The 56,577-nt window shown below is 72.0% G+C and carries 50 protein-coding genes and 1 riboswitch (2 of these 51 running past the window's edge); of the genes, 35 read left to right on the forward strand and 15 right to left on the reverse strand.

What is annotated here, in order from left to right:
• Both ACTWOL_RS22765 and ACTWOL_RS22770 read right to left on the reverse strand, forming a co-directional pair.
• Positions 1–329, reverse strand: the 5' portion of a protein-coding gene (locus ACTWOL_RS22765) for a DUF5691 domain-containing protein (RefSeq protein WP_474298591.1). 1,348 nt of this gene lie to the left of the window's left edge; only the first 329 of its 1,677 coding nucleotides appear in the window; the start codon lies at positions 327–329; the stop codon falls past the left edge of the window.
• A 28-nt stretch (positions 330–357) separates the two neighbouring features.
• Positions 358–1,704 (reverse strand): SWIM zinc finger family protein, encoded by a 1,347-nt coding sequence (locus tag ACTWOL_RS22770; RefSeq protein WP_474298592.1) that lies wholly within the window; start codon positions 1,702–1,704, stop codon positions 358–360.
• 232 nt (positions 1,705–1,936) lie between these two features.
• Between ACTWOL_RS22770 and ACTWOL_RS22775 the strand changes: the two genes are divergently transcribed.
• The 7 genes from ACTWOL_RS22775 to sucD all read left to right on the forward strand — a co-directional run bounded on the left by ACTWOL_RS22775 (position 1,937) and on the right by sucD (position 11,492).
• Positions 1,937–3,049, forward strand: a complete 1,113-nt coding sequence (locus ACTWOL_RS22775; RefSeq protein WP_474298593.1) for an ATP-binding protein — start codon at positions 1,937–1,939, stop codon at positions 3,047–3,049.
• Positions 3,046–5,409, forward strand: coding sequence for a DUF5682 family protein (locus ACTWOL_RS22780; protein ID WP_474298594.1), 2,364 nt, complete (start codon positions 3,046–3,048; stop codon positions 5,407–5,409). Before ACTWOL_RS22775 ends, ACTWOL_RS22780 begins: the two co-directional genes overlap by 4 nt.
• Entirely contained in the window at positions 5,406–6,659 is a 1,254-nt protein-coding gene (locus tag ACTWOL_RS22785; protein ID WP_474298595.1) for a VWA domain-containing protein, read from the forward strand. The genes ACTWOL_RS22780 and ACTWOL_RS22785 overlap by 4 nt, the downstream gene beginning before the upstream one ends.
• Positions 6,660–6,812: 153 nt before the next feature.
• Entirely contained in the window at positions 6,813–7,874 is a 1,062-nt protein-coding gene (locus tag ACTWOL_RS22790; protein ID WP_474298596.1) for a hypothetical protein, read from the forward strand.
• A gap of 87 nt (positions 7,875–7,961) precedes the next feature.
• Positions 7,962–8,993, forward strand: coding sequence for a hypothetical protein (locus tag ACTWOL_RS22795; protein ID WP_474298597.1), 1,032 nt, complete (start codon positions 7,962–7,964; stop codon positions 8,991–8,993).
• 407 nt (positions 8,994–9,400) lie between these two features.
• Positions 9,401–10,582: an ADP-forming succinate--CoA ligase subunit beta gene (sucC, locus tag ACTWOL_RS22800; protein WP_474298598.1), complete on the forward strand. Its 1,182-nt coding sequence runs from the start codon at positions 9,401–9,403 to the stop codon at positions 10,580–10,582.
• A gap of 25 nt (positions 10,583–10,607) precedes the next feature.
• Positions 10,608–11,492, forward strand: a complete 885-nt coding sequence (gene sucD, locus ACTWOL_RS22805) for a succinate--CoA ligase subunit alpha (protein ID WP_474298599.1) — start codon at positions 10,608–10,610, stop codon at positions 11,490–11,492.
• A 119-nt stretch (positions 11,493–11,611) separates the two neighbouring features.
• Here sucD and ACTWOL_RS22810 read toward each other — a convergent pair whose 3' ends face one another.
• A complete protein-coding gene (locus tag ACTWOL_RS22810; RefSeq protein WP_474298600.1) occupies positions 11,612–13,240 on the reverse strand; it encodes a helix-turn-helix domain-containing protein in 1,629 nt (542 codons plus the stop codon).
• 121 nt (positions 13,241–13,361) lie between these two features.
• Between ACTWOL_RS22810 and ACTWOL_RS22815 the strand changes: the two genes are divergently transcribed.
• The gene (locus tag ACTWOL_RS22815; protein WP_474298601.1) at positions 13,362–15,101 is read left to right on the forward strand and encodes a cell division protein PerM; all 1,740 of its coding nucleotides are present in this window, start codon (positions 13,362–13,364) and stop codon (positions 15,099–15,101) included.
• 46 nt (positions 15,102–15,147) lie between these two features.
• On the opposite strand, the gene ACTWOL_RS22820 is transcribed toward ACTWOL_RS22815, so the two are convergent.
• Entirely contained in the window at positions 15,148–15,969 is an 822-nt protein-coding gene (locus ACTWOL_RS22820; protein ID WP_474298602.1) for a hypothetical protein, read from the reverse strand.
• A 286-nt stretch (positions 15,970–16,255) separates the two neighbouring features.
• Between ACTWOL_RS22820 and purN the strand changes: the two genes are divergently transcribed.
• Both purN and purH read left to right on the forward strand, forming a co-directional pair.
• Positions 16,256–16,867 carry a phosphoribosylglycinamide formyltransferase gene (gene purN, locus ACTWOL_RS22825; RefSeq protein WP_474298603.1) on the forward strand — a complete coding sequence of 204 codons (612 nt, stop codon included), beginning with the start codon at positions 16,256–16,258 and terminating at the stop codon, positions 16,865–16,867.
• Positions 16,868–16,878: 11 nt separating this feature from the next.
• The gene (gene purH, locus ACTWOL_RS22830; protein ID WP_474301237.1) at positions 16,879–18,429 is read left to right on the forward strand and encodes a bifunctional phosphoribosylaminoimidazolecarboxamide formyltransferase/IMP cyclohydrolase; all 1,551 of its coding nucleotides are present in this window, start codon (positions 16,879–16,881) and stop codon (positions 18,427–18,429) included.
• Positions 18,430–18,610: 181 nt separating this feature from the next.
• Here purH and ACTWOL_RS22835 read toward each other — a convergent pair whose 3' ends face one another.
• On the reverse strand, positions 18,611–19,237 hold the full coding sequence (locus ACTWOL_RS22835; protein ID WP_474298604.1) for a hypothetical protein: 627 nt from the start codon (positions 19,235–19,237) through the stop codon (positions 18,611–18,613).
• Positions 19,238–19,482: 245 nt separating this feature from the next.
• On the opposite strand from ACTWOL_RS22835, the gene ACTWOL_RS22840 reads away from it, so the two are divergent.
• Both ACTWOL_RS22840 and ACTWOL_RS22845 read left to right on the forward strand, forming a co-directional pair.
• Positions 19,483–20,349 carry a bifunctional methylenetetrahydrofolate dehydrogenase/methenyltetrahydrofolate cyclohydrolase gene (locus ACTWOL_RS22840; RefSeq protein WP_474298605.1) on the forward strand — a complete coding sequence of 289 codons (867 nt, stop codon included), beginning with the start codon at positions 19,483–19,485 and terminating at the stop codon, positions 20,347–20,349.
• 189 nt (positions 20,350–20,538) lie between these two features.
• Positions 20,539–21,183: a DUF3017 domain-containing protein gene (locus tag ACTWOL_RS22845; protein WP_474298606.1), complete on the forward strand. Its 645-nt coding sequence runs from the start codon at positions 20,539–20,541 to the stop codon at positions 21,181–21,183.
• Positions 21,184–21,334: 151 nt separating this feature from the next.
• On the opposite strand, the gene ACTWOL_RS22850 is transcribed toward ACTWOL_RS22845, so the two are convergent.
• Positions 21,335–21,739 (reverse strand): hypothetical protein, encoded by a 405-nt coding sequence (locus ACTWOL_RS22850; RefSeq protein ID WP_474298607.1) that lies wholly within the window; start codon positions 21,737–21,739, stop codon positions 21,335–21,337.
• A gap of 276 nt (positions 21,740–22,015) precedes the next feature.
• Between ACTWOL_RS22850 and ACTWOL_RS22855 the strand changes: the two genes are divergently transcribed.
• The 10 genes from ACTWOL_RS22855 (at position 22,016) to ACTWOL_RS22900 (ending at position 34,642) form a co-directional block, all read left to right on the forward strand.
• Complete coding sequence (locus ACTWOL_RS22855) at positions 22,016–22,957, forward strand: peptidoglycan-binding protein (protein ID WP_474298608.1); 942 nt, start codon at positions 22,016–22,018, stop codon at positions 22,955–22,957.
• Positions 22,954–23,685, forward strand: coding sequence for a helix-turn-helix domain-containing protein (locus ACTWOL_RS22860; protein WP_474298609.1), 732 nt, complete (start codon positions 22,954–22,956; stop codon positions 23,683–23,685). Before ACTWOL_RS22855 ends, ACTWOL_RS22860 begins: the two co-directional genes overlap by 4 nt.
• Before the next feature lie 264 nt (positions 23,686–23,949).
• On the forward strand, positions 23,950–24,954 hold the full coding sequence (locus ACTWOL_RS22865; protein ID WP_474298611.1) for an XRE family transcriptional regulator: 1,005 nt from the start codon (positions 23,950–23,952) through the stop codon (positions 24,952–24,954).
• A 191-nt stretch (positions 24,955–25,145) separates the two neighbouring features.
• The gene (locus ACTWOL_RS22870) at positions 25,146–26,135 is read left to right on the forward strand and encodes a malate dehydrogenase (RefSeq protein ID WP_474298612.1); all 990 of its coding nucleotides are present in this window, start codon (positions 25,146–25,148) and stop codon (positions 26,133–26,135) included.
• Positions 26,136–26,329: 194 nt separating this feature from the next.
• The gene (locus ACTWOL_RS22875) at positions 26,330–26,872 is read left to right on the forward strand and encodes a SixA phosphatase family protein (protein ID WP_474298613.1); all 543 of its coding nucleotides are present in this window, start codon (positions 26,330–26,332) and stop codon (positions 26,870–26,872) included.
• Positions 26,873–27,425: 553 nt separating this feature from the next.
• Positions 27,426–28,889, forward strand: coding sequence for an aldehyde dehydrogenase family protein (locus ACTWOL_RS22880; RefSeq protein WP_474301238.1), 1,464 nt, complete (start codon positions 27,426–27,428; stop codon positions 28,887–28,889).
• A gap of 20 nt (positions 28,890–28,909) precedes the next feature.
• A complete protein-coding gene (locus ACTWOL_RS22885) occupies positions 28,910–30,451 on the forward strand; it encodes a GMC family oxidoreductase (protein WP_474298614.1) in 1,542 nt (513 codons plus the stop codon).
• The gene (locus tag ACTWOL_RS22890) at positions 30,448–31,578 is read left to right on the forward strand and encodes a quaternary amine ABC transporter ATP-binding protein (RefSeq protein WP_474298615.1); all 1,131 of its coding nucleotides are present in this window, start codon (positions 30,448–30,450) and stop codon (positions 31,576–31,578) included. The genes ACTWOL_RS22885 and ACTWOL_RS22890 overlap by 4 nt, the downstream gene beginning before the upstream one ends.
• A 79-nt stretch (positions 31,579–31,657) precedes the next feature.
• Positions 31,658–33,631: an ABC transporter permease gene (locus ACTWOL_RS22895; protein ID WP_474298616.1), complete on the forward strand. Its 1,974-nt coding sequence runs from the start codon at positions 31,658–31,660 to the stop codon at positions 33,629–33,631.
• Between the two features lie 30 nt (positions 33,632–33,661).
• Entirely contained in the window at positions 33,662–34,642 is a 981-nt protein-coding gene (locus ACTWOL_RS22900) for an ABC transporter substrate-binding protein (protein ID WP_474298617.1), read from the forward strand.
• A gap of 144 nt (positions 34,643–34,786) precedes the next feature.
• Here the strand turns inward: ACTWOL_RS22900 and ACTWOL_RS22905 are convergent, their stop codons facing one another.
• Positions 34,787–35,638, reverse strand: coding sequence for a DMT family protein (locus ACTWOL_RS22905; protein WP_474298618.1), 852 nt, complete (start codon positions 35,636–35,638; stop codon positions 34,787–34,789).
• 127 nt (positions 35,639–35,765) lie between these two features.
• On the opposite strand from ACTWOL_RS22905, the gene ACTWOL_RS22910 reads away from it, so the two are divergent.
• Positions 35,766–36,059 (forward strand): hypothetical protein, encoded by a 294-nt coding sequence (locus ACTWOL_RS22910; RefSeq protein WP_474298619.1) that lies wholly within the window; start codon positions 35,766–35,768, stop codon positions 36,057–36,059.
• A 20-nt stretch (positions 36,060–36,079) separates the two neighbouring features.
• Positions 36,080–37,285: a glutathionylspermidine synthase family protein gene (locus tag ACTWOL_RS22915; RefSeq protein ID WP_474298620.1), complete on the forward strand. Its 1,206-nt coding sequence runs from the start codon at positions 36,080–36,082 to the stop codon at positions 37,283–37,285.
• A 269-nt stretch (positions 37,286–37,554) separates the two neighbouring features.
• Here the strand turns inward: ACTWOL_RS22915 and ACTWOL_RS22920 are convergent, their stop codons facing one another.
• Positions 37,555–38,559, reverse strand: coding sequence for a GlxA family transcriptional regulator (locus ACTWOL_RS22920; RefSeq protein ID WP_474298621.1), 1,005 nt, complete (start codon positions 38,557–38,559; stop codon positions 37,555–37,557).
• A gap of 128 nt (positions 38,560–38,687) precedes the next feature.
• Here ACTWOL_RS22920 and ACTWOL_RS22925 point away from each other — a divergent pair, with 128 nt between their 5' ends.
• Positions 38,688–39,572 (forward strand): NAD(P)-dependent oxidoreductase, encoded by an 885-nt coding sequence (locus ACTWOL_RS22925; protein WP_474298622.1) that lies wholly within the window; start codon positions 38,688–38,690, stop codon positions 39,570–39,572.
• A gap of 251 nt (positions 39,573–39,823) precedes the next feature.
• Here ACTWOL_RS22925 and rocD read toward each other — a convergent pair whose 3' ends face one another.
• Positions 39,824–41,032, reverse strand: coding sequence for an ornithine--oxo-acid transaminase (gene rocD / locus ACTWOL_RS22930; protein ID WP_474298623.1), 1,209 nt, complete (start codon positions 41,030–41,032; stop codon positions 39,824–39,826).
• A gap of 211 nt (positions 41,033–41,243) precedes the next feature.
• A riboswitch (ZMP/ZTP riboswitch) is annotated at positions 41,244–41,334 on the forward strand.
• A gap of 98 nt (positions 41,335–41,432) precedes the next feature.
• On the opposite strand from rocD, the gene ACTWOL_RS22935 reads away from it, so the two are divergent.
• Positions 41,433–42,707, forward strand: coding sequence for a serine hydroxymethyltransferase (locus tag ACTWOL_RS22935; protein ID WP_474298624.1), 1,275 nt, complete (start codon positions 41,433–41,435; stop codon positions 42,705–42,707).
• 83 nt (positions 42,708–42,790) lie between these two features.
• Here ACTWOL_RS22935 and ACTWOL_RS22940 read toward each other — a convergent pair whose 3' ends face one another.
• From ACTWOL_RS22940 to ACTWOL_RS22950, 3 genes are all read right to left on the reverse strand, one after another.
• Complete coding sequence (locus ACTWOL_RS22940; RefSeq protein WP_474298625.1) at positions 42,791–43,513, reverse strand: hypothetical protein; 723 nt, start codon at positions 43,511–43,513, stop codon at positions 42,791–42,793.
• A gap of 222 nt (positions 43,514–43,735) precedes the next feature.
• Complete coding sequence (locus tag ACTWOL_RS22945) at positions 43,736–44,551, reverse strand: hypothetical protein (RefSeq protein WP_474298626.1); 816 nt, start codon at positions 44,549–44,551, stop codon at positions 43,736–43,738.
• Entirely contained in the window at positions 44,544–45,164 is a 621-nt protein-coding gene (locus tag ACTWOL_RS22950) for an RNA polymerase sigma factor (protein WP_474298627.1), read from the reverse strand. The genes ACTWOL_RS22945 and ACTWOL_RS22950 overlap by 8 nt, the downstream gene beginning before the upstream one ends.
• A gap of 74 nt (positions 45,165–45,238) precedes the next feature.
• On the opposite strand from ACTWOL_RS22950, the gene trpS reads away from it, so the two are divergent.
• From trpS to ACTWOL_RS22970, 4 genes are all read left to right on the forward strand, one after another.
• Complete coding sequence (trpS, locus tag ACTWOL_RS22955; protein WP_474298628.1) at positions 45,239–46,252, forward strand: tryptophan--tRNA ligase; 1,014 nt, start codon at positions 45,239–45,241, stop codon at positions 46,250–46,252.
• Between the two features lie 81 nt (positions 46,253–46,333).
• Positions 46,334–46,924, forward strand: a complete 591-nt coding sequence (locus ACTWOL_RS22960) for a 2'-5' RNA ligase family protein (protein ID WP_474298629.1) — start codon at positions 46,334–46,336, stop codon at positions 46,922–46,924.
• A 344-nt stretch (positions 46,925–47,268) separates the two neighbouring features.
• Entirely contained in the window at positions 47,269–48,522 is a 1,254-nt protein-coding gene (locus ACTWOL_RS22965) for a beta-propeller fold lactonase family protein (protein ID WP_474298630.1), read from the forward strand.
• 81 nt (positions 48,523–48,603) lie between these two features.
• Positions 48,604–49,224: a hypothetical protein gene (locus ACTWOL_RS22970; protein WP_474298631.1), complete on the forward strand. Its 621-nt coding sequence runs from the start codon at positions 48,604–48,606 to the stop codon at positions 49,222–49,224.
• Positions 49,225–49,322: 98 nt separating this feature from the next.
• Here ACTWOL_RS22970 and ACTWOL_RS22975 read toward each other — a convergent pair whose 3' ends face one another.
• Positions 49,323–50,078 (reverse strand): decaprenylphospho-beta-D-erythro-pentofuranosid-2-ulose 2-reductase, encoded by a 756-nt coding sequence (locus ACTWOL_RS22975; protein ID WP_474298632.1) that lies wholly within the window; start codon positions 50,076–50,078, stop codon positions 49,323–49,325.
• Positions 50,079–50,146: 68 nt separating this feature from the next.
• Positions 50,147–51,640 (reverse strand): FAD-binding oxidoreductase, encoded by a 1,494-nt coding sequence (locus tag ACTWOL_RS22980; protein ID WP_474298633.1) that lies wholly within the window; start codon positions 51,638–51,640, stop codon positions 50,147–50,149.
• A gap of 151 nt (positions 51,641–51,791) precedes the next feature.
• On the opposite strand from ACTWOL_RS22980, the gene ACTWOL_RS22985 reads away from it, so the two are divergent.
• From ACTWOL_RS22985 to ACTWOL_RS22995, 3 genes are all read left to right on the forward strand, one after another.
• Positions 51,792–52,586: a phosphatase PAP2 family protein gene (locus ACTWOL_RS22985; protein WP_474298634.1), complete on the forward strand. Its 795-nt coding sequence runs from the start codon at positions 51,792–51,794 to the stop codon at positions 52,584–52,586.
• Positions 52,579–53,547 carry a decaprenyl-phosphate phosphoribosyltransferase gene (locus tag ACTWOL_RS22990; RefSeq protein WP_474298635.1) on the forward strand — a complete coding sequence of 323 codons (969 nt, stop codon included), beginning with the start codon at positions 52,579–52,581 and terminating at the stop codon, positions 53,545–53,547. Before ACTWOL_RS22985 ends, ACTWOL_RS22990 begins: the two co-directional genes overlap by 8 nt.
• A gap of 103 nt (positions 53,548–53,650) precedes the next feature.
• Positions 53,651–54,574 (forward strand): YihY/virulence factor BrkB family protein, encoded by a 924-nt coding sequence (locus tag ACTWOL_RS22995; protein ID WP_474298636.1) that lies wholly within the window; start codon positions 53,651–53,653, stop codon positions 54,572–54,574.
• Here ACTWOL_RS22995 and ACTWOL_RS23000 read toward each other — a convergent pair.
• A complete protein-coding gene (locus tag ACTWOL_RS23000; RefSeq protein ID WP_474298637.1) occupies positions 54,522–55,682 on the reverse strand; it encodes a D-alanyl-D-alanine carboxypeptidase family protein in 1,161 nt (386 codons plus the stop codon). The two genes, ACTWOL_RS22995 and ACTWOL_RS23000, sit on opposite strands and share 53 nt — an antisense overlap.
• Positions 55,683–55,941: 259 nt before the next feature.
• Between ACTWOL_RS23000 and ACTWOL_RS23005 the strand changes: the two genes are divergently transcribed.
• Together ACTWOL_RS23005 and ACTWOL_RS23010 are read left to right on the forward strand one after the other, a co-directional pair.
• On the forward strand, positions 55,942–56,196 hold the full coding sequence (locus ACTWOL_RS23005; protein ID WP_474298638.1) for an SCO4848 family membrane protein: 255 nt from the start codon (positions 55,942–55,944) through the stop codon (positions 56,194–56,196).
• A 12-nt stretch (positions 56,197–56,208) separates the two neighbouring features.
• Positions 56,209–56,577, forward strand: partial view of a metallophosphoesterase gene (locus ACTWOL_RS23010; RefSeq protein ID WP_474298639.1) — the 5' portion only. It continues 1,023 nt past the right edge of the window; 369 of the gene's 1,392 nt are visible here — the first part of the coding sequence; it begins with the start codon at positions 56,209–56,211; the stop codon falls past the right edge of the window.

Consider the following 56,577-nt stretch of genomic DNA (forward strand, 5'->3'; position numbering starts at 1 on the left):
AGTTCCGTCAGATCCGGCGCCGTGCCGCGGCGGCCTCCGGAACCCGCGGGTGCCGCACGGTCTGCCAGCAGCTGGGTGAGCCTGCGCCGGGCGGCCTCGGGCAGAGGTCTCCGGGAGTCGTGCGGGGCGGGCTCGGGCAGCGGGCGGGCCGCGGCCGGCCGCAACCCGGCCCGCCGCCGAACGGTGTGCAGTGCCGCCGCGTCCAGCAGCGCGGCGGGTGCCTCCTTGCCGGGCGCCAGGACGGCGGCGGGCGGGGTCCGCCGGTCGGTGCCGAGAAGAGCCGAGGTGACGAGCTCTTCCCAGTCCGTGGTGCGGGTGGTGCCGGTCATCGGATCCTCCGTCGTGCGTCTTGGTGGTTCAGGTGAGGGCGACCGTCTCGGCGGTCTCGTCGGACCAGGCGGCGAGCGGCGCGAACCCCCGGTGCCCGAGCTCGCCGAACACCGTGACGGGACCGCCCCCGGACAGCGCGGCGAGCTTCCACAGAGCAGGCCGGGACAGCGCGGCCGACGCGACGGGCAGTGCGGACCCGCCGTCGGCGTCGGCCAGTTGCCAGCCGTCGTCTCCCGGGACCGGCACCACCCCGGCGAGGGTGCACGGCCAGGTGTCCAGCCAGGGGTCCTCGCACAGGGCGGCCCCATACCCGGCCAGCCCGTCCGTCACCGAGCCGCCGGGCGGCGGTGCCGTGAACGGTGCCGGAGCCCCGAAGCGCTGCCCGAGGTCGGCACGCAGGCCGCCGCCCGCGTAAGGCACCAGCTCCGCGTCGAGCGCCAGACCGACGGGCAGGGCCACCTGCGGGGACCGTCCGGCCGCTCCGTAGGAGAGGAGCAGCGCCGTCCGTCCGGTCGCCCGCCCGTGCAGCCATATGCGACGCGTGGTGATCCTGCTGTCGGACGTGTCGTACTGGGCGAGCACCAGCCACTCGTCCCTGACCACCGGGCCGTCCGGAGCGGCGGTCAGCCCGATCCTCGTGCGCACGGTCGCCGCCAGCGGCTCCGGCAGCCGGTCCCGGTCGAGCCAGGCGCGGTCGAGGAGATGGAGCAGCGCGCACTCCTCCAGCAGCCGCACCGGCCAGCCCGGCCCGGAGCCCGGTACGGCACCCAACTCCCTTACCCGCGCGGCAAGTCCAGGGGCCTGGGCGTCGACCATCCGTGCGGCCGTCTCCTCCCACAGGCCGTACCCCGCATGCTCGGCCTGGGCCAGTCCGCCGCGCAGCACATCGGTCAGCCGCTGCTCCAGCTCCGTCGCCCCCGCCGTGATCCGGCCGGTCCGGCGCTCGGCCCGGCGCCGGGCGGCCTCCGCGTCGGCGGGTTTCCCCGACTGGCCGCCGCCCGCCGCCTGTTCCTCCTGCCGGGCCGTGCGCTCGCGACGTCCGGAGAGCCACTCGCCGGCCCAGTCCGGCACCTCGCCGTCCTGGACCGCGGTGTCGTCGCCCGCCCAGAGCAGCAGCAGGCCCAGCGCGTGCTTGCACGGAAACTTCCGGCTCGGGCAACTGCACTTGTACGCGGGGCCGGTGGTGTCCACGATCGTCTGGTACGGCTTGCTGCCGCTGCCCTTGCACAGGCCCCAGACGGCCCCCGACCCGCCGCAGCCCATGCCCGACCACGGTCCGGCCGTGCCGAGCTTGCTTCCCGCTTTTCGTGACGCGGCGTCAGGAGCCAGAGCCAGCACCTGTTCCGCCGTCCAGCGCACCCCCTGCTGATTCATGGGCACGACGCTAGGGGGCACCACTGACAATCCACCCTGACCTGCGGATCATCAAGGAGCCGAAGGGGGATGGCCTCGCGGTCGCCGGTGGCCGGATCACCGTCTCGCCGATCGTGCAGTAACCCCCGTCCCACGCCATCGACTTCGGCTCCCGCCTGCGGAAACAGCCGATTGTCAGTGGCGTGGTGCACGGTGGAAACCACATCCGGTCGACCGATCTGGAGGGGGATCCATGACCGTGCCCGAAAACGGCGCCGACGCCGGCACCGAGGCCCTGCGGCCGCACGCCGAGGACGCGTTCGCCGACGAGCTCAAGGCGCTCGCCGCGGCCGACGACCGGCCGCGTCCGGCCCGTTGGCGGCTCTCGCCGTGGGCCGTGGCCACCTATCTGCTCGGCGGCACCCTGCCCGACGGGACGGTGATCACGCCCAAGTACGTGGGGCCGCGCCGGATCGTCGAGGTCGCCGTCACCACACTCGCCACCGACCGCGCGCTGCTGCTGCTCGGCGTCCCCGGCACCGCCAAGACCTGGGTCTCCGAGCACCTCGCCGCGGCCGTCAGCGGGGACTCCACCCTGCTCGTGCAGGGCACGGCGGGCACCCCGGAGGAGGCCATCCGCTACGGGTGGAACTACGCACGGCTGCTCGCCCACGGTCCGAGCCGGGACGCGCTCGTGCCGAGCCCCGTGATGCGCGCCATGTCCGAGGGCATGACCGCCCGCGTCGAGGAGCTCACCCGTATCCCGGCGGACGTCCAGGACACGCTCATCACGATCCTGTCCGAGAAGACCCTGCCGATCCCCGAGCTGGGGCAGGAAGTCCAGGCCGTCCGCGGCTTCAATCTCATCGCCACCGCGAACGACCGGGACCGCGGCGTCAACGACCTGTCCAGCGCGCTGCGCCGCCGGTTCAACACGGTGGTGCTGCCACTGCCCGCCACCGCGGACGCGGAGGTCGACATCGTCTCCCGGCGCGTCGACCAGATAGGGCGCTCGCTCGATCTGCCGGCCGCGCCCGAGGGCATCGAGGAGATCCGCCGCGTCGTCACGGTCTTCCGCGAACTGCGCGACGGGATGACCGCCGACGGGCGCACCAAGCTCAAGTCCCCTTCGGGGACGCTCTCCACGGCCGAGGCGATCTCCGTCGTCACCAACGGCCTCGCGCTCGCCTCCCACTTCGGCGACGGAGTGCTGCGGCCCGCCGACGTGGCGGCCGGAATCCTCGGCGCGGTCGTCCGCGACCCCGCGGCGGACCGCGTCATATGGCAGGAGTATCTGGAGACGGTCGTACGCGAACGGGACGGCTGGAAGGACTTCTACCGTGCCTGCCGCGAGGTGACCGCATGACGACCGCCGTCGCCACGGCGGGCCGGGACGGCACGCCCGAGGCGGTGGGAGCTGCGGGAGGGGAGCGGCGGTGGCCAGGGGACGACCCCCTGGTGCTCGGCGTGCGCCACCACGGTCCAGGCTCGGCGCGGGCGGTGCGGGCGGCGCTCGACGCGGTCGCGCCGCGTGCCCTGCTCATCGAGGGCCCGCCCGAGGGGGACGCCCTTCTGCCGCTCGCCGCCGACGAGGCGATGGTCCCGCCCGTCGCCCTGCTCGCTCATGCCGTGGACGATCCGGGGCGGGCGGCCTTCTGGCCCATGGCCGAGTTCTCGCCCGAGTGGGTCGCGATCCGCTGGGCACTGGCGAACGACGTGCCGGTCCGGTTCATCGACCTGCCGGCCGCCCACTCCCTGGCCGCCGCGGACCCCGGCTGGGGCGACGGGGACGATGCCTGTCCGGGTCCGGAACCCGACGGGCCGGAGCTGCGGATCGACCCCATCGCGGTGCTCGCCGGGACCGCCGGGTACGACGACCCGGAGCGCTGGTGGGAAGACGTGATCGAGCACCGCGACGGGGCCATCGCGGCCGATCCGCTCGCGCCGTTCGCCGCGCTCGGCGAAGCCATGGCCGTGCTGCGCGAGGAGTACGGACACGGCGGACGCGACCGTGATCTCGTCCGCGAAGCCCATATGCGGATCCGGCTTCGCGCGGCCCGCAAGGAGTTCGGGCACGAGATCGCCGTGGTCTGCGGCGCCTGGCACGTCCCCGCGCTCGTCGGGAAGTCCACGCTCACCGCTGACCGCGCCCTGCTGAAGGGACTGCCCAAGGTCAGAACGGAGACGACCTGGGTGCCCTGGACGCATCGCAGGCTCGCCCGGCGCACGGGCTACGGCGCGGGCATCGACTCGCCCGGCTGGTACGCGCATCTGTTCGGCGCTCCCGACCGCCCCGTCGAGCGCTGGATGACCAAGGTCGCCGGACTGCTCAGGGACGAGGACCGGTTCGTCAGCTCGGCGCATGTCATCGAGGCCGTGCGGCTCGCCGGCACCCTCGCGGCGATGCGCGGCCGTCCGTTCGCCGGACTGAGCGAGACGACCGATGCGATCCGGGCCGTGATGTGCGACGGCTCCGATGTGCCGCTGGAGCTGATCCAGGACAGGCTGATCATCGGCGATGTGCTGGGGGAGGTCCCGGAGGCCGCCCCGGCGGTCCCGCTGCAGCGCGACCTGGCCCGCCTCCAGCGCAGTCTGCGGCTCAAACCGGAGCTGCTGGAGCGGGAGCTCGAGCTCGATCTGCGCAAGGACACCGACGCGGGCCGCAGTCGGCTGCTGCACCGACTGCGGCTCCTGGGTGTCGACTGGGGCGTACCGTCCGCCGGCCGGGGATCCACCGGCACCTTCCGGGAGACCTGGCGGCTGCGCTGGGAGCCCGAGCTGTTCGTGAAGGTCGCCGAGGCGGGGATCTGGGGCACCACGGTGCTCTCCGCCGCCACCGCCCGGGCAGCGTCGGACGCCGCCTCGGCGACCGCACTCGCCGAGGTGACCGCACTGGCCGAGCGCTGTCTGCTGGCCGAACTGCCCGACGCGCTGCCCGTGGTGATGAAGGCACTCGCGGACCGGGCGGCGCTGGACGCCGACGTGGGACACCTCGCCCAGGCCCTGCCCGCCCTCGCCCGCTCCCTGCGCTACGGCGATGTGCGGTCCACCGACACGGCGGCGCTCGCCGGGGTGGCGACCGGGCTCGCCGAGCGGATCTGCGTCGGCCTGCCACCCGCGTGTGCGGGGCTCGACGCCGACGGTGCGGCCGAGATGCGCAGCCATCTCGACGGCGTCCACACGGCGATCGGGCTGCTGCCGCAGAGCGACGAGCTCGGCGTGCGCTGGACGGAGGTGCTGCGCAAGCTCGCGGTGCGCGACACCGTGCCCGGAGTGATACGGGGGCGCGCGGCGAGGCTGCTGCTGGACGACGGCCGGCTCGACGAGGGCGAGGCGGCCCGGCTGATGGGCTTCGCCCTCTCGCCCGGCACCCCGCCCGCCGATGCCGCCGCCTGGATCGAGGGCTTCGTCGGCGGCACATCGGGCGGGGGCATGCTCCTCGTCCACGACGAGCGTCTGCTGTCACTCGTCGACGCCTGGCTGACATCGGTGTCGGCCGACGCGTTCACGGACGTGCTTCCGCTGCTGCGACGCACGTTCTCGGCGTACGAGCCCGGTGTCCGGCGCACCCTGGGCGAGCTGGCGCGGCGCGGCCCCGCGGCGGGCGGCGGACAGCCGGCCGCGGGGCAGGCCGGCGCGCCGGGCTTCGGCGCGGGGCTCGACGAGGCGCGGGCCGAAGCCGTGCTGCCCGTACTACGGCTGATCCTGGAGGGGGACCTCGTATGACCACGGCAACGGGCGGCGCGGCAACGGGCGGCAGTGCAACGGCGGCGGGCGGCGCGACGGCGGATGGCGCGGCAGAGCCGCCGCAGGCGACCGGCGCGGGCACGGATCACGACGAGCGGCTGAGGCGCTGGCGGCTTGTGCTCGGGGGCGGCTCGGCCGACGGCACCGGCTGCGGCCTGTCCGGTACGGACGTGGGCATGGACGCGGCCCTGGGCGCCCTCTACGGCAGCGGGAACCGCCAGGAGCGCGGCACCGCCAAGCGGTCCGCGGGCCTCGAGGGCTCGGCCCCCGGTGTGGCGCGCTGGCTCGGCGACATCCGCACATACTTCCCGAGCTCCGTCGTCCAGGTCATGCAGCGCGACGCCATCGACCGGCTCGGGCTCAGCACGCTGCTGCTGGAACCGGAGATGCTGGAGGCGGTCGAGGCCGACGTCCATCTGGTCGGGACTCTCCTCTCGCTCAACAAGGCCATGCCCGAGACGACGAAGGAGACCGCCAGGGCCGTGGTCCGCAAGGTCGTCGAGGACCTGGAGAAGCGGCTGGCCACACGCACCCGTGCGACCCTCACCGGCGCTCTGGACCGCAGCGCCCGCATCAGCCGGCCGCGCCACCGTGACATCGACTGGGACCGCACGATCAGGGCCAATCTGAAGAACTACCTGCCGGAGTACCACACGGTCGTGTCCGAACGGCTCATCGGCTACGGCCGCGCCGCGCAGTCCGTGAAGAAGGATGTCGTGCTGTGCATCGACCAGTCGGGGTCCATGGCGGCGTCGGTGGTGTACGCGTCGGTGTTCGGCGCGGTGCTCGCGTCGATGCGCTCGATCGCGACCCGGCTCGTCGTCTTCGACACGGCGGTCGTGGATCTGACGGACCAGCTGGACGACCCGGTGGACGTGCTGTTCGGCACCCAGCTCGGCGGAGGCACCGACATCAACCGTGCGCTGGCCTACTGCCAGTCGCAGATCACCCGGCCCGCCGACACCGTCGTCGTCCTCATCAGCGACCTCTACGAAGGCGGCATACGGGACGAGATGCTCAAGCGGGTGGCCGCGATGAAGGCGTCAGGTGTGCAGTTCGTGGCGCTGCTCGCGCTGTCCGACGAAGGGGCCCCGGCGTACGACCGCGAGCACGCGGCGGCGCTCGCGGCGCTGGGCGCGCCGGCGTTCGCCTGTACTCCGGATCTGTTCCCCGAGGTCATGGCCGCGGCGATCGAGAAGAGACCGCTGCCGGTGCCGGCGGACGCCTGAAACGGGTTCAGGGGTGTTCGGGGTGCCACTCATACCGGACATGGCGACTCATCAGTAACAAGGGGCTTGCGTGACCCCGGGAGTCTCATGCGAGCATCGTGCCCGTTGCCCCCGGAGGGCCATCGTCCGCTACCTGGGAGGGCTCGTCCCGCTGTGACTTCCGCCGCCGCTGTGCCCGCAGCCGCCCTGCGCCCTGTGCGCGGGGCGGTGCGGCGGCATGCGGTGCGTGCGGTACGGGTGTTGCTGTTCGTCGCGGGGCTGACCGTGCTGGGTCTGGTCCTCGGCGGCGAGGCACAGGCGGCGGAACGGCCGCACCAGGCAGGGCCGCCGGCGCAGGCCACCCTGGGCGAAACGGCCGCCGGGCTCGACGGCGCCGTCAAGCCGGTGGCCGGAAGCACGGCACAGCCGGTGACGAACAGCGCCACCGGGACGCCCCACCGGTCGCCCGCCGGGCGTGCCGCCGAACCGGTCGCCGAAAGGGCCGTCGCACCGAATGCCCGGCGCGCCGCGGAGCCCGTCGCCAAGAGGGGCGTCGAGCCGGCCGGGCAGACCGGGGCCGTGGTGACGGGGCGGATCGTCCAGTCCGTCGTCCGGCCGGCCGGGCAGGTCGCGGCGGCCGCCGTACGGGATGTGGTCCAGGCCGTGTCCGGGACCCCGCTGCCTGTGCCGTCCCCGGAATGGTCCGGTGGCAGCCCGGCCGTACCCGTACCCGTACCCGTACCCGTACCCGTACTCGCACCCGTGTCCGGACAGGACCTGACCCAGGACGCGTTCCCGGCCGGCCTCCACCAAGGTGGGCCGCTTCCCGAGGGGCACCCGGCAGCGGCCGGTGCGCTCCCGGCGACCGCCGGGTGCGTGGCCGGGTCCGCCACCGACCGCGTGGGCAATCCCGCGTCCCCGCCCGGTGCCCCGGGGCCGTACCGGGGGTCCATGCCCTTCATCGACCTGCCGGTTCCCCCGGCGCAGCGCCTTGCCGCTCCGTCCGACGGGCGTGGCACGGGACTTCCGCTCGCACCGGTACGCGCACCGGCCGGTTCCGGCGGAATCGCCGTACTCCAGAGCGCCGGTGACGCCCACACACACCGTGCGGGTGACCCGCAGGGCGCCTGGTTCTCGCGGACCACGGTGCTCGGGCTCGTGCCCGGATCCCGGCAGCCGGTCACCGGCACCGGGGTGCGCGAGCGTCATCGCGACATCCTCGAATTCCCCGGATAGGGCAGGCCGTTCCCCCGCCTGAGACCTGCCGCGCGGGGGCGGAGCAGGTCTGCCCGACCCCTCGGAATCCGAAGGAATCACCCGAACATGAACAAGAACATCCGCCGCTCCATAGCCGTCGCGGCCGGTGCCGCCGGTATGTGGGCCGTCGGCACGGCCGCCGCCAGCGCCGACGAACTGCCCTCCCTCTCCCTCTCCACCCCCGACCGGGCCGCCGACGCGGTCCGGGACAACGCCGCCGATGTCGCGGACACCCCGACCGTGGCCGCCGCCACCGGTACGGCGCAGGCCACCGCCGAGAGCCTGGCCCACGAGGCCGCAAGCGCCGGGAGCGCCGCCACCGAGGCAACGGGTACGGCCGGCGCGGTCCGGGGCGCCGTGCAGGACGTCGACCGGGACGCCGCCGTATCGACGGCCGTGTCGACCGCGGACCAGGCCCACCGGTACGCCGAGGCCGAGCTGCCCGCCGTCGCCGAGATCGACTACCTGTTCGGCCCGCTGTCCGCGTTCGCCCCCGAAGCGGACCAGGTCCCGGGCCACGCCCGGTACTACGCCGACGAGACGGTCGCCCAGGTGCCCGGCTACGCCGACGCCGCGGTCGGCGCCGCCGGCCCGGTCGTCGACGAGACCGCTCAGGACGTCCTTCCCCCGATCGCCGGCCGTGCCGTGGCCGGCGTCCTCCCGGTCGCCGGCCAGGCGGTCGGCGATGCCGGTGGTCTCGCCACGGGCGTCGTCGGGGACGCGCACCCCTTCGCGGGCGGCGTCGTGGACGAGGTCCAGCCGTTCGCGGGTGGTGTGGCCGGTGAGGTCCAGCCCTTCGCCGGCGGTGTGACCGGTTCCGTATCGCCGCTCGTCGAAACCGTCGTCGACCATGTGCGGCCCGTGACTCACGGCGTCGCCGCTTCCGCCGAGACCTTCGCGGGCGGTGTCGTCGGTGACGTGCGGCCGTTCGCCGGAGGCGTCGCCTCCGAGGTCGCGCCCTTCGCACAGGACCTGACCGGCACGGTCGCCGCGACCCCGCTCGCCGCCAACGCGGCGTCGGGCGCACAGGGCACGGCCACCGCGGTGACCCCCGGCTACGCCGACGCCATGGTCCAGCAGGCGGCCTGGAGCATCTGAGCCGGGACGGACGGCCTGGGGCGGGCGACCGGCGGGTCCCCGTCCTCGCAGGCCTTGCGGGCGGTCCCCATTGGGGTGGGACCGCCCGCTTCCCTGTCCGCAGCTGTCCCACGTGCGCCGTTCCCTCCGGCTCCCACGCGCAAGCCAGGCCCTTCGGCTCACTCGCGGTCACCGCACAGTTCCGCCACGCGCGCGATCTGTGACAGGTATCACCGCTGCTCTGTGATCTGCGATTTAGGGAGCCACGGCCCACGGGGATACGCTGCGAGACGGACATGCCGCGTGCCCGGCCACCGTGTACGCCTCCCTTGTGACAGCGCAGTCACGTTGCCCTTCGCGGCACGCCCACGCAGACAACGAACCGCGAATCACTACTGCGACGATTAGAAGCAAAGGGACGGACGCGCGTGGACCTGTTCGAGTACCAGGCGAGGGACCTCTTCGCCAAGCACGGTGTACCGGTGCTGGCCGGTGAAGTCATCGACACGCCTGAGGCGGCGCGCGAGGCGACCGAGCGACTGGGCGGCCGTTCGGTCGTCAAGGCCCAGGTGAAGGTCGGTGGCCGCGGCAAGGCCGGTGGCGTGAAGCTCGCCGCCACGCCGGACGAGGCCGTCGCCCGCGCCACGGACATCCTCGGCATGGACATCAAGGGCCACACGGTCCACAAGGTGATGATCGCCGAGACGGCTCCCGAGATCGCCGAGGAGTACTACGTCTCGTACCTTCTCGACCGCACCAACCGCACCTTCCTGGCCATGGCCTCGGTCGCGGGCGGCATGGACATCGAGGAAGTCGCGGCGACGACCCCCGAGAAGCTCGCCAAGATCCCGGTCGACGCCAACGACGGCGTGGACCTGGCCAAGGCCCGTGAGATCGTCGAGGCCGCGAAGTTCCCGGCCGAGGTGGCCGAGCAGGTCGCCGAGGTCCTCGTGACCCTGTGGAAGGCCTTCGTCGCGGAGGACGCCCTCCTCGTCGAGGTGAACCCGCTGGCCAAGGTCGCCGACGGCCGTGTCATCGCCCTGGACGGCAAGGTGTCCCTGGACGCCAACGCCGAGTTCCGTCACGCCGAGGTGCACGCCGAGCTCGAGGACAAGGACGCGGCCAACCCGCTCGAGGCCGCCGCCAAGGCCAAGGGCCTCAACTACGTCAAGCTCGAGGGCGAAGTCGGCATCATCGGCAACGGCGCGGGTCTGGTCATGTCGACCCTCGACGTCGTCGCGTACGCCGGTGAGAAGCACGCGGGCGTCAAGCCGGCCAACTTCCTCGACATCGGTGGCGGTGCCTCCGCCGAGGTCATGGCGAACGGCCTGGAGATCATCCTCGGCGACCCGGACGTCAAGTCCGTGTTCGTCAACGTCTTCGGCGGCATCACCGCGTGCGACGCGGTCGCCAACGGCATCGTGCAGGCCCTGGAGCTCCTCGAGTCCAAGGGCGAGGCCGTGACGAAGCCGCTGGTCGTGCGCCTCGACGGCAACAACGCCGAGCTGGGTCGTCAGATCCTCGACGACCGCAACCACCCGCTCGTGCAGCGTGTGGACACCATGGACGGCGCGGCCGACAAGGCCGCCGAGCTGGCTGCGGCCAAGTAACAAGGGACGAGGTCACAGACTCACCATGGCTATCTTCCTCACCAAGGAATCCAAGGTCATCGTCCAGGGCATGACCGGCTCCGAGGGCCAGAAGCACACCAAGCGCATGCTGGCTTCCGGCACCAACATCGTCGGTGGCGTGAACCCGCGCAAGGCGGGCACGACGGTCGACTTCGACGGCACCGAGATCCCCGTCTTCGGGTCGGTCAAGGACGCCATCGAGAAGACCGGCGCGGACGTCACGGTCATCTTCGTCCCGGAGAAGTTCACCAAGGACGCGGTCATCGAGGCGATCGACGCCGAGATCGGCCTCGCGGTCGTCATCACCGAGGGCGTCGCGGTCCACGACACCGCCCAGTTCTGGGCGTACGCGGGCGCGAAGGGCAACAAGACCCGGATCATCGGTCCGAACTGCCCGGGTCTGATCACCCCGGGTCAGTCGAACGCGGGCATCATCCCGTCCGACATCACCAAGCCCGGCCGCATCGGTCTCGTGTCCAAGTCCGGCACGCTGACCTACCAGATGATGTACGAGCTGCGTGACATCGGCTTCAGCTCCTGCGTCGGCATCGGCGGTGACCCGATCATCGGCACCACCCACATCGACGCCCTGGCTGCCTTCGAGGCCGACCCCGACACCGACCTGATCGTGATGATCGGCGAGATCGGCGGTGACGCCGAAGAGCGTGCCGCCGACTTCATCAAGGCGAACGTCACCAAGCCGGTCGTCGGCTACGTCGCGGGCTTCACCGCGCCCGAGGGCAAGACCATGGGCCACGCGGGCGCCATCGTCTCCGGCTCCTCCGGCACCGCCCAGGCGAAGCAGGAGGCCCTGGAGGCCGCCGGTGTGAAGGTCGGCAAGACGCCGACCGAGACGGCGAAGCTGGCGCGCGAGATCCTCGCGGGCTGACGCCGGACCGGCACACCTGCCGTACGGAAGGGCCCGCGCCCCGGGAGACCGGGGTGCGGGCCCTTCCCGCGTTCCGGCGGTCTCCCGAGTACCGGACGTTCCGCGGGCGTCCCGGCGGCTCAGCGCGGTTGCGGAGCCAGTCGTCCCGGCCCGTTCAGCGGGTGGTTCCGGAGCGTCAGACGCAGCTCGAGTTCTTCTGCGGTCCCTGTCGCGGGACCGGGGCGGGGCGGCACCCCGCGGACCGTGCGGCCCGGCGTCAGCGGGGCCTCGTAGCTCCCTCTCCCGATGACCATCGTCAGCAGGGCGGCTCCGAGGACGGCGGCGGTGAGTCCGAACGAGGCACGGGTCCACAACCGGGTGCGCCTTTCACTGTCCGCCCTCACCTCACTCGCCGCCGCGAGTTCCGGAGCCGGTATGGCGGCCGCGAGGTCGGCCAGCTGCTCGTGGAGTGCCTCCGGTTCGCCCAGCTCGGGTACGTGCTCGACGACGGCCGCACGGGCGTTCAGCAGCCGCATCGCCGTCGCGGGAGTGCTCGCCTCCGTCTCGGCGGCCGTCTCGGGCAGGTCGAGCCCGAGGCCGTCGTACAGCAGCAGCGTGCGGCGGTACGACGGCGGCAGGGTGAGCAGCGTCTCCCGGAGCATCCCGTGGCTCGCGTCCTCGGACGGGTTTGCGGATGCGCCTGCGGACGCGGGGGTGGATCCGACGGGGGGCGAGGGGACGGACCCGGGGGACGAGGCCGCGGACGAGCCATCGGCCGCCGGGTCCGGGCCTTCGGGACGGCGGTGGCGGCGGCGCAGCCGGTGCCAGGGTGACAGCGCGTATTCGTGGGCGGCGGCCCGCAGCCAGCCCGGCGGGTCGGGGTCGGCCGCGACCTCGGGCCAGCGCTGCCAGGCGAGGTGGAAGGCGTTGCCGACGGCCTCGTGGGCGAGCTCGCGGCGGCCGGTGAGCAGATAGGTCTGGCGTACCAGGCAGGACACCGTGCGCCGGTAGAGCACGTCGAACGCCTGCTCGGCCGTCCGGGGCGGCGGTTCTCCCACGGGGTACGGCGACGGGTGGAGCACGTCGGCGGCGGCCCGTGTCAGGGGTGAACGGCGGCTGACCCGCGGGCCGGCCGGGACGGCCGCGGACCCGCGGTCCTCGCCGGTCCCGCCCGCTGCGGAGGTTCCGGCCGCCGTGGTGGTGCCATCTGGTGTGGACGTGTCCGGCGTGGAGGCGTCCGGCATGGACGTGTCCGGCGTCGCGGTGTCGCTTGCCGGCGGCTTCGGCTGTGCGCTCGCCGCCCCCGGCGCGGTGTCGGTGGAGTCGTCCGCCGACCGCGTGCCCGCCGACCGCGTGCCCGCCGACCGCGTGCCAGGGGAGGATTCGTGCGCCGCCGGGGGCGCCCCGTCCGGGCGGATCGCCGGAAGCTCCGCGGTGTCCTCGAGCCCGTCCTGGTCGCCTCGTCCCGACTCGTCGCCCCCGCGGGTCGCCTCGGCCCAGCGCGCCTCACGCTCGGCCTGGGCCTCCGCCGCCTCCCTGGCGGTGATCTCCACCTGGTAGGAGGCGAGCAGCCTGGCGTACGCCTCACGCTTGCGCCCGCGAGGGTGGGTCCGACCGGTCTCCCAGGACCGGATCGTCGCCCGCGTGACGCCGACGGCCTCCGCGAGCTGTTCCTCGCTCAGGGATCTCGCCTCGCGCAGCCTGCGGCGCTCCTTGGGGGAGGGCAGGTCGTCGCGGCTCCGGGAGCGGTCTGTGGTGCTTCGCCTCATGGAGGCTCCATGGGGTCGGGTGACGATACCGTTACGAACGGTACATAAAAATATCTTCTGCGACACCACGGGCATACACCCGTTACCGGGATCAAAGGCGGCAGATTGGCAGCATGGCCGCGTGACCCAGACGACCGATCACAGCCCGGCCCCCGTGGCCGTGCAGGGGGCCCGGCCACCCGCGGTCCTGCTGACGGCCGCGGTCCTGCGGGGTGCCGTGGTGGCCGGGCTCGGTCTCGGTGCGCTGACCGTGGTCGTGACCCTGATGTGGATCATTTCGCCGTACCCGGACAGCGGTCCGAAGGGGACGCTGCACGTGGCCGCCGCGCTCTGGCTGCTGGCGCACGGCACGGAACTGGTCAGGGCCGACACCCTTTCGGGTACTCCCGCACCTGTCGGAGTCGTACCACTGCTGCTGGTGGTGCTGCCCGTCTGGTCGGCACACCGCGCCGTACGCGACACGCTCGAGTCGGGAGGCGGGGCCCGGGGCGCCGTGGGACTTGTGGTGTCCGGGGTGACCTGCGGATATCTGCTCGTCGCGCTGGCGGTGGCGCTGTACTCCGCCGGTGGTGCCCTCGCGCCCGAGCCGGTCAGTGCGGCGCTGCATCTGCCCGCGGTGGCCGTCCTGTCCGCCACGGCGGGAGCGTGGACGGCGTACGGACGGCCGCTCGGTCCGCTGCCCGGATGGGTGCCCGGGGGACTGCGCACCGCCTGCGCGCGCACGCGGTTCGTCGCCGCTTTCCGGGCGGCCGGCGCGGCGGCCGCTGTGCTGGCCGCCGGGGGTGTGCTGCTGTGCGCGGTGTCCCTCGTGTGGCACGCGGACACCGCCCGGGACGCGCTGGTGCAGCTGGCGGCGGACTGGCCGGGCCGCTTCGCCGTCGTGGTGCTGGCGCTGACGCTGCTGCCGAACGCGGCCGTGTGGGGCGCCGCCTACGTGCTCGGCCCCGGCTTCGTGCTCGGCACGGGCGCCGCGGCGACGCCCCTCGCGGTCTCGGGGAGCGGCGCCGTGCTGCCCCACTTCCCGCTGCTCGCGGCCGTGCCGGCGCGCGGTCTCGATACGCCGGTGCTCTGGGCCTGCGCCGCTGTCCCGGTGGTGGCGGGCGGTGCGGTGGCCTGGTGCACCGCCCGTGCGGCGTGCGGTCCGGGGCACTTCTGGACCCGTCGCGAGACGGCCCTCGTGGCCCTGTGCGCGGCGGCGTTGTGTGCGGCGCTCATGGCGCTGCTCGCCGCCATGGCGGGCGGCCCGCTGGGGACGGGTGCGCTGTCCGTCTTCGGCCCGGTCTGGTGGCTCACGGGTGCGGCGGCGTTCGGCTGGACGGCGGCCGTCGGGGTCCCGGCCGCCGTCGGCGTCCACGCATGGCGCCTGCGCGGCGAAAGGTGCCCCGGGCGATCAGGGCTCCGCTCCGTGTACGGCGGGTACGAGGCCTGCCGGGTGGCCCTGCGGCGGGCTCCGCAGGGTGCCATGACCCTGCTCAGGGCCGTGGCGGGGGTGCCGAAGCACTCCCCGGAGACGCCCGGTGACGTCGCGGCCGGTGATGTCGCGGGCACCGGCCCGGAAGCGGTCGATCCGTCACCCGCCGCGCCGGAAACGCAGGATGTGCCCGGCGGGGGAGAGGGGTCTCCCGGGGTCGAGGGCCAGTCGGAGGCGCCCGAGCCCTCGGGTCCGTACGGGGACCCGGGCACGCACGACGCGTACGGAAACGCGCATCCGAACCGGAACCCGGACCCGGCGGGCCACACCGGAACCGGCGTCGAAACCGGTGTCGAAACCGCTGTCGAAACCGGCGTCGAAACCGGCACCGGGCCCGGCGCTCAGACCGGCACCGCCGCCTCCGGCAGCGGCGACGTCGGGCACGGATAAGCCCGGTCAGGCCTCGGTCAGGCCCCGGTCAGGCCGTGTTCCAGGCCTACTCCTGGACGCCGATCAGCTTGCGCAGCGGGTCCGGCAGCAGGTCGTTGCAGGCGAGCTGGCCCGACTTGGTGAGCGCGTCGTCGCGGCAGGTGTAGAAGTCGCGGTAGACGAGATGCATGGTGAAGGTCATCGCCACGATCGCGAGTGCGACCGCCGCCATCACGATGCCGCTGATCGCCGCCGTGAGCTGCGGTCTGCCGTTCTGCGGCGGGGCTCCCGCGGGGGTCGCAGCCGCACCCGCGACCGCCGGTTCCGACTGACGGCGTGCCCTGGCGCGCAGGGAGCTGCCGCCCCAGTACAGCGCGAGCGCCCCCAGCAGCAGGGCGATCTCCCCGAGATCGAAGAGGGCGAAGAAGAACGCCCACATGCCCGCGAGCAGCGCATAACGGGCGCGCCGCTGGGCCGGGTCGGTCGGATCCCAGCGCAGCCCCGTGCCCGGGCCGCCACTCTCCGGCCCGCCCTGACCGCTGCCCTGGCCACCCGGACGGCCGCCGAAGCCACCGGAGGAGCGCCCCGGCTGGCGGTTGCTCCACTGGCCGCCCCAGCCCGAGGTCGACGGGCGGTCCTCTCCGGAGCTGCCGTCCTGGCGCCCTTCCGCGTCGTCGGCGTCCGTCGAGCCCTCCGTGCCTCGCCTCGGCTGCCACGGCTGGTCCGGGGAGCCCTCCGGCGGCGGCGCGAAGGGGTTGTCCTGCTCCGGGGGTCGGCCGGACCCTGCGGGACGCGTGGGCTCCGTGGACTGGCCTTCCCGCAACAGCAGGGGGCCCCGCTCGCGGGCGAGCAGGAGGCGGAGAGCCGTGCGGCGGCGTCGGTCCGGCATGTGGTGAGTGTCTTCCCCTCTGGAACTGCTGAGTACCGCTGTATCCCGGGCACTCCGTCTGCGGACGGGCCCTGCCCTCCAGACGCTACCTCCCGGCCGAGCCCCCGTCCCGTGGGGGCCGCGCGGTGTGCCGGTATCGTTGCTGACGGTCGACGGCTTCGTAGAGTTCCCCTATCGCCGGACTCGATTCGTTCGTACGACCACACAAAGGTTCTCGCGCGGCGTGCAGGTGCGCTCCACGCGAAGGCCCCACACCACGCCGTACCGCAACGCGAAAAGAGTCCCCGTGGCCGCCCGCCTCGTCGTCCTGGTCTCCGGATCCGGCACCAATCTCCAGGCGCTGCTCGACGCCATCCACGACGATCCCGGGGGCTTCGGCGCCGAGATCGTCGCCGTCGGAGCCGACCGCGATGCGATCGCCGGTCTCGAGCGTGCCGAAGGCGCCGGCATCCCGACCTTCGTCTGCCGGGTCAAGGACCACGCCACCCGCGAGGAGTGGGACCGGGCCCTGACCGAGACCACCGCCGCGTACGAGCCGGACCTCGTGGTGTCCGCCGGCTTCATGAAGATCGTCGGCAAGGACTTCCTCGCCCGCTTCGGCGGACGGTTCGTGAACACCCACCCCGCCCTGCTCCCCAGCTTTCCCGGGGCCCACGGCGTGCGCGACGCGCTCGCGTACGGCGTCAAGGTCACCGGATGCACCGTCCACTTCGTCGACGACGGCGTCGACACCGGCCCGATCATCGCGCAGGGCGTGGTGCACGTACGGGACGAGGACGATGAAGCCGCTCTGCACGAGCGCATCAAGAAAATCGAGCGTCAGCTGCTCGTGGATGTCGTGGGGCGTCTGGCCCGTAACGGCTACCGCATCGAGGGACGAAAGGTAGTTATCCCGTGACCGCCGAAACCATGAAGCGGCCCATCCGGCGCGCGCTGGTCAGCGTCTACGACAAGACCGGTCTGGAGGAGCTCGCCCGCGGGCTGCACGAGGCGGGAGTGGAGCTGGTCTCCACCGGCTCGACCGCCGGGCGCATCGCCGCCGCCGGTGTTCCGGTCACCAAGGTCGAGGAGCTGACCGGCTTCCCCGAGTGCCTGGACGGCCGGGTCAAGACGCTGCACCCGCGGGTGCACGCCGGGATCCTCGCCGATCTGCGCCTCGAAGCGCACCGCGAGCAGCTCGCGGAGCTGGGGGTCGAGCCGTTCGATCTGGTCGTGGTGAACCTCTACCCCTTCCGTGAGACCGTCGCCTCCGGCGCGACCCCGGACGAGTGCGTCGAGCAGATCGACATCGGCGGCCCCTCGATGGTCCGCGCCGCCGCCAAGAACCACCCGTCCGTGGCGGTGGTCACGAGCCCCGAGCGCTACGGCGACGTCCTCGCCGCCGTCGCCGCGGGCGGCTTCGACCTGGCCGCCCGCAAGCGGCTCGCCGCCGAGGCCTTCCAGCACACCGCCGCCTACGACGTCGCGGTCGCCTCCTGGTTCGCGTCCTCGTACGCCCCGGCCGACGAGAGCCGCTTCCCCGACTTCGTCGGCGCCACCTACCAGCGCTCCAACGTGCTGCGCTACGGCGAGAATCCGCACCAGGACGCCGCGCTCTACGTCACCGAGGAGGGCGGCGGCCTCGCGCAGGCCGAGCAGCTGCACGGCAAGGAGATGTCGTACAACAACTACACGGACACGGACGCCGCGCGCCGTGCCGCGTACGACCACACCGAGCCGTGCGTCGCGATCATCAAGCACGCCAACCCGTGCGGCATCGCGATCGGTGCCGATGTCGCCGAGGCGCACCGCAAGGCGCACGCCTGTGACCCGCTGTCGGCCTTCGGCGGAGTGATCGCGGTCAACCGCCCGGTGTCCGTGGCGATGGCCGAGCAGGTCGCCGAGATCTTCACCGAGGTGATCGTCGCCCCGGACTACGAGGACGGCGCCGTCGAGGTGCTGGCCCGCAAGAAGAACATCCGTGTGCTGCGTTGCCCCGACGCCCCCTCGGCCCCGGTCGAGCTCAAGCCGGTCGACGGCGGTGCACTGCTCCAGGTCACCGACCGGCTCCAGGCGGAGGGCGACGACCCGGCGAACTGGACCCTGGCCACGGGTGAGGCCCTGGACGCGGACGAACTCGCCGAACTGGCCTTCGCCTGGCGCGCCTGCCGCGCCGTCAAGTCCAACGCGATCCTGCTCGCGAAGGGCGGCGCGTCGGTGGGCGTGGGCATGGGACAGGTCAACCGCGTCGACTCCGCGAAGCTCGCGGTGGAGCGTGCGGGCGAGGAGCGTGCCGCGGGCGCGTACGCCGCGTCCGACGCGTTCTTCCCGTTCCCCGACGGTCTGGAGATCCTGACCTCGGCCGGAGTCAAGGCCGTGGTGCAGCCCGGCGGTTCCGTCCGTGACGAGCAGGTGATCGAGGCCGCGAAGAACGCGGGCGTGACGATGTACTTCACCGGCACCCGCCACTTCTTCCACTGATCCGTAACCGACGTCTGCGGCCCGCCCGGCACCAACCCGGCGGGCCGCAGACGTAGGTGCACGCGTCCGCACACGGGTCCGCGCCCCCGCAGAAGGGTCGCGCGCGGCCCTCATGCGGAAGGCCGCAACCCCCGCCCTGCGGCAGGGGGTTGCGGCCTTCGCGGTGTGCGGTCGCCAGGGGTCAGTGGCGGGGGCGCTGGAACCAGGCGGCACCGTCGCTCTTCGCGAGGAAGACGATGATGAGGATGCCCAGGACCAGGCTGACGAGGGCGAAGATGTTTGCGCCGAACAGGCTGATGACGCTGAGCAGCGTGATCAGGGAGCCGTAGACGATGCCGGAGATACGGATGCCGTTGCCGCCCTTGGAGATCTTGGCGCCGGTCAGGATGCCCCACAGGGCGAAGCCGAGGACGATGAGGCCGAAGAAGATCATGACGCCGGCGCCGATGGAGGCGGCCTTGTCGACGTCGGCGGAGCTCACGCCCGACGAACCGGCGCTGCCGGAGATCAGGTCGGCGATCCAGGCCGAGGCGACCATCATCACGACGCCACCGAGCGCCTGCAGGCTTCCGAGGATGATGAGCATGACGCGCGCGGCCTTCACACCCCCCGGCATCTCCATCGGGGCGCCGGGGTAGCCGCCGTACGGCTGCTGCCCGGCCGGAGCCTGGGGGTAGCCGTAGCCGGGCTGGCCCTGCGGGGCCGGGGCCTGGGGGTAGCCGTAGCCCGGCTGGCCCTGCGGCTGCTGACCGTAGCCCGGCTGGCCCTGCGGCTGTCCGTAGGGATTGTTCGGGTCGCCGAAGCTCATGGCGGGTTTCCTCCGTCGGATCTACTGGACGACGCGGTCCTGACCGGAGGAACTGCACCCAAAACGAGCGGTCTGCCCCCCGAAGCTGCCCGCGGCACTGCGCGGATCATCGTGGTATTACCGTCTCTTTTTGTCCAGTCGCCAGTTCGATGTGTTGTGTAAGTGCAACCTTGGGTACCGCTGAGCGGACCGCGGACGGTGGCCCGAATTGGAACAGTGGCGGGGTCATCCGCGAGGATGGGGGCATGACCGCCCAGATTCTCGATGGCAAGGCCACCGCAGCCGCTATCAAGTCCGACCTGACTGCCCGTGTGGCGGCGCTCAAGGACGCGGGTGTTACGCCCGGCCTGGGGACGCTGCTGGTCGGGGAAGACGTCGGCAGCCAGAAGTACGTGGCAGGGAAGCACCGTGACTGCGCTCAGGTGGGCATCGCCTCCATCCAGCGTGAACTGCCCGCGACCGCATCGCAGGAGGAGATCGAGGCGGTCGTCCGGGAGCTCAACGACGACCCGGAGTGCACGGGGTACATCGTGCAGTTGCCGCTGCCCAAGGGCATCGACACCAACCGCGTGCTGGAGTTGATGGATCCGGCCAAGGACGCGGACGGTCTGCACCCGACGAACCTCGGGCGGCTGGTCCTCAACGAGAAGGCGCCGCTGCCCTGTACCCCGGCGGGCATCGTCACGCTGCTGCGCCGGCACGGCGTGGAGATCAACGGCGCGCACGTGGTGGTCGTGGGGCGTGGTGTCACGATCGGCCGGCCGATGCCGCTGCTGCTGACCCGCAAGTCCGAGAACGCGACGGTGACGCAGTGCCACACCGGCACCCGTGACCTCTCCGCCCAGCTGCGGCAGGCCGACATCATCGTCGCCGCGGCGGGCGTGCCGCATCTGGTCAAGCCCGAGGACGTGAAGCCGGGCGCGGCGGTGCTCGACGTCGGCGTCAGCCGTGACGAGAACGGGAAGATCGTCGGCGATGTGCACCCCGGCGTCGCCGAGGTGGCCGGCTGGGTCGCTCCGAACCCCGGCGGCGTGGGCCCCATGACCCGGGCGCAGTTGCTGGTCAACGTCGTCGAGGCGGCAGAGCGGGCCGCGGCCGGCGCTGCGGGCTGAACGGTCATGGGCAAGGCCACACCGGGACCCGGCACTCCGGACCGTGACGCGGACAGCGCCGACGCAGCAGATGCGTCAGGCGGCCGTCCAGGCGTGTCCGGGTCCTCAGGCGGTACGTCCGAAGGCGGTACGCCCCAAGGGGGTGCGTCCAAGGGGCGCACTCCCGGGAGTGCGGGTGACACCGCGTCGATGAACGGCCATGCGGGTTCACCGTCCTCAGGGGCGGCCGCCGACGGTCCCTCATCCGAACCTGACGCGTCCGAACCTGACGCGTCCCCACCTGACGCGTCCGAGTCCGGCACGCCCGAGGCCGAGGGATCCGGTGCCGAGGAATCCGGTGCCGACACGTCCGGGCCCGGCGCGACCGGAACCGGTGCCGGGGAGAACGCGCCCGAGCCAGGTGCCGGGGAGGACGCGACCGCGGAGCGTGCGCAGGGCAAGTCCCGCCGTCCGCCCCGGGTCACCCGTGACACCGCGCGGCCTGAAGGCGGCGGCCGGGCCGCGCCCGGAGACGCCCCCGCACCGGCCCGTCAGTGGCCGCTGCTCACCGTGAGCGGACTCGCGGCTCTCGGGTTGCTGATCGTCGGCACCGACCCGTTCCCGCACGCCTTCCGTGTCGGGACGATCCTCGTCGGTGCCGCCCTGCTCACCGGCGCGGTCCTGCGCCGTGTGCTGCCGTCGGTGGGCATGCTGGCGGTGCGTTCGCGGTTCACCGACATGGTCACGTACGGGCTGCTCGGCACGGTGATCGTGCTTCTGGCCCTGACGGCTCAGCCCAAGCCCTGGCTGGACATCCCGTTCCTCGAGGACGCGGTCCGCTTCACCGTGCGGTAGCGCCGCTGCGCGATGTCGACCGACCTGCCGCCACGGCCGGCCGTGTCCTGCCGTCAGATGTCGTGACGGCAGGACACGGACAGGACCGGACCCGCCGGACCGGCCGGACCGGCCGTCCCGGCGGGCGGTTCCCGGTGCCGGGCGTCGTGCCTCAGCAGGAGGACGCGGTACTGATGCGGACCTTGTCGACCACCCACGAGTTGAAGTACGTGGTGTTGAGCGGCGGAGTGCACCACGTCCTGCCGTTGGTGAAGTGGGTGTAGACGATGTCGTCCCGGCGCGTGTTCACCATCCGGTCGGCTCCCTTGCTGGGGCCCAGGTTCTGCCAGCTGCTGGTGACGTCCTTGAACTGACCGGTCTTGGTGCTTCCCTTGTAGAAGCAGACGTACGGCCAGTTGCACGAGGCCTGAGTCGCACGACTGGCGGCGTCGGCGGTATGGACGTTCCGGGGTCCGGCCTTCGACGGGGCCGATGCGCCTGCCGAGGGGGCGAAGGAGAGGCCCGCGCCGACGGCGGCGGCCGCGACGACGAGCACAATGCGCTTGCGGGCATTCATGGTTCTGTTCCCTCCGTTGGTCGGCCGGGCGTGGCCGCCCGGCACGGCAACCGACTCTGGCGCGCCAACTCCGCGAATGCCCAGGGACATCGGGTGGATTGGGCGCATGTGGGACGTCCCACTCGCTGACCTGCTGGGACGTGTCCACGCACACAACCACCGTGGGACGCAAGGCCGTGTCCTGTTCTCGTCAGTGCCGCGAATCGGGTGGAATCGCCGACCCCGGGGGCTATCTCATGGAATGGAACGGAGAAAGCGGAGACAGGGGGACGTCTCATGGCCCGATGGAAGGAACTGCCGACCGGGCTCGCCGACCACGAGCGCCGGCTGATCACCCAACTGCGCAGGCTGAAGGACCACAGCGGGCTCAGTCTCGCCGCCCTCGCGGGCAGGACCGCCTACAGCCGCTCGTCCTGGGAGAGGTACCTCAACGCCAAACAGCCCGTGCCGCGGCGGGCGGTGGAAGAGCTGGCCCGCGTCTGTGCCGTGGAGCCGACGCGGCTCGTCGTGCTCTGCGATGTCGTCGTACGGGCCAGGGAGACGGCGAAGCGGACCGCTGCGGAAGCAGCGCCCGTCGACGCGGCGGCGGGGGTCGCGCCGGCACCGACCGCGCCGCGGGCGGTTCCCTCGACGCCCGCTGCCCTTACGGCCTCTCGGAGGGCCTCTGCGCCACCGCCGCCGCCCTCGGGGCCTGTTGTGCCCTCTGGGCTCACCGCGCCGCCTCCGCCTGCTGCAGGGGCGCCTGCCACGCCCCCGGCGCCGGTGGCAAGAGCCTCCCCCGGCGGTGGCCCCGTCCGCGGGGAGTGGACGGTGCCCCTGTCCTGGGTGCTCGGCGCGGGCGCCTTCGCCCTTGTCGTCGCGTTCACGGCGGGGCTGCTGACCGCCGGTGTCTGGGAGGACGCGAGAGCGCCCGCGGCCACCGCCGGAGGAGCCCGGTATCCGGGCGGAGAGGCGTACCGCTGCGACGTCCGGTTTCGGAACGGCGAGCTGCGGGCGGGGCACAGTCCCACCCGTGAGATGCCGCTCGACGTCAACAGCACGGGCGACGACGTGATCGAGGCCCAGTGCCTGCTGCGGGAGCACGGCTTCGACCCCGGCGCGACCGACGGGAGATACGCGGAGTGCACCAAGGAGGCGGCGATGCGCTTCCAGAAGCGCCATGGGCTGGCGGTGGACGGCGTGGTGGGGCCGGACACCTGGAGGGAGCTGCGCCGGTGACGGGCCGCACCGAGTGTGAGCAACTGGCCTGTGCGCTACGCCGGCTGCGGGAACGGTCCGGGCTGAGCCTGGCCGCTCTGGCCGCCCGTACCCCGTACGGCAAATCGTCCTGGCAGCGCTATCTCACCGGGGCGAAACCCGTGCCGCGCCGCGCGGTCGAGGCGCTCTGCGCGGTCACCGGCGAGCCTCCGCGCCGGTTGCTCGCACTGTGGGAGCTCGCGGACGCGGTCTGGAGCGGCCGGGGCGTGCCCGCACCGCCACCCGCACCGCCACCCGCAGCGCCACCCGCACCGCTCCCGGTGCCGCCATCGCCCGCACCGGCGGACCGGGTCCTCGTCGCAGACGCGGTGCCGGGAGCCTCGCGGGACGGACCGGCGCCGTACGGAACGGCCCGGGTGCTCGTCATCGAGGGTCCGGTGCGCCGCCCGGCCCATCGCCCGCAGGCAGCGGCGTGGCCGGTGCTCCTGGCCCTGCTCGCGCTGTCGGCTGCTGTGGCGGCGCTGCTGGCCGTCATGGTGGTGCTGCACACCGTGGCGGGCCGGGGCTGTCCGCGGGCCGGGGCGGATTTCGCCGCGCCGCCGGAGTGTCCGATGACCCCGGTGGGCGGTGGCCTGGTGACGGCGCCCGTCCCCTCCCCCGTGGGAGGACGGGCGCCGTCACGGGAAACAGCGTCATGCACGCGCCAAGCGGGATTCAAGGGGGCCCGGATGGCTGTGGCACGGAAGTGACGGTTCCGCCATGGTGTGATCGACGGTCGGCGGATGCGAAACTGAGGCGGGCTTCGGGACAGGGGCGCACGCGGGGGGTACGCGGATGTCCCGAATGCCCCCCGTGCGCCCTCGGCACAGGAACTGTCATCCTGGCTCTGCGCATTCCTCCGGGTAGGCCCCGGACCGTCCTCGTGGACGCGTCCGCAGGCAGGCCCCGAGGTGTGGCAGGGGGCACCACAGCGCGGGGGCACATTGGCACGTCGGGGGGACAAGGGGGAAGCAATGCCTCGTTGGAAGGCGCTACCGGAAGAGCTCGACCCTCAGGTCAGGGAGTTCACCAGTCAGCTGCGCCGGCTGGTCGACCGCAGCGGGCTGAGCATCGCGGCGGTCTCGGACCGTACCGGTTACAGCAAGACGTCGTGGGAGCGCTATCTGAACGGGCGGCTGCTCGCACCCAAGCGCGCGATCGTCGCACTCGCCGAGGTGACAGGGACGAATCCGGTCCACCTCACCACCATGTGGGAGCTCGCGGAGCGTGCCTGGAGCCGCTCCGAGATGCGTCACGACATGACGATGGAGGCCATCCGGATATCCCAGGCGCGTGCTGCGCTCGGGGAGTTCGGACCGGGCGGCAAGTCGGGGTCCTCGCACACGGCGGCGCCGCCGTCCGGCCCCGGACACGAGTCGTACGGCCCCGCCCCGAGCGGGGGCCCGCACTCCGTCCCGTCGCAGCGCGACGGCGGGTACGCCTCCGCACCGGGCGCCGCCGACCGCGGCCGGGGAGGGCGCAAGACGGCGGTGTTCCTGGCGGCCGTCGTCGGCGCGCTGCTGGTGATCGCCGCGGCCGTGCTGCTCACGGACTTCGGAGGCGGTGGTGAGGACGAGGCCAGGGCCGTCACCAAGGAGCCGTCCACCGCCACCCCGTCGTTTTCCGCCGACCCGCAGCTGCCCGCCGGGGTCAAGTGCTCCGGCGACGACTGTGACGGTCAGGACCCGGAGGCGATGGGGTGCGGTGGCCAGTACGCCACCACCGCCGCCCGGACCACGGTCGGTACGGCCGTCGTCGAGGTCCGTTACAGCAAGACCTGTGCAGCGGCGTGGGCCCGTATCACCAAGGCGGCGCCGGGGGACAAGGTCTCGATATCGGCGGGTAAGACGGCGCAGAACGGCCTGGTGAACGAGGACAAGGACGCGTACACCCCGATGGTCGCGGTCACCTCGGAGTCGGAGGCCAAGGCCTGCGCGACGCTGAGGACCGGGACGAAGGGATGCACGACCGAGCAGTGACCGGAGCCCCGCACAGCTGAGCGGAGTGCGCATCGAGTGAGCCGCACCACAAGGGGGCGGCGGTGCGGGCGCCCCCGGGTCGGATAGCCTGACGCCCGGATATCTCTTCACGTCGAGAGATCGATCAGTACGGTGGAGGTGTCCAGCACCCGGGGCAGGGCCCCAACGCCAGCTTTCTTACGGAGATCGCTATGACCCGCACTCCCGTGAACGTCACCGTCACCGGCGCGGCCGGCCAGATCGGCTACGCGCTGCTCTTCCGCATCGCCTCCGGCCAGCTGCTCGGCGCGGATGTGCCGGTCAAGCTGCGCCTGCTGGAGATCCCGCAGGGTCTGAAGGCCGCCGAGGGCACCGCCATGGAGCTCGACGACTGCGCCTTCCCGCTGCTTCAGGGCATCGACATCACCGACGACCCGAACGTCGCCTTCGACGGCGCCAACGTCGCGCTGCTGGTCGGAGCCCGTCCGCGGACGAAGGGCATGGAGCGCGGTGACCTGCTCTCCGCCAACGGCGGCATCTTCAAGCCGCAGGGCAAGGCCATCAACGACCACGCGGCCGACGACATCAAGGTGCTCGTCGTCGGCAACCCGGCCAACACCAACGCGCTCATCGCGCAGGCCGCGGCCCCGGACGTACCGGCCGAGCGCTTCACCGCGATGACCCGCCTCGACCACAACCGCGCGATCTCGCAGCTGGCCGCCAGGACCGGCGCCGCCGTCTCCGACATCAAGCGTCTGACCATCTGGGGCAACCACTCCGCGACCCAGTACCCGGACATCTTCCACGCGGAGATCGCCGGCAAGAACGCCGCGGAGATCGTCGACGACCAGGCCTGGCTCGCCGACACCTTCATCCCGACCGTCGCCAAGCGCGGCGCGGCGATCATCGAGGCCCGTGGCGCCTCCTCGGCCGCCTCCGCCGCCAACGCCGCCATCGACCACGTCCACACGTGGGTCAACGGCACCGCCGAGGGCGACTGGACCTCCATGGGCATCCCGTCCGACGGTTCCTACGGTGTCCCGGAGGGCCTGATCTCCTCCTTCCCGGTCACGTGCAAGGACGGCGCGTACGAGATCGTCCAGGGCCTGGACATCAACGAGTTCTCCCGCCCCCGCATCGACGCGTCCGTCGCCGAGCTCGTGGAAGAGCGCGAGGCCGTCCGCGGTCTGGGCCTCATCTGAGGGTCCGCTCGTCCAGCGGTCACATCGCCGGCGGTCCGACGCCGGCGATCCGATCGCCCACCGGCCCGGCCGGTCCCCGGTCCAGCCGGATGACCGGCCCCGGGCCGGACCCTGAATCGTCTCGCTCTGGGGGCGCCGCACCGTCGTGTGGCGCCCCCAGAGCGTTGCGGGCGCTCCTGTGCCAACCTGGCCCCATGACACCCGGTCCCGGAAACGAGCAGGGCGCTCCCCGTCTGGTGCTGCTGCGCCATGCCAAATCCGCCCGGCCGGGGGGCGTCGAGGACCATGAGCGTCCCCTTGCTCCTCGGGGGCGTCACGACGCCGCCGAGGTGGGGCGTCTGCTGCCGGAGATGGGGTGTGTACCCGATCTGGTGATCTGCTCGCCGGCCCGCAGGGCGCGCGAGACCTGGGAGAACGCCGCTCCGCACCTGGGCGCGCAGCTGCCGGTGACCTACGACGAACGGGTGTACGCGGCAGAGCCGGACGAGCTGCTGGACGTGCTCCGTGAAGTGCCCGCCGAGGTGGGGACCGTCCTGCTGGTCGGCCACAACCCAGGGATCGAGGAGCTCGCGGCCGCACTCACCGCCGAAGCCGATCAGGATTCCCTCGCCTGGATGACCGAGAAGTTCCCGACCTCCGCCTTCGCGCTGTTCGACCTCGAGGGGGACTGGTCGGCGCTTCGTCCCGGAGCGGCCCGGCTGACGGCGTTCGTCGTCGCCAGGGCGTCGACCACCTGACCTCGGAGCCGGCGCCGACGCCCGGACTTCAGAGGCCGGACCGGGACCGGAGGCCGGACCGGGAACCGCACACAAAACAGTCCCCGGTAGTCCGCGCATTTCCGTACATCTCAGTCGTCGCCGACGACGCCGGTCCTCGCGCGGTCCTGCCGGGGGCCTAGCCAGAGCCTTGGGAAGGGTCACGCCAACCGGCGAACGTCTCCGCCGATCCGTGGGGCTCTCTCAGGTTTTCCGGTGTATTACCCAGTTTCCTCCCGAAATGACCGAAGTCAAGAGGCTGCGACCATGCGCCCCCGGAGCTGGGAGGCAGCCGTTCGGACGGACGGCCCATCGGCGAACCCCCCTTCGGGCCGGACGGGTATCGCCGACGATCACCGACCCCCGCGCCGGCGGCCCTCTCGCTTACCCAGCAGGGGAGTGAGTCGGGCCACTTCCGGCCAGCTGACGCGCATGCTTTCCACCCCCCGGGGCAGGCGATCCGCTCACCGGTCTTCGCTGGTGAGAGACATAAAGGGAATGGAAGGCCAAACGCGACGTGTCGGTACAACTGACCATCCACGTGGACGGAGATTGGCGTGAAGCCGCCTCCGGAGCCACGCGAGAGATCCTCGACCCCGTCGACGCCACTGCCCTTGCGGTAGTGGCGGAAGGCGGTGCCGAGGACACCGACGCCGCGATCGCCGCCGCGCGCCGCGCGTTCGACCAGGGGGTATGGCCCCGCACCCCGGTGTCCGAGCGTGCCGCACTGCTGCGGCGGGTCGCGGAGCTGCTGCAGCGGGACCGCGAGGAGCTCGGCCTGCTGGAGAGCCGGGACGCCGGCAAGACGCTGGAGGAAGGGCGCGTCGACATCGACTGCGTCGCCGACGCGTTCCGCTACTTCGCCGATCTCGTCGTGAACGAGACCGGCCGGGTCGTGGACGCCGGCTCGAGCGACATCCACAGCGTCGTCGTGCACGAGCCCGTGGGTGTGTGCGCGCTGATCACACCCTGGAACTATCCCCTTCTGCAGGCCAGCTGGAAGATCGCCCCGGCGCTCGCCGCGGGAAATACTTTTGTGATCAAGCCCAGCGAGATCACGCCGCTCACCACGGTCGCGCTGATCCGCCTGCTCCAGGAGGCCGGGCTTCCCGCCGGTGCCGCCAACATCGTCACCGGCGCGGGCCACACCGTCGGCGCCCGCCTCGCCGAGCACCCGGACGTCGACCTCGTCTCCTTCACCGGCGGCATCGTCAGCGGCACCAAGGTCATGCGCGCCGCGGCCGAGACCGTCAAGAAGGTCGCCCTGGAGCTCGGCGGCAAGAACCCGAACGTGGTCTTCGCCGACGCCTGCACCACCAGCGAGGGCTTCGACACCGCCGTCGACCAGGCCCTGAACGCGGCCTTCATCCACAGCGGCCAGGTCTGCTCGGCCGGTTCCCGGCTGATCGTCGAGGAGTCCCTGCGCGAGCGCTTCGTCGACGAGCTCGCCCGCCGGGCCGAGAAGATCCGCATCGGCCGCGGCACCGACGAGGGCGTCGAGTGCGGCCCGCTCGTGTCCGCGCAGCAGCTCGCCAGGACCGAGGAGTACGTCGCCTCCGCACTGGCGGAAGGTGCCGTCCTGCGCGCCGGCGGCACCCGGCCCGACGGCCCCGGCTTCTTCTACCGGCCCACCGTCCTCGACCGCTGCCACCGCGGTATGCGCGTCATCCGCGAGGAGATCTTCGGGCCGGTCCTCACCGTGGAGACCTTCACCACCGAGGAGGAGGCCGTCGACCTCGCCAACGACACCGAGTACGGCCTCGCCGGCGCCGTCTGGAGCGGCGACCCCGGGCGTGCCCGGCGCGTCGCCGGAAGGCTGCGCCACGGAACGGTCTGGATCAACGACTTCCACCCCTACCTCCCCCAGGCGGAATGGGGCGGTTTCGGCAAGTCCGGCATCGGCCGGGAGCTCGGCCCCTCGGGGCTCGCCGAGTACCGCGAGACCAAGCACATCTATCAGAACCTCGCCCCGCGCCCCGTGCGCTGGTTCGCGGGCTGACCGGGGAGCACGACACACCTATGACCACCCACATACGTGAGTACGACTATGTCGTCGTCGGGGGCGGTACCGCCGGTTCGGTGATCGCCTCCCGTCTCACCGAGGACCCGGACGTCAGCGTCGCCGTCATCGAGGGCGGCCCGAGCGATGTCGACCGGGACGACGTGCTGACGCTGCGCCGCTGGATGGGGCTCCTCGGCGGCGAGCTGGACTACGACTACCCGACGACCGAACAGCCCCGCGGCAACTCCCACATCCGGCACAGCCGCGCCAGGGTCCTCGGCGGCTGCTCGTCGCACAACACCCTCATCGCCTTCAAGCCGCTGCCGTCCGACTGGGACGAGTGGGCCGAGGCCGGGGCCGACGGCTGGAACACGGCCGCGATGGACCCGTACTACGACCGGCTGCTCAACAACATCGTGCCGGTCGACGAGGCGGACCGTAACGCCATCGCCCGGGACTTCGTCGACGCCGCCCAGGCCGCGCTCGACGTCCCCCGGGTCGACGGCTTCAACCGGAAGCCCTTCGACGAGGGCGTCGGCTTCTTCGACCTCGCCTACCACCCCGAGAACAACAAGCGCTCCTCGGCATCGGTGGCGTACCTCCACCCGGTGATGGACGAGCGGTCCAACCTCACCATCCTGCTGGAGACCTGGGCGTACCGTCTGGAGCTGGACGGGACCCGCGCCACAGGCGTCCGGGTACGGAGCAAGGACGGCGAGGAGCAACTGGTCACCGCGCGGCGCGAGGTGATCGTCTGCGCCGGCGCGGTCGACACCCCGCGTCTGCTGATGCACTCGGGCATCGGGCCCAAGTCCGATCTGGAGGCGCTCGGCATCCCCGTCGTCCGCGATCTGCCGGGCGTCGGCGAGAACCTGCTCGACCACCCCGAGTCGGTGATCGTCTGGGAGACCCACGGGCCCATTCCCGAGAACTCGGCGATGGACTCCGACGCCGGTCTGTTCGTGCGCAGGGACCCCGAACACCAGGGCCCCGACCTGATGTTCCACTTCTACCAGATCCCCTTCACCGACAACCCGGAGCGGCTCGGCTACGAACGCCCGCCGTACGGAGTGTCGATGACCCCGAACATCCCCAAGCCCCGCAGCCGCGGCCGTCTCTACCTCACCAGTGCCGACCCGGAGGTCAAGCCCGCGCTCGACTTCCACTACTTCACGGACGAGGACGACTACGACGGGCGCACGCTCGTCGACGGCATCCGCCTCGCCCGTGAGATCGCCCGGACGGCGCCCCTCGCGGACTGGCTGAAGCGGGAGGTGTGCCCGGGGCCCGAGGTCACGGGCGACGAGGAGCTGAGCGAGTACGCGCGCAAGGTCGCGCACACCGTCTACCACCCGGCAGGCACCTGCCGAATGGGTTCGCCCACTGATGAACTCGCCGTTGTGGAACCAGACTTGAAGATTCGCGGTCTTGAAGGTGTCCGCATCGCGGACGCGTCCGTCTTCCCGACCATGCCGGCCGTGAACCCGATGATCGGGGTCCTGATGGTGGGCGAGAAATGTGCCGAACTGCTGAAGGAAACGGGGAGTGAGACCCGATGACCGAAACAACCGAAGCGAGCGGGACGACCGCGTCGAAGGCAGCGAACGCAGCGAACGCAGCGGCCGCATCCACCGCATCCACCGAGTCCCCGGTCTTCGCGGTACGCGACCTGTGGAAGGTCTTCGGGCCGAAGGCGCAGCGCGTCCCGCAGTCGGCGGAGCTCGCCGCCCTGGACCCCACCGAGCTGCGTGAACGCACCGGCTGCACGGCGGCCGTACACGATGTGAGCTTCGACGTCCGCCGCGGCGAGGTGTTCGTCGTCATGGGCCTGTCCGGCTCCGGCAAGTCGACCCTCGTCCGCTGTCTGACCCGGCTGATCGAGCCGACATCCGGTTCGATCGCGATCGACGGCGAGGACGTGCTGTCGATGGACAAGGCACGCCTGCGTGAACTGCGCAGGCACCGGGCTTCGATGGTCTTCCAGCACTTCGGACTGCTGCCGCACCGGTCCGTGCTCGACAACGTCGCCTACGGACTCGAGATCCAGGGCGTCGGCCGGTCCGCACGGCGCGCGAAAGCCGCCGAGTTCGTCGCGAAGGTCGGCCTGGAAGGCATGGAGCACCGCAGGCCGGCACAGCTCTCCGGCGGCCAGCAGCAGCGCGTCGGCCTGGCCAGGGCGCTCGCCGTCGACCCCGAGGTGCTGCTCTTCGACGAGCCGTTCAGCGCGCTGGACCCGCTGATCCGCCGCGATATGCAGGACGAGGTCGTCCGGCTGCACCGCGAGGAGGGCCGCACGATGGTCTTCATCACCCACGACCTGAGCGAGGCGCTGCGCCTCGGCGACCGGATCGCGCTGATGCGGGACGGCCGGATCGTGCAGCTCGGGACGCCCGAGGAGATCGTCGGCTCGCCCGCCGACGACTACGTACGGGACTTCGTCCGCGACGTTCCGCGCGAGCAGGTCATGACGGTCCGCACGGCGATGCGCCCCGCGAGCGACGCCGGGGAGACCGAAGCCGGTCCCGCGGTGTCACCCGACGCCACCGTCTCCGAGGCCATCGAAGCGGTCGCCCGGGTGGGCTTGCCGGCCCGGGTGGTGGACGAGGGCCGCTGTATCGGCATCGTCGACCACGCGGCGCTGCTCGCCGTGGTGGCGGGCACCCCGGTGAAGGAGGTGGCGGCATGAGGCGCCAGGACACACTCGGGACGACCGGGCTCCGGCCGGCGCCACGCGCCGCCGTGACCCGGAATGCGAGGTGGTGCGGATGAGCGTCACCGTGGACGCGGTGTCCAAGACACCCGAAGCCAGAACCGGAGCACCCGAGCGGCCCGGCGGACTGGGCGAGTTCGTCCGGCGCCGTCGCGCACTGGTGGCGGGCGCCGGCGCGCTGGCCGTGCTCGTCGTGCTCGGCTCCGTGCTGCTCGGCGGCGGGGGCTGGCCCTCCGGGCTGACCGTCGACATCTCGGGGCCGCTCGACGACGCCAACAAGTGGGTCGTCGACAACCGCGACACCCACCCGCTGTTCCTCTACTTCCTGCTGCACCTGTCCAACACGGCGACCGAAGCGGTCAACGGCGTGTACCAGCTGCTGGACGCACTGGGCTGGCTCGGGGTCGTCACCGCCGGCGTACTCGTCGCCTGGCGGGCCGCCGGACTCGGAGTACGCGGCGCACGGGTCGCGCTGACCGCGCTCGGCGCCTTCGCCGTGTGCGGTCTGCTCGGCATGTGGGACGCGACGCTGCTCACCATCGCGCTGATGGTGGTGTCCGTGGGGGTGGCCGCGCTGCTCGGCGTGCTGATCGGGCTGCTGGCCGGGGTCTTCGACCGCTTCGACCGGGCCCTGCGGCCGGTGCTGGACACCATGCAGGTGCTGCCCGCCTTCGCCTATCTGCTGCCGTTCGTGCTGGTCTTCGGCACGGGTACGCCCGCCGCGCTGTTCTGCACGGTCATCTACGCGGCCCCGCCGATGGCCCGGCTCACCGCGCTCGGACTGCGCGGCGCCGACCCCGGAGCCCTGGAGGCGGCCGAGTCGCTCGGTGCGAACGCCTGGCAGCGGCTGTGGACGGCCCGGCTGCCGCTCGCGCGCAAGCAGATGCTGCTCGGACTCAACCAGACGATCATGATGGCTCTGTCGATGGTCGTCATCGCCGCGCTCGTCGGCGCCGGCGGCCTCGGCGAGGAGGTGTACTCGGCGCTGTCCACGACGGACGTCGGCAAGGCCTTCGCCGCGGGCGTCCCGATCGTGCTCATCGCGATCTGGCTGGACCGTACGACGGCGGCCGCGGGCGACCGTATGGCGGCGACGGCCCCGGGCGGCGGCTGGCTGCACGGCGGACGCGCCTGGGCGCTCGTCGCCGTGGGTGTGGTCGCGGCCGCCGCGGTGCGTACGACCACCTGGCCCGAGGCATGGACGTACGAGATCTCCACCCCGGTCAACAAGGCCCAGGAGTGGATCACCGAGAACCTGGCCTTCCTCGAGGTCTGGGCCCGCGAGTTCACGCTCTGGATCCTCAACCCGCTGCGCGACACGCTGGTGTGGCTGCCCTGGTGGTCGGTGCTGCTGCTCGTGGCCGCCGTGGCCTGGCTGGTCGGCAGCTGGGCCTCCGCGCTGACGGCCACGGGCGCGATGGCCGCCATCGGTGCCCTCGGTGTCTGGGCCAGGTCCCTGGACACGCTGTCCCAGGTGCTGGCGGCGCTGGTGGTCACCCTGGTGCTGGGCTTCCTCGTGGGAGTGCTGAGCGCACGGGCCGGCTGGCTGGAGCGGCTGCTGCGTCCGCTGCTGGACGCCATGCAGACGATGCCCCAGTTCGTGTACCTGATCCCGGTCGTCGCGCTCTTCGGCGCCACCCGTACCTCGGCGATCGTCGCCGCGGTCGTGTACGCGCTGCCCGCGGTCGTCCGTATCACCACCCAGGGGCTGCGCGAGGTCGACCCGGCCGCGATGGAGGCCTCCCGATCGCTGGGTTCCTCCGCCCGCCAGCAACTCTTCGGAGTCCAGCTCCCGCTGGCCCGTCCGGCCCTGCAACTCGCCGTCAACCAGGGCGTGGTGCTGGTGCTGGCCGTGGTCGTCGTCGGCGGTCTCGTCGGTGGCGGGGCGCTCGGTTACGACGTCGTGAAGGGCCTGTCCCGGGGCGAGATGGGCGTCGGTATGACGGCCGGAATCGCGATCGTCTGCCTGGGGCTCGTCCTGGACCGGATTTCCCAGCCTGCGGCGCGTACCGGCCGCAAGCACCGCTGACCCCCTACCTCTCGTTCTGACAGGAGCACCATGCGTACCGTTCGAAACCTGAGTACTGCCCGCACTCTGCGCGCCGCCACCGCGGTCGTCGGGGCCGTCGGAGTCCTCTCGCTCACCGCCTGCGGCGCCGCCGAGACCGGCAAGAGCAACGATGTCGGCGGCAAGAAGACCGTGACGATGACCGTCCCCTCCTGGGTCGGCGCCCAGGCCAACGTGGCCGTGGCCAAGCACATCCTCGAGAAGGAGCTCGGCTACACGGTCAAGACCCAGCAGATGGGCGAGGTGCTGGCCTGGGACGCGCTGTCCAAGGGCGACATCGACGCGGTGATGGAGGACTGGGGTCACCCGAAGGAGGAGAAGCAGTACGTCGAGACGAAGAAGACCGTCGTCAAGGGCGGCGACCTCGGCGTCACCGGCCACATCGGCTGGTACGTGCCGAAGTACTTCGCGGACCAGCACCCCGACGTCACCGACTGGAAGAACCTCAACAAGTACGCCAAGGAGTTCAGAACGGCGGAGAGCGGCGACAAGGGCGAGCTGCTGGAGGGCTCGCCCGACTACGTCACCAACGACGACGCCATCATCGGCAACCTGAAGCTGGACCTGAAGACCAACTACGCGGGTTCCGAGGCGGCCCAGATCACGGCGATCAAGAAGTACGCCAAGGAGAAGAAGCCCTTCCTGACGTACTGGTGGACTCCGCAGTGGCTGAACGCCCAGATCGACATGGTCGAGGTCAAGCTGCCCGAGTACAAGGCGGGTTGCGACGCGGACCCGAAGAAGGTCGCCTGCGCCTATCCGCACACCCCGCTGCAGAAGTTCTTCAACGCCGACTTCGCCAAGAACGGCGGCGAGGCAGCTCAGTTCCTGAAGAACTTCAAGTGGACGACGGACCAGCAGAACCAGGTCGCGCTGATGATCGCGGACCAGAAGCTGTCGCCGGACGCCGCGGCGCAGAAGTGGGTCAAGGAGAACGAGGCCACCTGGAAGGCCTGGCTCCCGAAGAAGTAGTGACGGCGAAGTAGCGACTGCCTGACCGCACGACTGCACGACCGCACGAGCGGGCGATCCCGGAGCACCCCCCACTGCGCCGGGCGCGCCCGCTCGTACGCGTTGAGCCGTGCCGCCGGGCCGTAACCAGCCGCAACGGACCCGTCAGGGCGGCGACTGGCGTACCGACTCGGGCTCCGGCAGTTCGCCGAAGCGGGCCAGTGCCAGTGCCCCCGCCACCGAGATCACGAAGCCGGTCACGGCCAGCCAGGCCAGGCCCTCGCGGGTCCGGTCGCCCAGCCAGACGACCCCGACCGCCGACGGCAGCAAGGTCTCGGTGAGGACCAGGCCCGCCGTCGCCGTGGTCACCGATCCGCGGGCGAAGGCGGAGGTGAGCAGCAGGAAGGCCGCGGCGCCGCCGAGCAGAAGCGCGTAGAGCGCCGCACTGGTGAAGTCGACCGAGTCCAGCAGCCGTACCGCCACTTCCGGCACCCCGAAGCCGATGCCCGCGCCCATGCCCAGCGCCAGCGCCCGCGCGCGGCCCGGCAGCCGGCCTGCCGCCGCGCCGATCAGCAGGACCGCGACCGCCGTGCCGAGCAGCACCCACTTCAGGGCGGGCGGCGGGGGCGTGCTGCCCTCCGGGCCGGAGGCAAGCCCCAGCATCCCGAGGCCGAGGCAGACCACGGCCACCGCGGCCCATTCGATCCGGGTGAGCCGCACCGACAGCATCCGTGTCGCCGCCACGGCCGTCACCGCGAGGCTCGCGGCCAGGGCCGCACTCACGGCGTAGATCGGGATCAGCCGCAGCGCCATGATCTGGAGCGCGAAGCCCACTCCGTCCAGCGTGAGGCCGACGAGATAGCGCCACTGCCGCACCGCCCGCAGGAAGAGTGCCGTGTCCACCCCGGACGCCGGCGCGCCCGGGTCGGCCACCGCCCGGGCCGCGACGGCTTGGAAGACGGTGGCCAGCCCGTAACAGACCGACGAGGCAATCGCGCAGATCATCCCGAAGAACACAAAACGACTCTAGGTGGGGAGGCTTCGTGGACCGGGCTTACGGCCACGCGGCACGGCCATCTAATGTGTGCGGCGGTTCATTGGCTGGCTTGATGTAGACGAAGACGAAGACGGGGAGGCCGAGGAGATGGCGCGGCGCAGGCTGAGGTCGGGCACGGTCGTGCTCGGCGGTATGGGGGTGCTCGCGGCGACGCTCACGTCCTGCGGCTCGGAACCGGACGAGCGGTGTATCGATCCGGTGACCTACGAGACCCTGCCCGACTACGAGTGCGATGACGACGGCGGCTCCGGCAGCGGCGGCCACGGCCGCTACTACTACGGGGGCAGCGTCGGCAGCAGCGGCAGGGTGTCCGGCGGCAGCTTCGACAAGTCGGCCGTCGACACCGGCGGCTTCGGCTCCTCCCACTCCAGCGGCGGCTGAGCCAGGACGGTCGCGCACCGATGAAACGTCACACCACCGAACCGCGCCCCGGCTGGCAGCAGACGGTCGAGGAGCAGGGCCTCATCTATCCGCTCACCCGCTACCCGGACGGATCGCTGCGTCCGTACTGGGACGAGAGCGTCTACTACGAGTTCTCCCTGCCCGAGGTCGAGGCGCTGGAGGAGGTCGTCGAGGAACTGCACGCCATGTGCCTGGCCGCGGCCGAGCACATCGTGGAGCAGGACCGCTTCGCCGACCTCGGCATCACCGACCGCCGGCTGGCGAGGCGGGTCGCCGCTTCCTGGCGCCGCCGTGCCGAACTGCCCTCCCTCTACGGACGGTTCGACCTGCGCTACGACGGGACCGGCCCGGCGAAGATGCTGGAGTACAACGCCGACACCCCCACCTCGCTGGTGGAGGCCGCGAGCCCCCAGTGGTTCTGGATGGAGGAGCGCTTCCCGGGAGCCGACCAGTGGAACTCCCTGCACGAGCGGCTCGTGGACGCCTGGAAGCGGCAGGCCCCGCTGCTGCCGCCCGGTCCGGTGCACTTCGTGCACTCCGACGGAGACGAGCTCGGCGAGGACCTGATGACGGTCGCGTACCTCCGCGAGACCGCCCAGCAGGCCGGACTGAGGACCGAGGCGCTGTCGGTCGAGCGGATCGGCTGGGACCGGCTCTCCGGTCGGTTCGTGGACGACCGGCTCCGTTTCATCCGCAGCTGCTTCAAGCTGTACCCCTGGGAGTGGCTGGCCACCGACCGCTTCGGCCCCCACGTCCTGGACACCCTGGACAACGGCGGCGGCACGGGCACCACCTGCTGGATCGAGCCCGCCTGGAAGATGCTGCTCTCCAACAAGGCGCTGCTCGCCGTGCTGTGGGAGCTGTACCCGGGGCATCCGAATCTGCTCCCCGCCTATCTCGACGGGCCGCGCGAACTGGCGGGGACCACCGGCTACGTGGCCAAACCGCTGCTGGGCCGCGAGGGCGCGGGCGTCACCATCCACGAGCCGGGCGCGGACCCGGTGGTGCGGGAAGAGCCCTGCTGCTACCAGGAGCTCGCTCCGCTGCCGGATCTGGGGCCGCCCACGGCCGACGGCTCCGGGGGGAACCGGGTCGTCCTCGGCGCCTGGGTCGTCGAGAACGAGGCGGCGGGGCTGGGCATCCGCGAGTCGGCGGGACTCGTCACGGACGAGTACGCCCGCTTCATCCCGCATGTGATCCTCTGACGCCCTGAGCTCCGGGGCCCGCGCGTCCGGCCGCCCTGCGCGGTCCGCGCGGGCCCTGCCGTGCGTGGCAGGCCCGCGCGGTGCCGGCGGGCCGGCCACGGCGGAGGGTCCCTGGACTGCGGGGGTGGTCCGGGGGCCCGCCGCCACCGGGCTCACCCCATGGGATCGCCGCCACCGGGCTCACCCCATGGGATCGCGGCCACCGGGCTCACCTCCGCCGGACCGGGGCCACCGGGCTCACCCCACCGGCCCTGCCCTGCCGCGCAACGTCACCGAACCGCCACGTCCGAACAGGGGAACGCCCGCCGGTAGTCGCTCGGCGACACCCCCACCTGCTTGAGGAAGTGGTGCCGAAGGTTGTTCGCCGTGCCGAGGCCGCTCAGCTCCCCGACCTTCTCGACCGGGAGGTCCGTGGACTCCAGCAGCATCCGGGCCCGTCCCAGCCGCTGATCGAGGAGCCACCGAAGGGGAGTCGTCCCCGTGGCGGCCCGAAGGCGCCGGTAGAACGTCCGCGGACTCATCGCCGCCCTCCGTGCCAGCTCGTCGACCGTCAACGGCTGGTCCAGATGGGCCCGGGCCCATTCCAGTACCGGCGCGAGTCCCCGGTCGTCGGTCTCCGGTACCGACAGGTCGATGAACTGTGCCTGGCCGCCGGGACGATGGGCGGGAACGACCATCCGGCGCGCCAGCTGGTTGGCGACGTGCGCACCGAGGTCGCGCCGCACCAGATGCAGGCACAGGTCGAGACCGGCGGTGAGCCCGGCGCTGGTGAGCACGTCGCCGTCGTCCACGTACAGCACGGAGTCGTCGACGTGGACCTTCGGGTAACGCTCGGCCAGTTGCGCGGTGTGCATCCAGTGGGCCGTGGCGCGGCGTCCGTCGAGCAGACCGGCCTCGGCGAGCGCGAAGGCGCCGGTGCACAGGGAGACCATGCGGGCTCCCGCGTCGTAGGCGCCGCGCAGGGCGGTGATCAGGTCCCGCGGCAGCGGTGCGCCCTCGTCCACGCACGAGTCGGGTACGGAGGGCACGATCACCGTGTCGGCGCCGGCGAGGTCGTCGAGCCCGTGGCTCGTCCGCAGCGAGAGGCCCGATCCCGAGAGCGCGCCGTCCTGCGCACGGCCTTCGGTGCCGCACAGCCGCAACTCGTACCAGGGGTCGGCCAGGTCGGACTGCGGCTTGCCGAAGACGGTGCACGGAATGCTCAGCTCATAGAGATCCCAGGAGGGGACGGTCAGTTCCCCGCTCACGACGACGGCGACAGATCCGGCACCCATGATCCCGAATGGTATGGCAGGAAATTGGTGGCAGCCGTCACCGGTGTCACTGTCCTCGTTCGCCGGGCGCTGCGAGCGTGGTCATGACGTGATCGACCAACACGTGGTGATCTCAAAGGAGTTGTGACATGACTGGCGACCGACAGGCCATAACCGTCATGGGGCTGGGCGCGATGGGCTCCGCGCTCGCCGCCGCCCTGCTGGACCGTGGACACCCGCTCACCGTGTGGAACCGCACGGCGTCCAGGGCGCAGCCACTGATCGACCGCGGTGCCCGGCCGGCCGCGACCCCCGAGGAGGCGATTTCGGCGAGCCAGGTCGTCATCGCCTGCGTGCTCGACTACGACGCCCTGCATTCCGTCCTCGACCCCGTCGCCGACGCTCTCGCGGGGAAGGCCCTGGTCAATCTCACTTCGGGCTCGCCGGAGCAGGCTCACGAGGCCGTCACCTGGGCCCGGTCCCACGGTATCGACTACCTCGACGGCGCGATCATGACCACCCCTCCCGGCGTGGGGAGCCCCGAGATGATGTTCCTCTACAGTGGCTCGCCCACCGTGTTCGAAACCCACCGCCCGACCCTCGAGGCCCTGGGCGATCCCCTCTACCTGGGCTCGGACCCCGGCTTGGCCTCCCTGTACGACGCGGCGCTCCTCGGCTTGATGTGGGCGACCATGACCGGCTGGCTGCACGGTGCCGCACTGGTCGGCGCGGACAAGACACCTGCCACGGAGTTCACCCCCGTCGCCGTCCGATGGCTGACGGCGGTGGCCGGGTTCCTGACCACCTACGCCCCCCAAGTGGACGCCGGCCGATACCCGGGCGACGACGCCACCGTCGACGTGCAGATCGCTGCCATCGACCATCTCATCCACGCCGCGGCACGCCGGGGTGTCGACAACGCCCTGCCCGAGCTGCTGAGGACCGCGATGCAGCGGGCGAAGGCCGCGGGACACGGCTCCGACAGCTACGCCAGTCTGATCGAGGTGCTGAGGAACCCGGCGCAGGGCACGTGATCGCGATGCCGGCAGCCGCCGGTCGCCCGCGCGCCTTCCGCGGACGACCGGCGGATCCGGTCACAGCGCTATCAGCGCCCTAGTGCCGTGACCGGATAGGTTCACCGGCTCGCGGCGCCCTGCACGGCGCCTCGCTGCGTTGTCGAGTCACCCAAGTACATCCAGTACAAGGCCGATTCTCCGCCTGGCGATCCACCGCACCGGACGCCGCGAGCTTCCCGGCAAACCTATCCGGCCACAGCACTAGCCTCTTAGTCCCCGGCCAGCACGGTGCGCAGCTGGTCGAGGCCCCAGTCCAGGTCCTCCTTGCTGATCACCAACGGAGGCGCGATCCGGATCGTGGAACCGTGGGTGTCCTTCACCAGCACGCCCCGGTCCATGAGCTTCTCGGAGATCTCCCTGCCGGTGCCGTGCGACGGGGCGATGTCGACCCCGGCCCACAGCCCGCGCCCGCGCACCGCCTCGACGGCGCCCCCGCCGACGAGGAGCCCCAGCTCGTGGTGCAGATGCTCGCCCAGTTCGGCGGCGCGCTGCTGGAACTCGCCGGTACGCAGCATCCCGATGACCTCCAGCGCGACGGCGCAGGCCAGGGGATTGCCACCGAACGTCGAACCGTGCTCACCGGGCCGGTAGATCCCGAGCACCTCCGCCGACGACACGACCGCGGAGACCGGGACGACGCCGCCGCCGAGCGCCTTGCCGAGGACGTACATGTCCGGGACGACGCCCTCGTGCTCACAGGCGAAGGTGCGGCCGGTGCGGCCGAGGCCGGACTGGATCTCGTCGGCGATGAAGAGCACATTGCGCTCGCGGGTCAGCTCCCGCACGCCCGCGAGATAGCCGGCCGGGGGCACCAGGACCCCCGCCTCGCCCTGGATCGGCTCCATCAGCACGGCCACCGTGTTGTCGCTGACGGCCCGCTCCAGCGCGGTGAGATCGCCGTAGGGGACGATCTCGAATCCCGGGGTGTACGGGCCGAAGTCGGCGCGGGCCTCCGGATCCGTGGAGAAGCTGACGATCGTGGTCGTGCGGCCGTGGAAGTTGTTGGCGGCGACGACGATCTTCGCTTGGCCCGCAGGGACGCCCTTGACCTGGTAGCCCCACTTCCGGGCCGTCTTCACGGCCGTCTCCACCGCTTCCGCCCCGGTGTTCATCGGCAGCACCGTCTCCATGCCGCACAGCTCCGCGAGCTGGCTGCAGAAGTCGGCGAACCGGTCGTGGTGGAACGCCCGGGACGTGAGCGTCACCCGCTCCAGCTGTGCCTTGGCGGCGTCGATCAGCCGCCGGTTGCCGTGGCCGAAGTTGAGCGCCGAGTACCCGGCGAGCATGTCGAGGTAGCGGCGGCCCTCAACATCCGTCATCCACGCGCCGTCCGCCGACGCGATGACGACGGGCAGCGGGTGGTAGTTGTGGGCGCTGTGCGCCTCGGCGGAGGCGATCGCCTTCTCCGTAGCAGACACGGGTTCTCCGTTCGTCCTGCGGCGTGGGTCGTCGGGCCGGGGCGCCGGGAGGGCCCCCGACCGGGGTCGGGTGGTGGTGTCCCTTTCTATCGTCGCTCGGTCTCCGCGTGAAGAAACACGGGGTTACGGGGATCTCACCGAAGACCTTCCGGTGTCCTGCCGGTCCCGCGGCCGGTGACCGGGCTCCGGGGGTGCCATGAGTAAGGTGGGTGGTACGCACGGCGACTGGCGTACGCGGAACGAACCGCGGGGGAGCCGTGTGCGGCAGAACCGACGAGGTGCCGCCCGCCTGGGCACCTAGGCCATATCCCGTGCGGGTGCGGTCGGTGCGGTTCCTGCCTCCGGCGGGAACCGGCCGCACCCCGGGACCAGGACACCGACCGCCTGCCCGGAGGACCCCATGACGCTCACCGCTCAGCCCCGCCATCCCGCGCTCACCGCCCAGGACCCCGAACTCGCCGCGCTCGTCGGCGCCGAGGAGCAGCTGCAGGCCACCACCCTGCGACTGATCCCCAGCGAGAACTATGTCTCCGACGCCGTGCTGGAAGCCTCCGGCACCGTTCTGCAGAACAAGTACAGCGAGGGCTATCCCGGGCGCCGCTACTACGAGGGCCAGCAGAACATCGACCAGGTCGAGCGGCTCGCCGTCACCCGCGCCAAGGCGCTCTTCGGCGTCGAGCACGCCAACGTCCAGCCCTACTCCGGCTCCCCGGCCAACCTCGCCGTCTATCTGGCGTTCGCCGAGCCCGGCGACACCGTGATGGGCATGGCCCTGCCGATGGGCGGCCATCTCACCCACGGCTGGGGCGTCTCGGCGACCGGGAAGTGGTTCCGCGGCGTGCAGTACGGGGTACGCAGGGACACCGGCCTCATCGACTTCGACGAGGTGCGCGAACTGGCCCTCAAGGAGCGGCCGAAGGTGATCTTCTGCGGCGGCACAGCCCTGCCGCGCACCATCGACTTCGCCGCCTTCGGGGAGATCGCCCGCGAGTCCGGTGCGGTGCTGGTCGCCGATGTCGCACACATCGCCGGTCTGATCGCGGGCGGTGCCCACCCGTCGCCGGTGCCGTACGCCGACGTGATCTCCACGACCACGCACAAGACGCTGCGGGGGCCGCGCGGCGCGATGCTGATGTCCCGCGAGGAGCATGCGAAGGCCATCGACAAGGCGGTCTTCCCCGGGCTCCAGGGCGGCCCGCACAACCAGACCACCGCGGCCATCGCCGTCGCCCTGCACGAGGCGGCCCAGCCCGCCTTCCGCGACTACGCGCGCGCGGTCGTGGCCAATGCCAGGGCTCTCGCGGACGCACTCCTCGCCCGCGGCTTCGAGCTGGTCTCCGGCGGCACCGACAACCATCTGATCCTGATCGACCTGACGCCGCAGGACGTTCCGGGCAAGATCGCGGCACAGGCGCTGGACCGCGCCGGGATCGTCGTCAACTACAACACCGTCCCCTATGACCCCCGTAAGCCCTTCGATCCCTCGGGCATCCGGATCGGCACGCCTTCCCTCACCTCCCGCGGTCTCACCGCCGAGCACATGCCGGCCGTCGCCGAGTGGATCCACCGGGGGGTCACCGCGGCCGGGTCGGGCGACGAGGACGCTCTCGCGACGGTCCGAGCGGAGGTCGCGGAGCTGATGGCCGCCTTCCCGGCACCGGGCCTTCCGGCCTGAGGGCTGTCCCGCCCGGCGGGGATGTGCGGGACAGCCCTTGGCCAACCGCCGAGGGGGAGGCCCTCCAGACGAGGCGGCGCGCTCTACAGGTCCAGCAGCTGTTGCCGCGGCTCCGGATCCCGCTCCCCGCCCCGTCCACGGGACCGTGCGCGCTGGATCCGGAGCAGGACCGGGCGCTGTAGCACCCCGAGCAGCGCCCCGGCTGCCAGGCCGGGTATCAGCCACCACCAGCCGGTGGTGTCACCGGCCGGGGAAGCGGATGCGGCGTGCGGCTCCTCCTGTGCCGCCGCGGCCGGAGCCCTGTTGCCGTCCGAGGACGAGGGCGGCGGAGAGCCGGGCTCTCCGCCGCCGCTGCTCGCCTTGCCCATCACACCCAGCTTCCTGAGCAGCGCCGTCAGCTCGGCCGGCTGGGCGGCCTTGTGCCACAGGCCGTCGTACGAGGTCGGCAGCCCGACCGCCGTGTGTATCCACACGGTGTCCGGGTCGTCCGACGGATAGATCTCGTCCACCCGCCAGGGAGCGATGTCGTGCACCATCCAGGTCACCTTGATCTGGCGGACCCCCTTCGTCGTGTCCAGGGAGGGCGGACGGTCCGTATCCCCCGAGGAGCCGTGGCCCAGCAGATCCGTCAGGGTCTGGTACTCGGGAGCGGAGTAGTAGAGCGAGGCCGTCTCAGCGCTCGCCGGAGAGACGATCAGGGCACTCGTCGGGCCCCCGGCCGCAGCGGCCGGAGCAAGGACCAGGGTCGCTCCCAGGGCCATGGTCATCAGCGCCATCAGCGCCGCAAGTCGCCGTAACAGTCGCATGCTTCCCCCTGTCGACGCTCCTGTGCGGTACGGCCCTTCCACACCGCTTCAGCGTCACTTCTGATACACCGCCCGACCCGGTCAGGTTCCCGATCCGCGGCACCGGATCCCTGCCGATCCCACCCGCTCCCACCGGACCCCGGGCGCCGCCCCCACCGGATTCCCCCAGCCGGAGTCCCGGCGCCGGATCCCCGGCAAGGAACCCGAGGCCCTCACGGGATCTCACGGGGTGGATTCCGCGATCTCCTCGGCCCGGGCGGCGTCCGACACGCCCTCCAGCCGCAGCGTCGTCCGCCCGTCAGCCGTCGTCCACAGCAGCGTCGGGCCCGCGGTGCGCCGCGACTCGATCCGCTGCCGTCCGCTCTCATCGGTGAGCGGGAGCCGCAGGACATGGGCCTCGGCGAACCAGAGCGCATACCGCTCACCGGGCAGCTCCACCCACTCCGGGTGGACGCGCACCTGCTTGGCGAAGCCCGGGTCCAGCCGGGCCGGGAACTCGTCGAGCCTGATCGTCCCGGACCGTTCGTACCAGCAGAGGCTGATCACCCGGTGACCGCCGGGGGTGACGCCCACCGACACCGCGTCCGGCTTGCCCAGCCCCCGGGGCACCTGCGCCCCGAAGCCGGCTCGCCGTGTCGCCTCCGCCAGTGCCACCGGCGAGCCGCACCGGGGCACCTCCGCCCGGGGCGGAGGTGTGGCGGCCGGCTGGTAACGCACCTCGACACCGCCGAACCCGAACCAGTCGGCGACGGCGGCCCGGACCGGGGGAGTGAGCACCAGCACGACCAGGACACCGGACAGCGTGACGCCCAGCGCGCGCCACCGCCGACGGAGCCAGCCCGCCACCCGGCGCGTCCGCCGCGGAACCTGCACCGGAACCGGCACCGACTCCGCCACTATCCGGGCCAGCACCCGCTCGGCCATCGTCGCGCCGTCGACATCCGGCACCGGCAGCCGGCGCCCCAGCTCCCGTAGCTCATCCGGCAGTCCCCCCAGCGGCTCGTGCTCGGGCTCGTGCTCGCGCCGGGGCTCAGCCATGCCTGTCACCTCCCTCCCCGTCCGGTCCCTCGACCAGCAGACGTCCCAGCTTCTTCAGCGCGCGGCTCAGCCTCGACTTGACCGTCCCGCGGGGCCAGCCCAGAGCCTGCGCCGTCTCCGCCTCGTCGAGCTCCAGCAGATAGCGGTGGATCACGACCTGTCGCTGCTCCTCGCCCAGGGTGTCCAGCGCGGCCAGCAGCCGGTCGCGGCGCTCCTGCGCCACGGCCGCGGCCGCCGGGTCCGCAGAATCCGGTATCAGCGGTTCGGCGGCGGAGAGCAGCGTCGCCTCCCTCCCGGCAAGGGCTCGCATCCGCACCGCCGACCGCACTGTGTTCCTTGTCTCGTTGGCGACGATGCGCAGCAGCCAGGGTCTGAACGACGAACCGTCGCGGAAACCGCCGAGCGACCGGTAGGCCTTGAAGAAGGCCGACTGGACCACATCCTCGGCCTCCGCGCCCGCGCCGCAGGCCACGGCCGCGCGCAGCGCCACCGGTGTGTATGCGCGCACCAGCTCCGCATACGCCTCGGGCTCCCCGGAACGTACGCGCGCGATCACCGCTGCCTCGTCGACCACGGTCAGAGTGCGGCCCCCCTCCAGGGTCCCCTCCCGCATGCTCACACCGTTGATACACCGCGCGCAGCCGATTGGTTCCCGGACTGTCCGCCGTACCTGAGAGAATGCTGGACATGGCCTCTGACAGTCCTCGCGTGCTCTCCGGAATCCAGCCCACTTCGGGCTCGTTCCACCTCGGCAACTACCTCGGCGCGGTCCGCCAGTGGGTCGCGCTGCAGGAGACGCACGATGCCTTCTACATGGTCGTCGACCTGCACGCGATCACGGTCCCCCAAGACCCGGCCGAGCTGCGGGCGAACACCCGCCTCGCCGCCGCCCAGCTGCTCGCCGCCGGCCTCGACCCCGAGCGCTGCACGCTGTTCGTCCAGAGCCATGTGCCCGAGCACGCCCAGCTGGGCTGGGTGATGAACTGCCTCACCGGCTTCGGCGAGGCCTCCCGGATGACGCAGTTCAAGGACAAGTCCGCCAAGCAGGGTTCCGACCGCGCCACGGTCGGCCTGTTCACGTATCCGATCCTGCAGGTCGCCGACATCCTCCTGTACCAGGCCAACGAGGTTCCGGTCGGTGAGGACCAGCGCCAGCACATCGAGCTCACACGCGATCTGGCCGAGCGCTTCAACGCCCGGTACGGGCAGACGTTCACGGTCCCGTCGCCGTACATCCTCAGGGAGACGGCGAAGATCTACGATCTGCAGGACCCGTCGAGCAAGATGAGCAAGTCGACGGCCAACCCCAAGGGTCTGGTCAATCTGCTCGACGAGCCGAAGGTGACGGCGAAGAAGGTCAAGAGCGCGGTCACGGACACGGACACCGTGATCCGTTTCGACGCCGAGAACAAGCCGGGCGTCAGCAATCTGCTCACGATCCTGTCCACCCTCACCGGCAGGCCCGTCGCGGACCTGGAGCAGAGCTACGAGGGCAAGGGCTACGGCGCGCTGAAGACGGACCTCGCCGAGGTCATGGTGGACTTCGTCACTCCGTTCAGGGCCCGTACCCAGGAGTACCTGGACGACCCGGAGACCCTGGACTCCATCCTCGCCAAGGGCGCGGAGAAGGCCCGGGCGGTCGCCGCCGAGACCCTTGCCCAGACCTATGAGCGGGTGGGTTTCCTGCCCGCCAAGCACTGAGCCCGAGGACTCTGGCGGGAGGCCCGCCGTTGCCGTCACACTGGCGGCTGTAGAGACCACCGACCCGGATGGGAGAACGACGTGGGGACCGTAACGCTCGGCGTTTCGATCGCGGTCCCGGAGCCCTACGGCAGCCTGCTCCAGGAGCGGCGCGCGGGCTTCGGGGATCCCGCGGCCCACGGCATTCCCACGCATGTCACCCTCCTTCCGCCCACCGAGGTCGACTCCTCGCTGCTGCCGTCCGTCGACGTCCATCTGGGCCGGGTCGCGGCGTGCGGGCGGGCCTTCCCGATGCGGTTGTGCGGGACCGGCACCTTCCGTCCGCTGTCGCCCGTCGTCTTCGTCAAGGTCGTCGAGGGCGCGGCGGACTGCACCCGGCTCCAGCAGCTGGTGCGGGACGAGCCGGGTCCGCTGGCCCGGGAGCTGCACTTCCCGTACCACCCGCATGTGACCGTCGCCCACGGCATCGCCGAGGAGGCCATGGACCGGGCGTACGAGGAGCTGGCGGGCTACGAGGCGCGGTGGACGTGTGCTTCCTTCGCGCTGTACGAGCAGGGCGCGGACGCCGTGTGGCGCAAGCTGCGGGAGTACGCCTTCGGGGGCGGCCCCGGTAGGTCCAATGTGCCCCCGCAGGGCGCCTCGGCCGACACCCCGACGCCCACGCCACGCTGAGGCCCCGCCCAGCCGATCATCCCAGCCGATCACCCCGGCCCCGGGTCCTGACCAGGACCCGGGGCCGGCGCCGTTGCGGGGCCGGCGTGCGGGAGGCGGGCCCCCGTGAACCGGACCGGCCCGGATCCGCTGAATGGTCGTGCCGCCCGGGCCGGTTGTCGCTCGTCCGGCCCCATCGGGGATGTCAGACGCTTCCCTCCCCGACCCGGTGTCTAGCGTCGCAGCGGCGAACCGGCGCCAAGGGCGCGCCGGGGACCCGGTCCGGGGCCCGGGGGAGCGCCGGGATTTCGGCACTCGAGCACGCCGGGCACACACCTCGGTGTGCAGACGGGAGGTAGGTCTTCATGTCGGGTATCGCAGTGCTGCGGGTGAGGCCACGGGCAACCGCCCGCGGCAGAGAAGAAGGCCGCAGACGCTCGTGGTGGTGGCTGCTGCGGTCCTGGGCGGCGGGAGTGGCCGTGGTGGCGGGGCTGGCCGCCCCGCTGGCGCTCGCCACTCCGGCGGCGGCGCAGGCCGGGACCTTCGCCTACGTGGCCAACCAGCAGGCGGGCACCGTATCGGTGATCGACACCGACACCAACGCGGTCGTGGACACCATCGTCGTCGGGGCCGGCCCCACCGGTGTGGCGATCTCTCCGGACCGCACCCGCGCGTATGTCGCCAACCTCACCGACGGAACCGTCTCGGTGATCAACACGTTCACCCACGCGGTCGTCACCACCATCGACGTCGGTGACGGCCCGGGCGGGCTGGCGGTCACCCCGGACGGCACCCGCGTCTACGTCGCCAACGAGACCTCCGGCGATGTGACGGTGATCGACACCGCCACCAACACCGTCACCACCACCATCGCGGTCGGCGGAAACCTCGTGGACGTGGCGATCACGCCGGACGGCGACACCGCCTACGTGAGCAATACCGGAACCGGTCGCGTCGTGGTGATCAACATCGCCACCAACACGGTCAGCACCACCATCCCCGTCGGCACCACCCCTATCGGTCTGGCGGTCTCACCGAACGGCGCCAAGGTCTACGTGGCCGTCCAGGACTCGGACCTCGTGGCGGTGATCGACACCACTTCCAACACGGTCACCAACAACATCCCCATTCCCACCGGCGACCCGCGTGACGTGGCGTTCACCCCGAACGGCAGTAAGGCCTACGTCCCCGACCTGGGGAACCCGGGCGTCGTTTCGGTGATCGACACCACCGGCGAGACCGTCACCACCACCATCTCCGTGGGCAACAACCCCGTCGGTGTGGCGGTCGCCCCGGACGGCGCCTTCGCCTACGTCACCAATTTCCTCTCGAACAACGTGTCGGTGATCAACACCACGACCGATGCCGTCACCACCACCGTCGGCGTGGGCGCCGGCCCCTTCGGTGTGGCGGTCGCCGAGGTCCCCGCGTCGGCGCGGGCCGAGTGCCCGGAGGGCAGTGTCATCACCGGTGGCGGTCACGAGATCAGCGGCCCGCCGCCGAGCGACTTCACCAGCAAGCCGGTCGGCGACGCATGGCAGGTGTCTCTCGTCAACGAATCCGACGAGCCCATCACCTTCACGCCTTACGCGGTGTGCGCCCCTGAGACCGCGCCATAGGCCCTTGCCGGGAGGGGGACAGGGCCGTCGTCCGGTCCTCTCCAGCGATGACGGCCGCTTCCCGAACGATAGGAGACACGCATGACCTCTCAGTGCACACCGCCCCCCCGCTCACCGCTGGGGCCGCTGCCCCGTCGGAGCACATGGCATACCGGCGGTGCGATCGCGTCCGCCGCGCTCGTCCTCATGGGAATCGCGATGCCCGCGGCCACCGCGGTGCAGGCACCGGGCGCCGGCTCGCCGTTCCACATCGCGCCTCCCCCGAACGGCGGGGACAAGTGCAACGGGCCCTGGACGACCGGCGCTGACCCGGACGGCGCCAACGGACCCGACCGGTGCAAGCCGGGCCCCACGGGCCCCACGGGCCCCACGGGTTCGACGGGTTCGACGGGTTCGACGGGCGCGCTCGGTCCCACAGGTGCGACGGGCCCCACGGGCCCGACGGGTTTCACCGGTGCGACGGGCTTCACGGGTGCGACGGGCTTCACGGGCGCCACCGGCGCCACGGGTCGCACGGGTGCGACGGGCTCGACGGGGGCCACCGGTGCGACGGGTTCGACGGGGGCCACGGGTGCTACGGGTTCCACCGGAGCGACAGGCGCCACCGGTGCCACCGGCGACCCCGGCCCGGTGGACACGTTCATCGTCCTGGGGCCCACGGTCACGGTTCCGCCGGACACCGGGCCGGCGCTGAACTCCTGACCCACCGTGACACGACGGGGCTCCCGCACCCGGCACAGGTACGCACGCGTACCGGGCCCGGCGCGGGAGCCCCGTCGCCCGCAGGGCTCGGAGCGGCCTCAGACCGGCAGCCGCCGGAACACCGCGCGCGGCGCGTGCCGCAGCGCCGACATCACCATCCGCAGCTGCCCCGGCACCCAGACGGTCTCGGAACGCCGCCGCAGACCCGTCTCGATGGCCAGGGCCACCGCCTCCGGGGTGGTCGCCAGCGGTGCATCCGGCAGGCCCGCCGTCATCTTCGACCGTACGAATCCCGGCCTGACCACCATCACATGCACGCCCGTCCCGTACAGGGCGTCGCCGAGCCCCTGGGCGAAGGCGTCGAGGCCGGCCTTCGACGACCCGTAGATGAAGTTGGCCCGCCGGGCGCGCTCGCCCGCCACCGACGACAGCACGACCAGTGAGCCATGGCCCTGGGCCTGCAGAGCCGCCGCGCAGACCAGCCCCGACGAGACCGCGCCGGTGTAGTTGGTCTGGGCGACCCGGACCGCCGCGAGCGGCTGGGCCTCGTCCCGCGCCTGGTCGCCGAGGACACCGAAGGCGAGCAGGACCATGTCGATGTCGCCCTCGGCGAAGACCTTGCCGAGGACCTCCTCGTGCCCGGCGGGGTCGAGCGCGTCGAACGGGACGGTGCGCACGTCCGTGACCGGACTCCGCAGCGAGGCCGCCGCCTCGTCCAGGGCGGGGGACGGCCGCCCGGCCAGCCAGACCGTACGCGCGCGGCGGGCCACCAGCCGGCGTGCGGTGGCCAGGCCGATCTCGGACGTGCCGCCGAGGACGAGCAGGGACTGCGGTGCGCCGAAGGCGTCCTTCATGGTGGAGTCTCCTTCATCGTTCGGAAACGAAAGGCCCTACGGGACAGCCCTTGGGCACGCCGGGACCGTCACAGCGACAGCCGGCGGGACAGGTCCGACACGAAGACCCCGCGCGGATCCAGCTCGGCGCGCAGCGCCCGGAAACGTTCGAGCCCGGGGTACATCGCGGACAGCAGCTCCGGCCGCAGCCGGGAGTCCTTGGCCAGGTACACCCGGCCGCCGGCCGCCGCCACGTCCTCGTCCAGCGCGTCGAGCAGCGGGCCCAGCCCCGGCAGCCCGGCCGGTACGTCGAGCGCGAGCGTCCAGCCGGGCATGGGGAACGACAGCCAGCCCGGGTCGCCCTCCCCGAACCGCTTGAGCACGGCGAGGAACGAGGGGCAGCGGTGGCGGGCGATGCGCCGCACGATCCGGTGCAGCACCTCGTCCCGGCCGAACCCCACCACGAACTGGTACTGGACGAAGCCGCTGCGTCCGTAGACCCGGTTCCAGTGCGGTACGCCGTCCAGGGGGTGGAAGAACGCGGAGATCCGCTGGAGCTCACCGGCGCGGGAGCGCGGTGCCCTGCGGTACCAGAGGCCGTTGAACAGGGACACCGACGTGCGCCCGATGAGCCCCTTCGGTACGAAGTCCGGCGCGAGGCCCGCGTATCCGGGTGCGGCGGGGAGCGTACGCGGCCGGAAGTCCAGGGCGCGGTGCCGGGCGTGCGGCGGGAGCGCGTCGAGCGGGGCGTGTTCGCCGCGGGTGAGGACCGCGCGCCCGGTCGCCCCGCCACGGGCCAGCAGGTCGACCCAGGCGACCGAGTACGTGTAGCGGTCGTCGGCCGCGGCGAGCCGGGCCATCGCCTCGTCCAGGTCGGCGGTCCGTTCCGTGTCGACGCACATCAGGGACGACTCGACGGGGAGCAGCCGCAGCGTGGCACCGAGGATCACCCCCGTCAGCCCCATGCCTCCGGCCGTCGCGTCGAACAGATCGGTGCCGGGCAGGGCGGTGCGCACCTCGCCGTCGGCGGTGAGCAGTTCCAGCGAGCGCACATGGCGCGAGAAGGAGCCGGAGACATGGTGGTTCTTGCCGTGGATGTCGGCGCCGATGGCCCCGCCGACGGTCACATGTCGGGTCCCGGGCGTCACCGGGACGAACCATCCGAGCGGCAGCAGCAGTTCCATCAGCCGGTGCAGGCTGACGCCCGCGTCGCACACCACGATGCCCGCCTCGGCGTCGACGGTGCGGATCCGGTCGAGGCCGGTCATGTCGAGCACGGTCCCGCCCGCGTTCTGCGCCGCGTCGCCGTACGCCCGCCCGAGGCCGCGGGCGATGGAGCCGCGCGCCCCGCAGCGCAGTACCGCCGCTGCCGCCTCCTCGTGGGTACGGGGGCGGACGAGCGTCGCGGCCGACGGCGCGGTGCGGCCCCAGCCGGTCACGACCGCGGGAGGTTCGCCGGTCACGGTTGCGGGAAGCCGCCCTGCCGTGGCGGCGGGAGGTGCGCTCGTCGCGGCGGCAGGAGGTGCGCCGGTCGTGGAAGGGCCGGTCGTGGAGCGGGAGTCGACGGAGCAGTCGGCGGACATGCACGGAAGCTACCGCCAGTTATAGGTGAATTGCCCTCATTGTCGGCTGACTCGCCGAAATGGGTGATTAAACGAGTGTCATCAAAGATTGCCGTGAATGATCGGCTCCGGTTGAGAAGAGTCGCCTCTGGTCGATCGAAAGGGGCGGCACATGCGAGACACCGACTCGGCGGACCTGACGAGGGACCTGATGAAGGACCTGACAGTGGAGGGCACGGCGGGCGGGACGGCCGGCGCCGCGCTGCGCACGGTCCGCACCGTGGGCCGCCGCTTCCGTGCCGCGGGCTGGACGGACTGGGCGCGCGCCGACCACCGGCTGCTCGCGGCCCTGCGTGACTGCGGACGCGAGCCGCACGTGGCCACCGCGGCCCGTGCCCTGTCGCACGGAGGCGAGCACGGCGCGGTGTGGATCGCGGCGGGTCTGGTGTGCGCGGCGGCCGACCGCGAGCGGCGCCACGGCTGGCTGCGCGGCACCGCGCTGGTCGGCGCGGCCCATCTGACGAGCATGGGCGTCAAACGCCTCGTACGCCGTCCGCGCCCCCGGCTGCCCCGGCTGCAGCCGCTGGTGAAGACCGCGGGCCGGCACTCCTTTCCCAGTTCGCACGCCACCGCCGCGGCCGCGGCGGCCGTCGCCTTCGGCGCCCTGTGCCCGGCGGGCCGGCGGTTCGTGCCGCCCCTGGCCGCCGCGATGTGTGTGTCCCGGCTGGTCGTCGGCGTCCACTATCCGACGGATGTGGCGGCGGGCGCGCTGCTCGGCGGGCTGACGGCCCGTCTGGGGGCGGGGTGGCTGCGGTCCGCGCCGGACGGCGTCGACCGGGCCGCGGTCCGTACGGCGGGCAAGGTCGCGTCCTGGACCGGCCCTGGCATCGCACGCCCGGTCCTGGCCGGGGCCACCGCCCTTGCCGGCGCGCGAGCCTGCTGTGGTGGCGGGGGCGCCCATGGCTGAGCCCGGCACGGCGGTCCTGGAACAGCCGGAGCAGCGCCCCGGTCCCGGCCGCCCCGCGCCCTCCCGCGTACGCCGTCCGCTGAGCCTGCCGGCCGGACTGGTCAGGACCGCACGCCCGCGCCAGTGGATCAAGAACGTCCTGGTCGTGGCGGCTCCGGCGGCGGCCGGCGATCTGGTGTCCTGGCGCACGGCCGCCGAACTGGCCGTCGTGTTCGTCCTCTTCACCAGCGCCGCATCGGCCGTGTACCTGGTCAATGACGCACGCGACGCCGAGGCCGACCGGGCCCACCCGGTGAAGTGCCGGCGACCGGTGGCGTCGGGCGAGGTGCCCGTGCCCGTCGCCTACGCGGCCGGGACGCTGCTGACCCTGGTGACCATCGGCGCGGCCGTGGCCCTGTGCAACGCGATGACCGCGGCGCTGCTGAGCGCGTACATCGCGATGCAGCTCGCCTACTGCGTACGGCTCAAGCACGTCCTCGTCGTGGACCTGGCCGTCGTCACCACCGGCTTCCTGATGCGCGCCATGATCGGCGGCGTGGCGCTGTCGATCCCGCTCTCCCGGTGGTTCCTGATCACCACCGGCTTCGGGGCGCTCTTCATGGTCGCGGCCAAGCGCTACTCGGAGGCCGTGGAGATGGCGGGCGCGGACGGTGCGACCCGGGCGCTGCTCAGCTCGTACACCACCGGCTATCTGCGCTTCGTCTGGCAGCTGGCGGCCGGGGTCGCGGTCCTCGGTTACTGCCTCTGGGCGCTGGAGTCGGGCGGCGCCGCGGGTGGTTCGCTGCTGCCCTGGCGCCAGCTGTCGATGATCGCGTTCATCCTGGCGGTGCTCCGCTACGCGGTCTTCGCCGACCGGGGCGCGGCGGGTGCCCCGGAGGAGGTCGTCCTGCGGGACCGGCCGCTCGCGGTCATCGGACTGGTGTGGCTGGCGATGTACGGCCTCGCCGTGGCGGGTCTGTGAGCCACAGGCAGAGCACAGGGAGCCGGGACCGCCGCCCTGGGACCATCCAAGATCACCGCCGCGGAGGGGGATCGGATCGCGTCGGGAAGGGCAGGCGTACGGCATGGACTGGCTGACCCGACTCCCCGTCATCGGACCGCTTCTGCGGCGGCTGATGACGACCCATGCCTGGCGCTCCTACGAGCGGCTCGACCGTGTGCACTGGACCCGGCTCGCCGCCGCGATCACCTTCATCAGCTTTCTCGCCCTCTTCCCGCTCGTCACCGTCGGCGCGGCGATCGGCGCGGCGCTGCTCACCGACCGGCAGCTGAAGAATCTGGAGGACAAGCTCGCCGACCAGGTGCCGGGCATCTCCGATCAGCTCAACATCGCCGCACTCGTCGACAACGCCGGAGCGGTCGGGCTGATCGCCGGTGTGCTGCTGGTGCTCACCGGTGTCAGCTGGGTCGGGTCGATGCGTGACTGCCTGCGCGCGGTCTGGGGGCTCGACGACGTGGGCGAGGGGAATCCGATCGTCCGCAAGGGCCTGGACATCCTCGTGCTGATCGGGCTCGGTGCGGTGGTGCTGGCTTCGTTCGCCGCGTCGGCTCTCGGCTCCACCGCCCTCGGCTGGAGCGCCGACAAGCTGGGCATCGACCCGGGCGGGGTGGGCGGCGTGCTGCTCCAGACCGGCGCACTCGCCATCGCGGTCCTCGCCGACTTCGTGATGCTGCTCTACGCCCTGACCCTGCTGCCCGCGGTGCATCCGCCGCGCCGGCGGCTGGTCGTGGCGGCGCTGATCGGCGCGGTCGGTTTTGAACTGCTGAAGCTGCTGCTGAGCGGCTACATCGCGGGGGTCGCCTCGAAATCGATGTACGGCGCCTTCGGGGTGCCCGTCGCCCTGCTGCTGTGGATCAACTTCACCGCGAAGCTCCTGCTGTACAGCTCGTCCTGGACGGCGACGGGAACCGCCGCCGCCCAGGACGGGGAGAGCGTCAGCGCCGGGGGAGACGGCGGACCAGATCGGGCAGCGGCCAGCGACGGTTGACCAGGAACGCGGCACCGGCGAGCAGCACCAGCACGCCGCCGGTGATGGCGAGTGCGACCCCGACGCCGCTGGAGCCCTCGTGGGCGGCGGTGGACGCCTTCGCCGGCCCCGAGCCGTTCTTCTTGCCGTCCTCGCCGCCGCTGCCGCTTCCACCGGACGACGACTGCGAGCCGCCCGAGGGGCCGGTGTCCGCGGAACGCGGCGGAACGAGCTCACCGACGGGCTGCACCTTTCCGGCCGCGGCGAAACCCCAGTCGAGCAGACGGGCGGTCTCCTTGTAGACGGCCTGGCCCTCCTTCGACGACGGGTTCATCACCGTGACGAGCAGCACCTTGCCGCCCCGCTCGGCGACACCGGTGAAGGTCGCGCCCGCGTGGGTGGTGTTGCCGTTCTTGACGCCCGCCATGCCCTGGTAGGGCTGGATGCCGCTGGTGCCGGTGAGCAGCCGGTTGGTGTTCTGGATCTCGAACGTGTCGCGCTTCTTGCCCGGCTTCTGTTCACCGGGGAAGTTGGCGCGCACGGTCGAGCAGTACTCCCGGAAGTCCCTCTTCTGCAGTCCGCTGCGGGCGAAGAGCGTCAGGTCGTACGCACTCGAGACCTGACCCTCCTCGTCGTACCCGTCCGGTGTGACCACATGGGTGTCCAGAGCCTGGAGCTCCTCGGCGTGGGCCTGCATGTCCCGGACGGTCTTCTCGACGCCGTCGTTCATTGCGGAGAGCACATGGACGGCGTCGTTGCCGGAACGGAGGAACACGCCCAGCCAGAGATCGTGGACGGTGTAGGTCTGGTTCTCCTTGATCCCGACGAGGCTGCTGCCCTCGCCGACACCCATGAGATCGTTCCGTGTGACCGTGCGCTGCTGCTCCTTGTTCAGCCTGGGGAGCAGGGCGTCCGCGAAGAGCATCTTCAGCGTGGAGGCGGGGGGAAGCCGCCAGTGGGCGTTGTGCGCGGCGAGCACATCGCCGGTCTCCGCGTCCGCGACGATCCAGGAGCGGGCCGACAGGTCCTTGGGGAGGACCGGGGCGCCGGCCCCGAGACTGACCTGGGTGCCCGGCCTGCCGAGCTGCGCACCGCCGACGGTGGACATCACCGCGGGCGGGTTCGGCACCTTGCCGTCCGTCCTGACAGAACCGGAGGCCCTGACTCCGGGGCCGGCCGCCATCGCAGGGGCGGAAGCAAGGGAAGTCAGCAAAGAGGCAGAGATAACTGTCAACGTGGTCTTTTTCAAAGCAGACACGATCGAGAAAGTACATGGAGTTGTCAGCGGAGCGGACACCGGTGGGATGACCCGCCGTGAGCTCCGCCGGGACAGCCCATCTGCCGGACCCCGCCGCACCGGGATGGAGGACAGTGGCGATACTGAGTCCATGAAGCTCAGCCGCCCCGTCTCCTGGTTCCTGCTCGCGTTCGGGGTATGGAGCTGGGTCATCTGGGTCACTTTCGTCAAGAACCTGTGGCAGGACGCCAGCGGGCTCGCCTTCGACGACGCCGGTGACCCGACTGCGTACTTCTGGGTCCATCTGCTGCTCGCCATCACGTCCTTTCTCCTGGGGACGGTGGTCGGGGTCATCGGGTTGCGCGGCGTACGCGCATTGCGCCGTGAGCGCGAACACCTCGGATAGGGGAACAGTGCCGTGTTGGTCGTCCTGCTGGTGATCGCCGTGATCCTCGCCGTCCTGGGGGGCGTGCACTGGTACGTGTGGAAGCGCCTGGTCCGCGACACGACGGTGCGGGGCAGCGCCGTGCGCCGCGCGGGCACGGTGGCCCTGATCGTGCTGCCGCTGCTCTCGGTCGGGGCTCTGGTCTCCGGACGCGCGGGGGCGCCGTTCTGGCTCCAGCAGGCCGTGGCCTGGCCGGGCTATATGTGGCTCGCCGTGCTGCTCTATCTGACGCTCGCTCTGGTGGTGGCGGAGGGTGTCCGGCCGTTGCTGCGGCGGGCGCTGGAGCGCAGGGCCGACACGGGGTCGGACGCGGGCGCGGTCGCCGCAGCAACGGCCGGGACT

The organism is Micromonospora sp. IBHARD003 (genome assembly GCF_056106285.1).

What these genes read in the sequence shown, in the direction of transcription:
- ACTWOL_RS22935 (WP_474298624.1), top strand. Translation starts at nt 41,433, where the DNA reads ATGACGCTCACCGCTCAGCCCCGCCATCCCGCGCTCACCGCCCAGGAC.
- sucD (WP_474298599.1), top strand. Translation starts at nt 10,608, where the DNA reads ATGGCTATCTTCCTCACCAAGGAATCCAAGGTCATCGTCCAGGGCATG.
- ACTWOL_RS22795 (WP_474298597.1), top strand. Translation starts at nt 7,962, where the DNA reads ATGAACAAGAACATCCGCCGCTCCATAGCCGTCGCGGCCGGTGCCGCC.
- ACTWOL_RS22775 (WP_474298593.1), top strand. Translation starts at nt 1,937, where the DNA reads ATGACCGTGCCCGAAAACGGCGCCGACGCCGGCACCGAGGCCCTGCGG.
- ACTWOL_RS22915 (WP_474298620.1), top strand. Translation starts at nt 36,080, where the DNA reads ATGAAACGTCACACCACCGAACCGCGCCCCGGCTGGCAGCAGACGGTC.
- ACTWOL_RS22970 (WP_474298631.1), top strand. Translation starts at nt 48,604, where the DNA reads ATGACCTCTCAGTGCACACCGCCCCCCCGCTCACCGCTGGGGCCGCTG.
- ACTWOL_RS22940 (WP_474298625.1), bottom strand. Translation starts at nt 43,513, where the DNA reads ATGCGACTGTTACGGCGACTTGCGGCGCTGATGGCGCTGATGACCATG.
- ACTWOL_RS23005 (WP_474298638.1), top strand. Translation starts at nt 55,942, where the DNA reads ATGAAGCTCAGCCGCCCCGTCTCCTGGTTCCTGCTCGCGTTCGGGGTA.
- ACTWOL_RS22780 (WP_474298594.1), top strand. Translation starts at nt 3,046, where the DNA reads ATGACGACCGCCGTCGCCACGGCGGGCCGGGACGGCACGCCCGAGGCG.
- ACTWOL_RS22845 (WP_474298606.1), top strand. Translation starts at nt 20,539, where the DNA reads ATGAACGGCCATGCGGGTTCACCGTCCTCAGGGGCGGCCGCCGACGGT.
- ACTWOL_RS22810 (WP_474298600.1), bottom strand. Translation starts at nt 13,240, where the DNA reads ATGAGGCGAAGCACCACAGACCGCTCCCGGAGCCGCGACGACCTGCCC.
- ACTWOL_RS22925 (WP_474298622.1), top strand. Translation starts at nt 38,688, where the DNA reads ATGACTGGCGACCGACAGGCCATAACCGTCATGGGGCTGGGCGCGATG.
- purH (WP_474301237.1), top strand. Translation starts at nt 16,879, where the DNA reads ATGAAGCGGCCCATCCGGCGCGCGCTGGTCAGCGTCTACGACAAGACC.
- trpS (WP_474298628.1), top strand. Translation starts at nt 45,239, where the DNA reads ATGGCCTCTGACAGTCCTCGCGTGCTCTCCGGAATCCAGCCCACTTCG.
- ACTWOL_RS22895 (WP_474298616.1), top strand. Translation starts at nt 31,658, where the DNA reads ATGAGCGTCACCGTGGACGCGGTGTCCAAGACACCCGAAGCCAGAACC.
- ACTWOL_RS22950 (WP_474298627.1), bottom strand. Translation starts at nt 45,164, where the DNA reads ATGCGGGAGGGGACCCTGGAGGGGGGCCGCACTCTGACCGTGGTCGAC.
- ACTWOL_RS22870 (WP_474298612.1), top strand. Translation starts at nt 25,146, where the DNA reads ATGACCCGCACTCCCGTGAACGTCACCGTCACCGGCGCGGCCGGCCAG.
- ACTWOL_RS22975 (WP_474298632.1), bottom strand. Translation starts at nt 50,078, where the DNA reads ATGAAGGACGCCTTCGGCGCACCGCAGTCCCTGCTCGTCCTCGGCGGC.
- ACTWOL_RS22820 (WP_474298602.1), bottom strand. Translation starts at nt 15,969, where the DNA reads ATGCCGGACCGACGCCGCCGCACGGCTCTCCGCCTCCTGCTCGCCCGC.
- ACTWOL_RS22920 (WP_474298621.1), bottom strand. Translation starts at nt 38,559, where the DNA reads ATGGGTGCCGGATCTGTCGCCGTCGTCGTGAGCGGGGAACTGACCGTC.
- ACTWOL_RS22985 (WP_474298634.1), top strand. Translation starts at nt 51,792, where the DNA reads ATGCGAGACACCGACTCGGCGGACCTGACGAGGGACCTGATGAAGGAC.
- ACTWOL_RS22770 (WP_474298592.1), bottom strand. Translation starts at nt 1,704, where the DNA reads ATGAATCAGCAGGGGGTGCGCTGGACGGCGGAACAGGTGCTGGCTCTG.
- ACTWOL_RS22855 (WP_474298608.1), top strand. Translation starts at nt 22,016, where the DNA reads ATGGCCCGATGGAAGGAACTGCCGACCGGGCTCGCCGACCACGAGCGC.
- ACTWOL_RS22910 (WP_474298619.1), top strand. Translation starts at nt 35,766, where the DNA reads ATGGCGCGGCGCAGGCTGAGGTCGGGCACGGTCGTGCTCGGCGGTATG.
- ACTWOL_RS22965 (WP_474298630.1), top strand. Translation starts at nt 47,269, where the DNA reads ATGTCGGGTATCGCAGTGCTGCGGGTGAGGCCACGGGCAACCGCCCGC.
- ACTWOL_RS22995 (WP_474298636.1), top strand. Translation starts at nt 53,651, where the DNA reads ATGGACTGGCTGACCCGACTCCCCGTCATCGGACCGCTTCTGCGGCGG.
- ACTWOL_RS22785 (WP_474298595.1), top strand. Translation starts at nt 5,406, where the DNA reads ATGACCACGGCAACGGGCGGCGCGGCAACGGGCGGCAGTGCAACGGCG.
- ACTWOL_RS22945 (WP_474298626.1), bottom strand. Translation starts at nt 44,551, where the DNA reads ATGGCTGAGCCCCGGCGCGAGCACGAGCCCGAGCACGAGCCGCTGGGG.
- ACTWOL_RS22900 (WP_474298617.1), top strand. Translation starts at nt 33,662, where the DNA reads ATGCGTACCGTTCGAAACCTGAGTACTGCCCGCACTCTGCGCGCCGCC.
- ACTWOL_RS22885 (WP_474298614.1), top strand. Translation starts at nt 28,910, where the DNA reads ATGACCACCCACATACGTGAGTACGACTATGTCGTCGTCGGGGGCGGT.
- ACTWOL_RS22835 (WP_474298604.1), bottom strand. Translation starts at nt 19,237, where the DNA reads ATGAGCTTCGGCGACCCGAACAATCCCTACGGACAGCCGCAGGGCCAG.
- ACTWOL_RS22980 (WP_474298633.1), bottom strand. Translation starts at nt 51,640, where the DNA reads ATGTCCGCCGACTGCTCCGTCGACTCCCGCTCCACGACCGGCCCTTCC.
- ACTWOL_RS22875 (WP_474298613.1), top strand. Translation starts at nt 26,330, where the DNA reads ATGACACCCGGTCCCGGAAACGAGCAGGGCGCTCCCCGTCTGGTGCTG.
- ACTWOL_RS22840 (WP_474298605.1), top strand. Translation starts at nt 19,483, where the DNA reads ATGACCGCCCAGATTCTCGATGGCAAGGCCACCGCAGCCGCTATCAAG.
- ACTWOL_RS22865 (WP_474298611.1), top strand. Translation starts at nt 23,950, where the DNA reads ATGCCTCGTTGGAAGGCGCTACCGGAAGAGCTCGACCCTCAGGTCAGG.
- ACTWOL_RS22990 (WP_474298635.1), top strand. Translation starts at nt 52,579, where the DNA reads ATGGCTGAGCCCGGCACGGCGGTCCTGGAACAGCCGGAGCAGCGCCCC.
- ACTWOL_RS22850 (WP_474298607.1), bottom strand. Translation starts at nt 21,739, where the DNA reads ATGAATGCCCGCAAGCGCATTGTGCTCGTCGTCGCGGCCGCCGCCGTC.
- ACTWOL_RS22890 (WP_474298615.1), top strand. Translation starts at nt 30,448, where the DNA reads ATGACCGAAACAACCGAAGCGAGCGGGACGACCGCGTCGAAGGCAGCG.